We start from the raw sequence: 55,017 nt of genomic DNA on the forward strand, positions 1-55,017 counted from the left end.
GAACGACGCCCATCTGCCGCAGGAACAATCGGCCGGGCCCGTCATTTGACGACTGACAACAAAAGGAGCCCAAGATGGATGAGTCACAAGCCATTTCCCGTCCGCAACGCGCTTCCGACTATTCCGGTCGCCGGATGGACTGCATCGCCGCTCTGCGGCCGGCCGTTTCGGACCTGGCGGCGACATCCCAGGAAAGCATCGTGGCGGCGATGGGCGGGGAGTTGACCGACGATCTGCTGGCGCTCGCCCATCGGGCCGAGGCGGCCGGTTGGACGTTCGAGGAGGCATCGGCGGCGATCGAGGAGCTTGCGCGCGAATATGAGGGCGCGAAAGGAACCATCTTCGATTGAAACCGGTTGAACCCGGCGATCTGCTTCCACGATCAGGAGATAGAGGCCGTTGGCGAAACTCGGCGTTTTGACCTTCCATCGCTGCATCAATTATGGATCGTTCTGGCAGGCGCGATCTCTTGTCCACGGTCTTCGTTCGCTCGGCACCGACCCCATTGTCCTCGATCATCATTCCGCCCGCGTCACACGGACCGAGTGGCGCTGCGCGATGCAGCCGCTTCTGCCGGAGAGGACCCCTCGCGCCGACATTCCGCTCTACGCTTCCAAGATCAGAAAATTTCAGAGCGCCCTGGCTTCGGTGCCGATGAGTGCCCCCTTCGCACTGGACGATCCGGCCGGCGCCGAAGAATGCGATATCGTCGTCGTGGGCAGCGATGAGGTTTGGAACTTGCGGCACCCCTGGTACGGCGGTTGCTCGCTTTTCTACGGGGAGGGTCTCTCCGCCAAGAGAACCGTTTCCTACGCGGCGACGTTCGGAAACCACCCCGCGGCCGATGGCCTCGAACCATACTGGGCTGAAAGGCTGCGCAAATTCGATGGAATTTCCGTCCGCGACAACAATTCGAGGGCGATCATCGAAAAGGATGTGGGACGCGAGCCGACGCTCGTTCTCGACCCGTGCCTGCAGTTCCCCGAGACGATTTCCTTCGGCCCGAATGCTCTGGCTTCACGCCCCTACATAGCCGTCTACGGACATTCGTTCCCGTCGTGGTTTCAGCACACGATCCGCCATCGGGCGACGACGCGCTCGCTGCCTCTCGTCAGCATAGGCTATCGTAACGAATGGGCGGACGAGCAGTGGCTCGATGCCGGGCCCTACGAGTTCGCCGCCTGCATGGCGGGTGCCGAGGCCGTCGCGACGAATTTCTTTCACGGCTGCATCTTCTCCCTCCTCAACGACAAGCCATTCGTCACGGTCCTTTCCGACTATCGTTCCAACAAGATCGCCGATCTCGCACGCACCGCCGGCGCGGAACGGCACGTGGTATCGCAGGAGACGCCGCAAGCCGACTACGAAACACTTCTCGCGCAATCCCCGAGCCCGGCTATCGCGAGAAGGCTCGCCGAACTCCGCCGGCAATCACGGACCTATCTGACAGATGTCCTCGCCTGAGCGACCCGCACCCGCCTTGGCCAGCGCCTTGCTCTCGCCGGGGCAGATGGCGAAATCCGGGCTCTGCATCGGTTGCGGCACGTGCATGGCGCAATCGGGCGGCAGCGCCGCGATGCGTCTCGACCGCTATGGCCAGCTCAAACCGGCCGCTACACATCGCCCCGACGGTTTCGCCGAGCTGTGCCCCTTTTCGCCCCACGCCCGAAGCGAAGACCAGATCGCCGAGGCGCGCTTCGGATCGGCGCAATTTTACGACCCGCGGATCGGCCGCTTCGAAGCAGCCTATGTCGGCCATGTCATCGAGGGCAGCTTTCGAGCGGACGGCAGTTCCGGCGGCATGGCCAGTTGGACCGCCGCGGAGCTTCTCAAGAGGAACCTGGTCGACGCGGTGGCGCATGTGGTTCCCTGTTCGGGCGCCGGCGACCGTCTGTTCCGGTATCAGGTCTCGCGGTCCGCGGATGACCTGCGCAAGGGCGCCAAGTCGCGCTATTATCCGGTGGAGCTCTCCGGCGTCATCGCCGAAATGAAGCGGCACCCCGGCCGCTACGCAGTCGTCGGGATACCCTGTTTCATCAAGGCGATCCATCTCCTCTGCCTCAACGACCCGGTGCTTGAGGAGCGCCTTGCCTTCACCCTCGGCCTGTTCTGCGGACACATGAAGAGCACCCGCTTCGTGGAAAGTTTCGCCTGGCAGATGGACACGGAAATGAACGCCGTAGCGGGCGTGGACTACCGCCTGAAGGATTCCGCAAGACCGGCAAACTGGTACACGGCCCATCTGCGGCTCAGGGACGGAAGCACGAGAAGCAAGGATTGGTGGCATCTGGTCGACGGCGACTGGGGAGCCGGGTTCTTCCAGAATTCCGCCTGCAATTTCTGCGATGACGTGGTTGCCGAAACGGCCGACATCTCCTTCGGCGACGCCTGGGTCGAACCCTATTCGTCCGACGGCCGCGGAACCAATGTGGTCGTCGTTCGCTCGCCCCTGCTGCAGACGCTCGTGGCCGAAGCGATCGACGCGGGAAAGCTCGACCTGAGCGCGGTCGACAGTGCCTTCGTCGTGGAGACGCAGGCTGCCGGTTTCAGGCAAAGACGGGAGGGGCTGGCCTTCCGGCTGGCCTGGCCGCGTTCCGGCATTCGACCGAGGAAACGCGTTGCGCCGAAGTGGAGGGGCTTGCCTGCACGGCGGATGCTGATTTACTGGCTGCGCAGCGCGATCAGCGCAAACAGCCACCGTGTCTTCTGGCTTGCCAGAGCCCTGAACATGCCGGCCGCCTATCTTCGCTGGGCGGCGGCGATGCTCGCTCTCTACCAGGGCGTGACCTATTCACGCGGCTGGATCGGCAAGCTCGCCGATGCCATTGCGACGCCTTGGCGCAAGGGCTCGAAGGACGACGGGGCGGGCGCATAGCGCGCCGTCATTTCGGCACAGAATTCGGCAAACTCCTCCGGTACGAGGGGCGCGCTCGTGTGGTGCGGAGCAAGCCCCCGGTGCTCGGGCGTGAAGCAGTAGGTGACGGTGACGTCGAAATCCTCGAGCGCCTCCATCTGGCGATCGAACCAGTCGAGCGCATTCGGCCGGAAGCGGTCGGCCCAGGAGAGTCCGGTGCGCAGATATGTGACGCCTAGGCGCTTCATCCAGGCGACGGCATCGTCGAGGCGCGGGTCCTCGAAATGGAACCATTGTACGAGCCCGATCTCCGGCGTGTGGCGGGCAAACTCCTCGAACGCCAGTTTCGGCGTTCCGTCCTCGCGCAGAAGACCCATGTAGAAATGCCGGTAGTAGGACGAACCCTCGGCCTCCCGATGCCGCGTCGTCGCCGGCCAGGCCCGCGGCAGGTCGTAAAGGCTGTACCATTGAATGCGATCCGCCCGGCCCTTCAGGAGTTCGGCGGTTCGCTTCAGTCCCCAGAGCTGCACTTCCTCGGCGCCGAAGGTGGAGACGCCGACCTCGCTTACCCAGACCGGCAGTTCGGTGACGCTCTTCAGTTCATCGAGCTTCTGCGGCCATTCATGGATCTGCCAAAGGTTCCAGTCGAGCGGGAAACCATGGGCCGCGACGGCGTCGACATGGTCGAGCACGCCTTCCGATTTCATCAGAGCGAGGAAGTTCGGATCGATCGGCGAAATTCCGCCGAGCACGCGTGTGAGCCTGGGATTGACCTCCCGGATCGCAGCCGCGGCCAGCTTCGCCATATGGGCAAAGCGGCTCCAGTCCGGATCGATCTCCGGATCCCAATGCGACTTGTTGTTCGGCTCGTTCCAGATCATGGCGGCTTCGATCATGAGTACCTCCGAATTGCCGGAAACGCCGGCCGGCCCCCCGCATTTGCGGCACCGGCGGAAGCGGCCGGCCGGCTACGACACGTTTTCGTTCAACGTCAGGATTTTCGCGCCCCAATCGCCCATCACCAGCACCGAGATGGAAGCAGGGGCGATTTCGAAGCGCGGCCAGGCGTCGGCGGAAAGGCCTAGAATATGACAGACCAGGGTTTTGATGACGTCCGCGTGGCTGACCAGGGCGACCTTCTCCTGGCCGTGGCGCTGCGCAAGCTCCGCCACAAGTCCCACCGCCCGGCATTGCACGTCCAGCATCGTCTCCCCGCCCGGGGCACGCACGAGGCTTCGCATCGCGTTCCATCGCCGCCAGAGCGGGTCCGTATCGAGGACGTCGAAAGTCTTGCCCGACCAGTCGCCGAAATCCACCTCGTCGAGCGCTTCCGTGGTCACGACTTCCGCAACTTCCGACGCCGCGGCGATCGCCGCGGCCGTTTCCTGCGTGCGTTTGCGCGGGCTCGCATAGATCGAGCCTATGCCTTCGCCGGCCAGACGCGCCGCGAGCCGCTGGGCCTGCTCGCGGCCCGCGGTGCCGAGCGGCACGTCGCCGGTCCGCCCGGCAAGAAAGCAGCCGACCCTGTCATGGGCGGCATGCCGTACCAGAAGGAAAGTGGTCGTCACTCGGCGGCCCCCAGGAGTGCGTCGGTATCGCCGGCGATGAATTCCTCGAGGCGTCTGCGCGCTTCGGCATCGGTGAACTGCCGCGGCGGCGACTTCATGAAGTAGCTCGAAGGGGCAATCAGCGGACCGGCGATGCCGCGGTCGATTGCGAGTTTGGCGCAGCGAACCGCATCGATGACGACTCCTGCGGAATTCGGCGAGTCCCAGACTTCGAGCTTCAGTTCCACGTTGAGGGGAACGTTGCCGAATGTCGTGCCCTCGACGCGAATATAGGCGAACTTGCGGTCGGCAAGCCAAGGGACGTGATCGCTCGGGCCCACGTGGATGTCGCCGGCCGCGAGCGGAAAATCCATCTGGCTGACGACCGATTGGGTCTTGGAAATCTTCTTCGATTCGAGCCGTTCCCGCTCGAGCATGTTGAGAAAATCGGTATTGCCGCCGAAATTGAGCTGGTAGGTCCGATCTATGCGCACCCCCCGGTCGCGAAAGAGGTTGGCAAGCAACCGGTGCACGATTGTCGCGCCGACCTGGCTCTTTATGTCGTCGCCGATGAGCGGCAGGCCGCGCTCGGCGAATTTGCGCTGCCACGACTTGTCCGAGGCGATGAAAACGGGAATGCAGTTGACGAAACCGCAGCCCGCGGCAAGCGCCTGCTCCGCATACCAGCGCGTGGCGACTTCGGAACCGACCGGAAGATAGGAGACGAGCACGTCCGTCTCGGTCCGCCGCAGGACCTCCGCGACGTCGGCGGCGGGCGCATCGGATTCCTCGATCTCCTCGCGCAGATAGCGGCCGATGCCGTCGAGCGTTCTGCCGCGCTCGACGAGCACGCCGGTGGCGGGAACCTCCGCAAAGCGGAACGTGTTGTTGGGAGCGGCGTAGATGGCCTCCGCGACATCGCGCCCGACCTTCGAAGCGGCGACGTCGAAAGCCGCTGAGAGCTCGATATCACCGACGTGGTATCCGCCGAGATTGGTATGCATCAGGCCCGGAACCGGCTCGTCCTCCTTCGCGTCGCGATAGAATGTCAGCCCTTGGACGAGGGAGGACGCGCAATTGCCGACACCGACCAGCCCGACCCGAATGGAGTTCGATCGCATCTCACCACTACTCCTGCGCAGTATCTACAATGCTTGCCAAACCCGCGCGCAACCGATTGGTTCCTTCTTCTTTCTCCCGTTTCTCGCGCATCGCGGATCGAATTCAGCCGCAGCGCGTTGAAGGGGCGGACAGGAAAGTGAGCGAGACTTCATGCTCGTATACGGTGACGCAAAGCGCCTGGAGCGCGCCGACACGCTATGCGCCGAGATCGCCTCGCGCCTGCATAGGGCCCAACACCAGCCGCCGGGCATCGCGCGCCACACCGAGCTCGTCGCCATTCTGCTCAGGGCGGGGGAACTCGTGCAGGGGTTTGCCGACCTGGAACTGGCGCGGATGGGAGTCGACGACTTCTCCGCATCGCGCCAGACCGGCGAGCGCCTCCTCCTCGACCTTGCCGGGCTCGTCGCCCGGTCCTGGCGCCAGGGCTTCGCCGGCCCGGTGATCGTGCCGGCCCGTGTCGCAAGGTCGCTGGCGGACAGCCAGGCACCGCTTTCCCTCAGCATTCGCGAGCCGGAAGGCTATGCCTTCTATGCTCTTTACCCGGAGAGCTATTTCGAGGCCGCGGCAGGTTCCGGGCTTCCTGCCGACACGGTGGTGATCGGCCTGCGCAGCATCGGCACTACGCTCTCGGCACTTGTCGCGGCTTCCATCGGTGCCGCGCCTCCGGTCACACTGCGGCCGATCGGCGATCCGTTCCGAAGGCGGCTTGCAGTCGCGCCGCAACTTGCGGAACGGCTGCTGCGCGACCGGGCGGCGGATTTCGCGATCGTGGACGAAGGACCCGGCCTTTCCGGCAGCTCGTTCGGATGCGTCGCGGATTGGCTGGAGGATCACGGCGTCGGCGCCAACCGCATTCACTTCTTCCCCGGCCACAAGGGAGGACTTGGGCCGCAATCCTGCGACCGTCATCGCCAGCGCTGGGCGGAAAGGCCGCGCCATGTCATCGACGTCGACGCTCTCCTGATCAAGCCGTCGCATTCTGCGCGCCACCTCGCCGATTGGGTCGCCCATCTCGTCGGCCCGCTCGAGAAGCCGCTCGAAGATGTCTCAGCCGGCCTATGGCGCAAGATGCTTCCCGGCGATCGCTGGCCTCCCGCAGACGGCAGGTTCGAACGCCGGAAATTCCTGGCGCAAACCGCCGACGGTCCGTGGCTCGTCAAGTTTGCGGGACTCGGCGAAGCCGGGCAGCGCAAGCTCGTCAAGGCGCGTCTTCTTGCCGAGGCAGGCTTCACGCCACCGGTCGCCGGATTATGCCATGGCTTTCTGGTTCAGAAATGGGTTTCGGCGAAGCCGATGGCGCCGCCGGAATTCCGCCGGCCGGCCTTCATCGCCCATCTCGGCCGCTATCTGTCCTTCCGGGCGCACAGCCTGCCGCCGCCCGCGGCGCAAGGGGCATCCATGGCCAAACTCTGCGAGATGGCAGTGATCAACACCGAAGAGGCATTGGGCAGAGCGGCAGCGTCGCGGCTGAAGAGCCGCCTCGGCGATCCGGAACGATACAATTCGACGATCGTGCCGGTCGATACGGACAACCGGCTTCACCGGTGGGAATGGCTGGTCGAAGGAGAGCGACACATTCTCAAGACCGATGCGTTCGACCACAGCAGCGCCCATGACCTCGTCGGCTGTCAGGACATCGGCTGGGACATTGCAGGAGCGAGCATAGAATTCGACCTCACGCGGGAGGAGCGGGCGGCGCTGCGCGCGGCCGTATCCGAAGGCTGCTCGCGCATTCCGGATGCCGGGCTGCTGGAGCTCTTCGAACTCTCCTATCTCGCCTTCCAGCTGGGCCTGTGGATGTCGGCAAAGGCCGTGGCCGCCCCCGATGAAGTCCCCCGGTTGGAGGCCGCAGCCGCGCGCTATGCGAGGTTCCTTCGGCGCCGGATCGAAGATTAGGATAGGAGCCGCAGCGGACGGCACGCCGCCCTACCGCCCATAAATCTTGTCCAGCACATCCGCCACTGTGACCAGATACTCGTTGTCGGGATCGAAGCGCGCGCCTGCGGCCAGCCGCTCGGCCCAGCCGGCCGCGGCGCGTCCGCCCCAGGCGTCGGGGGGGACCGCAAGCACCTCGCGTTGCGTGCCGCGATACCGTTCGGCCGTGAAGTCCAGATACGATCCGTTGACGTTTCTCAGGCTGGCGCCGCCTTCGGTGCCATAGAAGTCGGCGCTGATCACCGCATCGCATCCGGCCTGCAAATGCCATGAGCATGCGATCCTGGCGAGAGCGCCGTTCGCCAGTCCGACCGTAGCGACGGCGTAATCCTCGACCTCGTCGCCGTCGCGGCGGATGGGCAGACCTTTGGCGAAGAGCCGGCTTTCCACGCGGGCGACGTCCGGGAACCCGAGGACCCAGAGAAGGAGGTCGACCAGGTGCACGCCGAGATCTATGACGCAGCCGCCGCCGGAAAGCGCCTTGTCGTAGAACCACGGCTTGCTCGGCCCGTAGGCATTGTGAAAGGTGAGGTCCACGGCGAACACGGTGCCGAGTTCGCCCGACGCGATCAGGTCGCGAATCTGCCGCATGCCGTCGGTGTAGCGATAGGAGAGATCGACGCTCAAAAGCCTGTCGACATGCCGGGCGGTTTCGACCACCGCCGCGGTCTCGTCGCGCGTGCGGCCGAGTGGCTTCTGGCAGAAAACCGCCACGCCCTGCTCCAGTGCCACGATTGATTGGGCGGCGTGGAGCGCGCTCGGCGAAGCGATCACGATGCCGTCGAGCTCCTGGTCGAGCAGTGCCTCGAGCGAGTTCACGACGGAGGCCTCGGGGGTCAGCTCGCGGGCCGCCGCCGCCATTTCCGGCGAAGGATCGAAGATCGCGACGGTTTCGACGGATCCGGTTTCGACCACCGCCTTCATCCGGTGGAAGCCGATTCTTCCGACGCCGAGAAAGCCGACGCGGGGGCGAATGACGGCCTTCGGGCTCGTTGAAAGCTGCATTGCGTCACTCATGGCAGATCACCAGCGCTTTGATGAAACCTTCCGGCCGGTCGCGCGTCATGTCGAGCGCGGCGCCGAGTTCTTCGAGCGCAAACCGATGGGTGTAGAGCCGCGAGGGAGAAAAACCACCCGCTGCCGTCGCTTCGATCGCCTCGTTCATGCCGCGCATATAAACGGCGGGATCGCGTTCATGCGCGTTGATCACGTCCAGGCCGCGCCAGTTCCAGAGCTGCATGTTCACCTGTCGGGGGCCGTCCTGGTGGTAGCCCGCGACGACGAGCCTGCCGCGCTCCTTCGTCAGTTCGCCGGCAAGATCGAGCGGCCATTGCTTGCCGACCGCCTCGATGACGCAATCGCAGAAACGCCCGTCGGTCAGTTGCTTCACCTCTTCGATGATCCGCCAGTGATCGTCCATGGGAATCACTTCGCTCGCACCGGCCTGCTTGGCCGCGGCGAGCGAAGACGGCCTGCGCGATATCGCTATCACCCGCGCGCCGGCAGCGCTTGCGAGTTCGGTCAGAAGAATCCCGAGAAAGCCGATACCGACGATCGCCACAGTCTCTCCCGGACTGATCGCGCTGCGCCGGAAGATGTTGAAGGCACAGCCGAGCGGTTCGCCGGGAAAGGGCTGATCTGCAAGAGACGCCGGCAAGGAGGCGATCGCGCTCTGATCGGCGATGTCGTGCGTGGCATAGGCATGATAGGAAAGTGCCGCCACGCGATCGCCCGGCGCGAAACCCTGCACGCCCTCGCCGACCGCGTCGACAATGCCCCAGCCCTCGTGTCCGAGCGCGCCGGGTTCCGTCGGAAACTGCATCCATTCCGGACCCGCCCAGGGAACGAGATTTGAGGCGCAGACGCCGCAGCCTTCGAGCCTTATCCGCACCTGGCCGCGACCCGGTTGCGGCAACGGCAACGTCTCTATGCGCACCGCGCCCGGCCCGGTGACGATAGCGGCGGACATCGTGTCCGTCCGCTGAGATATGCTGATGTTCATGTCAGCTCCTTCCCTCGTGGCGACCTGTCCGGCAGCACGAAAAGGGTGTCGCGAGGTCCGCCGGACCCGCCCCTGCCCCGGCCAAAGAAAGCTCCGAGCAATGTTCAAGAGCCTCCCGCCCTTAACTTGATGTTGCAGCTTTTGTTCCTGATGCCCGCAGTTCGCGTGGAACACTCCCGCGAAAGAGAGGTTTGTACCTTGGCACGGGGCGACGCCCCCGGGGGATCAAAGAAGAACATCAAAGAAGAAGAAGTCAAAGAAGAAGGAACATTTGCGACGCACGTTTGTTGGAGGTTTGTCTCTATCTCTGATTGGTCATCATCAGGTGCATTATGACAAAAGTACTTGTTACCGGCGGCTGCGGCTTCATAGGGCGGCATGTTGTCGAAGAGCTTCTTTCAAGGAACTACGACCTGCGCGTCCTCGATGCGTTGAACGATCAGGTCCATGCGGATGCGCAGGTCACGCTGCCACCGGAAGTAGACATGCGGCGCGCCGACATATGCGACGCAGACGCGGTGAAAAGCGCGCTGAAGGACGTCGATCACGTCATTCATCTCGCCGCGGAAGTCGGCGTCGGCCAATCGATGTACGAGATTTCCCGCTATGTCGGCGTGAACGACCTGGGCACCGCCGTCCTGCTCGAGGCGATGATCGGCATGCCGATTCGGCGGATCGTCGTCGCCTCTTCCATGAGCGTTTACGGCGAAGGCTTGTACGAGACGACGACCGGCGAGCGTCGTGCGCATATCCGGCGATCCCCCGCCGAGATCAAAGCCGGCGCCTGGAACCCGTCCGGTCCTGACGGCGAACGCCTGAGGCCGATCGCCACCGACGAGAACAAGCCGGTCGACCTCGCTTCCATCTACGCGCTCACCAAATATGCGCAGGAGCGTCAGGTCCTCATATTCGGGGAAGCCTATGGGACGGACGCGGTGGCGCTGCGGCTCTTCAACGTCTACGGCGCCGGCCAGGCGCTTTCCAACCCTTATACGGGCGTGCTTGCCAACTTCGCCTCCCGCCTTGCCAACGGGCAATCGCCGATGGTCTTCGAGGACGGCCGGCAGAAACGTGACTTCGTGCATGTCCGCGACGTGGCGCGTGCCTTCCGGCTGGCGCTCGAACAGCCGCACGCCGCCGGCCACGTCATCAATATAGGCAGCGGCAACGCCTACGCCATTGCGGACATCGCCTCGCTGCTTGCCGAAGCGATGGGTGTACCGGAGATCGAGCCGGAGATCATGAACAAGGCCCGCTCAGGCGATATCCGCAATTGCTTTGCCGATATCGCCAAGGCACGCGACCTTCTCGGCTTCGAACCGGCCCACCGGCTCGAGGATTCGCTTGCGGACTTCGCCCAATGGGTCCGTAGCGCCGGCGCGATCGACCGCGGCGCCGAGATGAAACGCCATCTGGAAGCACGGGGGCTGGTCCTATGAGCGGCCGGACGGTCGGCACGGACCGGCATCTGGCGGCGCCCGCTCTTTCCGGCAAGACGGCGCCGATCCTGGTCGTTGGCGGCAGCGGCTTTCTCGGCAGCAATCTGGCCGACAGCTTTCTGCGCGACGGCGAGCACGTGATCGTTCTCGACAATCTCAGCCGTCCCGGCGTCGAGCGAAACCTCGAATGGCTGGTGGACGGCCACGGCCGTGCCGTCGAGGCATTGATCGCGGATATCCGCGACCTCGGCGCGATCGAACCTGCCTTCAGAGAAGCCAGGGCTGTGTTTCATTTTGCGGCCCAGACGGCGGTAACCACCAGCCTCGAGCAGCCGACGGACGATTTCGAGACGAATGCCCGCGGCACGCTCAACGTGCTCGAAGCCGCACGCCTGGCCGGGCGCCGTGCGCCCGTCATCTTCGCCAGCACAAACAAGGTCTATGGCGCCCTCGGGCACATGGCGATGCAGGACATGCGGGGCCGTTACATGCCGGCCGACGAGGCGACACGCGAGCATGGCGTCGGCGAGGCCCAACCGCTGGATTTCTGTACGCCCTACGGCTGCTCGAAGGGCGTCGCCGACCAGTATGTGCTGGATTATGCCCGCTCCTTTGGCTTGCCGACGGCCGTGCTCCGGATGAGCTGCGTCTATGGGCCGAGGCAGTTCGGCACCGAGGACCAGGGCTGGGTCGCCCATTTCCTCATTCGCGCCCTCGCCGGCGAGCCTGTTTCGATCTATGGCGACGGCAAGCAGGTCCGCGACATTCTTCATGTCACCGATGCGGTCGCGGCCTATAGAGCGCTCCTGAATTCGATCGACCGCCTGAAGGGGCGCGCTTTCAATCTTGGAGGCGGACCCGCCAATGCCGTCAGCATTATGGACGTGCTGAGCGAGATCGAGCTTTTGACCGGCCGCACGCTCTCGAAGGCAAAAAGCGATTGGCGCGCAGGCGACCAATTGTACTTCGTCGCCGATACGCGCGCGATCGCCGATGCGCTTGGCTGGAGGGCCGCAATGCCCTGGCGCGAGGGCTTGCGCGACCTCTACGCCTGGCTTCACGACGATCGGGGTGCGGTCAGCAGGATCCGGCGCCAACCGCGGAGGGTCACCGCATGAGCCTTCCCGCCGTTTCCGCCGCTCGATTTGACGGCCGCCGCAGGGCCCCGGGCCCACTGCCGCGGCGGGTGTTGATGACCGTCGATGCCGTTGGCGGCGTCTGGCGCTATGCGATGGATCTCGCTGCGGCCATGCGCGATTGCGGCGTGGAGCCGCTGATCGTCGGCCTCGGCCCGCAACCTTCCCCGGAGCAACGGCGCGAGGCAAACAGCATCGGCCGGCTCGAATGGACGGCTCAGCCGCTCGACTGGATGGTCGAAGACGAGAGCGAGCTCGACTGCGTCCCGCACCTCCTGTCCGAACTTGCGCTCCGGCATTCCGTCGATCTCCTCCATCTCAACCTGCCGTCCCAGGCGGCGCGAATAACGGCGGAACTACCGCTCGTCACCATGTCGCATTCCTGCGTCGCCTCCTGGTTCGCTGCGGTGCGCGGGTCCGGTTTGCCGGAAGCCTGGGCCTGGCAGAAGCGATTGAACCGGCTGGGATTCGACCGCGCCGACCTGGTGCTCGCGCCGAGCCGAAGCCATGCCGCGACCCTGACGCGCACTTACGGCGCAATCCCCGATCTCGCAGTCGTCTACAATGCGAGCCGGAATGCATGCTCCGTCGGCACCAAGGAAAACTTCGTCTTTGCCGCCGGTCGCTGGTGGGACGAAGGCAAGAACGGCGCCGTGCTCGACAGGGCCGCCGCCGACATAGCCTGGCCGGTCGTAATGGCCGGTGCCTGCGAAGGCCCGAACGGGCAGCGCCTGGCGATCATGCATGCCGATCACGAAGGCGAACTCAGCCATGACCGGACGATGAGGCTGATGTCGAAGGCCGCGATCGTCGTCTCTCCATCGGTCTATGAGCCCTTCGGGCTGGTGGCGCTGGAAGCCGCGCGTGCAGGCGCCGCACTGGTCCTCGCCGACATCGAAACCTATCGCGAGCTCTGGGAGGGCGTCGCCCTTTTCGCCGACCCCGGTGATCCCGCCGCCTTTGCCGAAGCCGTCAACCGGCTGACGGAGGATGCAAAGCTCAGGGCCGACCTTGGCCGGCGGGCGCAGCTGCGCTCAGCCGATTTCACGGTCGAGGCTCAGCGCGACGCGGTGCTCGCCGCCTACCGGCGGGTGATGAGCGGGTCCGATCGATTGACGGCAGCGGAGTGAGCGGATGCGATTTCTCTTCTACACCCACTCATTGGTGTCCGACTGGAACCACGGCAATGCGCATTTTCTGCGCGGTGTCATGCGCGAACTCATCCGGCGAGGCCACGAGGCCGTAGCGCTCGAGCCCGGCGATTCCTGGAGCCGGCGTAATCTCGTCGCAGATCAGGGTAACGGAGCGATCGCTGCCTTCCGCAAGACCTTCCCCGATTTGAGGGTCGGGATCTACGGGGCCGATTTCGAGCATGAAGCGGCGGCCCGCGAGGCCGACATCGTCATCGTGCATGAGTGGACCGATCCCGCTCTCGTCGCCGAGCTCGGCCGCATTCGCCTGAATGGCGGGCGCTTCACGCTCGCTTTCCACGATACCCATCACCGCGCCGTCAGCGCCGAGCGGGACATCGCCCGGCTCGACCTTTCCGGATACGACTTCGTTCTGGCCTTCGGTGAGGCGCTGCGGGAGCGTTATCTGCAGGCGGGCTGGGGAAGGCATGTCCATACCTGGCACGAGGCTGCGGATACCTCGCTGTTCCACCCGATGCCGGACGTGGAAAAGCGGGGCGAGCTCATCTGGATCGGCAATTGGGGCGACGACGAGCGCAGCAGCGAGATCATGTCCTTCCTGGTCGAACCGGCGAAAAAGCTGAAGCTCAGGACCACCGTCCGCGGCGTGCGATATCCCGAGACCGCGCTCAGGGCTTTACGGTCCGCGAAAATCGACTATGGCGGCTGGCTCGCCAATGCCGCCGTTCCGCGGGCTTTCGCCGAGCATCGGGTCACCGTGCACATTCCGCGCCGGCCTTATGTCGAGGCCCTTCCGGGCATACCGACGATCCGCGTCTTCGAGGCGCTTGCCTGCGGCATTCCGCTGATTTCGGCGCCTTGGACCGATGCCGAAGGACTTTTCCGGCCGGGCAGGGATTTTTGCCTTGCCAAGGACGGCAAGGAGATGACGCGCCTTCTGCGCCAGTTGCTCGCCGAACCGGACTTCGCCGCGGAGATGACCGCCTCCGGGTTGGAGACGATCCGGGCGCGCCACACATGCAGCCATCGCGTCGACGAGCTTCTCGCCATCGTGGCCTCCTACAGGCCGCGCTCCGGGGCGCGACAGATCATTTCGGAGGAGGTCGAGGTATGAGGCTGGCATTTTACGGATCGAGTCTCGTTTCGGCCTACTGGAACGGCGCGGCCACCTACTATCGCGGCCTACTCCGGGCGCTTGCCGAACGAGGATATCAAATCACCTTCTACGAGCCTGATGTCTACGATCGGCAGAAGCACCGCGATATCGATCCGCCCTCCTGGTGCAGGGTCGTCGTCTATGACGGGACCGTCGAGGCGTTGAAGCGAGTGGCGCAGGAAGCAGCCAAAGCGGACATCGTCGTCAAGGCGAGCGGCGTCGGCTTCGAGGACGAACTGCTGCTCGCCGAGGTGATGGCCGCGGCAGGCCCGGCGGCGCTGAAAATCTTCTGGGATGTCGATGCACCCGCCACTCTGGCCGAACTAAGGGCCGCGCCCGACCACCCGCTTCGCCACGCGCTTTCCTCCCTGGATCTCGTGCTGACCTATGGCGGCGGCGATCCCGTGGTCGAAGCCTATCGCGCGCTTGGCGCCCGCGATTGCGTTCCGATCTACAATGCCGTCGATCCGGAGACGCACCATCCGGTGCCGCCGGATCCGCACTTTGCCGCCGATCTCGCCTTCCTCGGCAACCGCCTGCCGGACCGGGAGGAGCGCGTGGAGGCCTTCTTCCTCGAGCCGGCGCAAAAGCTCTGGCAACGGCGTTTCCTGCTCGGCGGATCCGGGTGGCACGACAAGTCTCTGTCCCCGAATGTCGCCTATATCGGGCACGTCCCGACCGCCGACCACAATGCCTTCAACACGACGCCGAATGCCGTCCTGAATATTTCACGCGCCAGCATGGCCGAAAACGGCTTCTCGCCGGCAACCCGCGTCTTCGAGGCCGCGGGCGCCGGCGCCTGCCTGATCACCGACTACTGGGAGGGCATCGAGCTCTTCCTGAAACCCGGAGAAGAAGTGCTGGTCGCCAGAGACGGCCGCGACGTCGCCGAACTGATGCAGCAACTGACGGCGGCCGGCGCCCGGGAGATCGGCGAACGGGCGCTCCGCCGCGTTCTCGCCGAGCATACCTATGCGCACCGTGCCGAGGAGGTGGACCGCGTCCTGCGGCAGGCGCGCCGCATGGAGGCTGCCGAATGAAGCGACCGCTCGACATCGTCATTCTCGGTCTCTCGCTGTCCTCCTCGTGGGGCAACGGTCATGCGACGACCTATCGCGCTTTGCTTCGCGCGCTCGACGCTGCCGGGCACAAGGTGAAGTTCCTGGAACGGGACGTGCCCTGGTATGCGAGCAACCGCGATCTGGCCGCGCCGGATTTCTGCGACCTCGTGTTCTACGCGAACCCGGACGAACTCGTCTCCAGGCATGCGCACAGGCTGGCCGGCGCGGATGCCGTCGTCATCGGCTCCTACGTGCCTGATGGCGTGGAGGTCATCGACGCGGTCGCGGATCTCGCACCGAAACGCCTGTGCTTCTACGACATCGACACGCCCGTGACGCTCGCCAAGCTCGAGCGCGGCGACGAGGAGTTTCTCGCGCGAAGACAGGTGGCGGACTTCGACATTTATTTTTCCTTCTCCGGCGGCAGAACGCTCGACCGGCTGCGGGACGAGTTCGCGGCGCGGCGGCCGGTGCCCCTCTATTGCGCCGTCGACCTCGACGCCTATCGCGATACCGGTGCGGCCACCGAGTGGGACCTCGGCTATCTCGGCACCTTCAGCCCCGACAGGCAACCCGCGCTCGAACGCCTGTTGATCGAGCCGGCGCGGCGCTTGCCGCATATGCGCTTCGTCGTGGCCGGACCGAGCTATCCTGAGGACATCGATTGGCCGGAAAACGTCGCGCGCATCGAACATCTGCCGCCCGGCCAACATGCCGAATTCTACAGCCGCCAGCGATTCACCCTGAACGTGACGCGGGCCGACATGGTGGCCGCCGGCTGGTCCCCGAGCGTTCGCCTCTTCGAGGCCGCCGCGTGCCGCACGCCGCTCATCAGCGACTGGTGGGAGGGAATCGAAAGCTTCTTCCCGGCCGGCGAGGCCGTGATCATCGCGCGAAACAGCAGCGATGTCGTCACGGCATTGACGCGGCTCGACGAAGCAAAACGCAAAGCACTTGCCGATTGCGCCTATCGACGCGTCGCCGCCGCGCACAGTTCCGCGGCGCGCGCATGGACCTTTGTCGAGGCAATCGAAAGCGTCGCCGCCAGGGCCGGTCTCGCCACAAGGCGTTCCGAGCGGCGGCTTCCGGTTTAACCCGAAAGGAGAACGGCCGATGGCTAAAAGAAACAAAGCAAGCCGAGGAAAGATCATCCTGGTTGCCGGCGGCGCCGGCTTTGTCGGGTCGCACCTTTGTACAGCACTTCTAGGCTCCGGCAACCGGGTGATCTGCCTCGACAGCTATCTCACTGGCTCCCCTGCCAATCTCGTCGGCCTGCAGGACGACCCCTATTTCGCAATGGTGGAACAGGACGTCTGCGACGAAATCGACATCGATGAACCGCTCGACCAGATCTACAATCTGGCCTGCCCCGCCTCGCCGCCCTCCTACCAGGCCGATCCCATCCACACGATGATGACAAGCGTGACCGGGACGGGGAACCTCCTCCGGCTTGCCGAAAGGCACGGGGCCACGCTGCTGCAGGCCTCCACAAGCGAGATCTACGGCGATCCCGAGGAGCATCCGCAGCAGGAGAACTACTGGGGCCACGTCAATTGCACCGGGCCGCGGGCCTGCTACGACGAAGGCAAACGCGCGGCCGAAGCCCTCTGCTTCGACAGTCTGAGGGCGGGAAGCGTCGACACGCGGGTCGCCCGCATCTTCAATACCTACGGTCCGCATATGCGCCCCAATGACGGCCGGATCGTATCGAATTTCATCGTCCAGGCGCTGAGGAACGAGCCGCTCACCGTTTACGGCAGTGGCGAGCAGACGCGCTCCTTCTGCTACGTGTCCGATCTCGTGGACGGACTGATCCGGCTGATGAACCGCGAGGAGAATCCTGCCGTGCCGGTGAACCTCGGCAATCCCGGAGAATTCACCGTCATCGAACTGGCGGAGCTGGTCCTCTCCAGGATCCAGACGGCCTCGACGATCGTCCATGAGCCGCTGCCGGCGGACGATCCGCAGCGTCGCCGTCCCGATATCGCGCGCGCCAGGAAGCTTCTCGGCTGGGAGCCGAAAGTTCCTCTGGAGGACGGGTTGACCCATACGATCGCCTGGTTCCAGAGCGCACTTGCCGGAAGCCGCGCTGAACGCCGGTCCGGCCGCACCCGGCGCCAGCCGCAACTTTCCGTCGTCACTCAGGATCTGTGATCATGGTTCAGCAGACGAAAGACCGAACGGTCATCGCGCAAGAGATTGCGGCGCTCGGTCCCTGGTTCCACAACATGCGGATCGGAGGCATCGAGACGGCGCCCGGTCACTTCCTCGGCGACTATCCCGCGGTGAAATGGAAGGCCTTCAGGCATGTGGTGCCGGAGGACCTCGAAGGAAGGAGCGTCCTCGACATCGGCTGCAATGCCGGGTTCTACGCGCAGGAGATGAAACGCCGCAATGCCGGACGCGTACTCGGCATCGACTCGGACCCGCACTATCTGCGGCAGGCGAAGTTTGCCGCGGAGCAGGCGGGGGTCGACATCGAGTACAGGCTTATGTCGGTCTACGACGCGGCACGGCTGCGCGAGAGATTCGATCTGGTCATCTTCATGGGCGTTCTCTATCACCTGCGCCATCCGCTGCTGGCACTCGACCTCCTCTACGAGCATGTCGTCGGCGACCAGATGCTCTTCCAGTGCATGCAGCGCGGGTCGGAATCCGTGGCAACTCTCAAGGGTGATTACGATTTCCGGGAGTGGGAGATCTTCGACCGGCCCGACTATCCGAAGCTGTTCTTCGTCGAACACCGCTTCGCGGATGACCCCACCAACTGGTTCATCCCCAACCGCGCCGGCGTCGAAGCGATGCTGCGAAGCGCCGGCTTCGTCATCGAAGCCAATCCCGAGCGGGAGGTCTATCTCCTGCGGCGCGGCGAGCGCCCGTATCTGGACGAGCCCACCTTGAGGATCCTGGGAAATTCAGCAGATATCGGGAACTAGTGGCTGCGGCGAACCTCCGGCCTGCAGGCCAGAGGGGCAATTCACCGTCGCCTTGGCGTTGACGGTCCGTCGCTCACGGACCTCATCCGAAGCGGCGAAGCTGCGCCGCTTCCTTCTCGAGCAGGTCGGCGACTTCCTGAAGCGTCATGTGCGTCACGCAGAGATGAATCGCACATTCGAGAAAGCGCGTCGACGAGCGCCGCAAATACATGGCTTCCTCGCGAGCGGCCAGTTCCGATAGAGGATCTTTCGAGGGGCGTCGACGGTCAGGCATTTGGAGACTCCTTCGCTTGTTTGAAGAACCGCTTTTACGGCGAGAGAAGCCCGCCGGCGTAGATCAAGGCGCCTATCACGACGGCCATGGCTATGATGGCCAGGCTCAGCCCCAGCCGTTGCCTGTTCGGTGCGGTGGTCTCCGCCGCTGCAAGCGGCCGCATCGCGTCGTTGTACTCGGTAGAGGTATCGGCCAGCCTCCCCGCGGCCTGCCCGGCCCTGGCGTTTCGGACCGCTTCACTGCCGGGCGGCATACCGCCTGCTTCGTCATCGGTCTCGAGCGGCGCCGCCGCGGGGTCGAAGCCGCGCCTCTTGTCGCCCGTCCTTCCATGCTGGATGTCGCCGCGCACCTGCGCAGAATTGCTTGCCGGCTTGGACATGGTAGCTCCTTTCCGCTTCGCGACTCAACCGGCTTTCAGGATATTTGTTCCCTGCTCCTCCGCGGCGTCGTGCCCGGGCTGACCGGCGCCACTCGCGGCGAGGTCAAGCGGCCGGCTCTACGCACTTGCGGACGGAAAACCGTTTCGCACTTCTCCTGGACGTGCTCCAAGCCGCAAGGTGGTATGAGCGTCGAAGAAGTGAATATCAGCGGAGGCGAGGTCGAGACCGATCCGGTCACCGGGCGCGAGGCTGGTGCGTTCGCGAAGCAACATCGCCAGTTGCGCTCCGCCAAGCTCCACCAAAAGATGTGTTTCGTCGCCCGTCGGTTCCACGATCAGCACCTTGGCGGAGGGGCCGTTAGCGCCGATCTGCAGCTTGTTCGGCCTTATTCCCGCGACGGCCGGCCCCTTGTGAGACAGATCGGGAGCAGGAATGACGATGTCGCCGGGCGCCCGGAACGTGCCGTCAACGACCTCGCCCTCGATGAAGTTCATCGAGGGACTGCCGATGAAGCTCGCGACGAAGAGATTGCGAGGATAGTCGAAAATCTCCAGCGGCGTCCCGATCTGCTCGACATTGCCGTCGCGCATGACGACGATGCGGTCGGCCATCGTCATGGCTTCGATCTGGTCGTGCGTCACGTAGATGCTGGTGGTGCGCAGGCGCTGGTGCAGACCTTTGATCTCGGCGCGCATCTGCACTCGGAGCTTTGCGTCGAGATTGGAGAGGGGTTCGTCGAACAGGAAGACTTCAGGACGGCGGACGATGGCCCGGCCCATGGCGACGCGCTGGCGCTGGCCGCCGGAGAGCTGCCCCGGATACCGTTCGAGCAGGCCGTCGAGGCCAAGCATGGTAGCCGCTTCGCCCACCTTTCTCTTCTGCTCGTCCTTGGGGAGGCGGGCTAAGCGAAGCGCGAAGGCCATGTTCTCGGCAACGGTCATGTGCGGGTAGAGCGCATAGTTCTGGAAGACCATCGAGATGTTGCGGTCCTTCGGAGCGACCTCATTGACGATATCTCCTCCGATCACGACCGCTCCGTCGGAGATTTCTTCAAGGCCCGCGATCATCCGCAAAAGGGTGGACTTGCCGCAGCCCGACGGTCCGACCAACGCGACGAATTCGCCGTCGGCGATCTCTGCCGAGACACCATGAACGACTTCCAGCGCACCAAAGCGCTTGACCACATTCCTTATTTCAACGCTGGCCATCTCAGCCTCTCGCCTTTTTCATCGCCGCTTCCATGTTGTGGAACGGGCGGCGATAAGCCGGTATCCGGTCCGCAACATCGGGGAACTTGCCGAAGGGCTTATGCGGCTCCGCCTGGTACCAGAAGGCGACGGAGGAGATATCGTCGCCGCGGCGGTTGGCATGGCCCCGCTCGATGGTCACCCGAATGGCCTTGTGGAAGATGGCGGGATCTTCGATGTGCCAGCGGTAGAGCGTGACAGGTTCGGTCCAGTTGGGGCCGCCGGCCGCGATGATGCCGTGGTAGGGCGCGCTATAATCTTGGGTGGGGCACCAGGCGGTGTTGAAATAGTCTTCCGTGCCCGTGCCGTGCAGGGTCGGCGGCCAGGCGTCGTTGGCACCTGGTTCGGACTCCGGCCGCGGTTCGATCAACGCCGCCTTCGGACCGATGCGGGGATCGGGCTTGCGCACCGTATCCGGTACCGACAGTCCCTGCTCGCCATCGATGAAGATCATGTCGTCGCCTTCGCCATACCAATCCCAAACCTCGGAACGGCGCCGCGAATAAACGCTGTAGAGTACGCCGACGTAATGGCCGCGCCCTTCGGCCTCGAGGATCGTGTAGTTCTCCCGACCATCGACGTTCTCGCCGCCGAAAAGAAACTGTTCGTTTGTCAGCCCGGCTTCGCTCATACCCGCCGGCCGTGCCTGGCGGTAATGTGCGTGGAAACGGCCCATGTCCTCTTCGAGGACATCGTGAAGCTCGAGATCGATGTAGTAGTAGAAGAGGAGGTCGTGTTCCGCCTCGTTGGTGACGGTGAACTTCATTTGCGAGCCGAAGGGCATGGGGAAGTAGCAGTTGAAGGCCTTGCCGTCCTCCGGGCTCGCCTGCATCGGCAGGCTTGCATAATTGGCGGTGCGGGCGTGGCCCATGCCGAAGAAGTCGCCGACAGGCGCTTCGATGCTCGGCTCCGTTTCACCGTCCCAGTAGGCCCTGAGCACGATCTTGCGCAGGAAGTCCTCGCTCTCGCATGCGAGCGTCGCCCAGATATGGGTGATGATGCCGGCACCTTCATATTCGCCGATCACCACCGTCTTGCCGGGTTCGATGTGCAGCCTGTCGTCGTTGCCGCCGGTGCGGTCATGGCTGGAGAAGCGGCGCGTTTTCGCTTTGCGCAGCTTCGCGAGACCGCGAAGGGGCGAGAGGCCGGCATTGGTCATTCGAATTGCTCCTGTATATTCGCTCGCAGCTCACTTGAGTCCGCTGGTCTTGAGGGAATCCATGATCTGCCTCTGGAAGATCACGAAAAGGATGAGGGTCGGGATGGCGACGATCGTGGAAGCGGCCATCATGTAGTTCCAGGATGCCGAATACTGGCTCTTGAAATTCGCAATCCCGAGTTGGACGACCCAGAGATCGGGGTCCGATGTGATGGTGAGCGGCCACAGGAAGGAATTCCAGTTGGCCAGGAAAAACAGAATCGCCAGTGCCGACATGATAGGGCGGCTGAGCGGGAGGATGACGCTCCAGTAGATCCGCCAGTAACCCGCGCCGTCGATGCGCGCGGCTTCCTCTATCTCCTTGGGCAGCGACAGATAGTACTGCCTGAGAAGGAAGATGCCGAAGGCGTTGAAAATCGCCGGGATGATCAATCCTGCATAGGAGTTGAGCATGCCCATGGCTTTGACGATGACGAAGAGCGGCACGATGATCACCGGCAGCGAGACCAGTAACGTCGAGAAGATCGCGAGAAACATCACCTCTCGGCCGGGAAATCTCAGCCGCGCCAGCGCATAGCCGGCCATGGTGTGGAAGAACAGCGCCACGATCGTGACCGTGGCGGACACGAGGAAGCTGTTGGCCATGTAGCGGATGAACGGAACGCCGGTCAGCACATAGATGAAATTGTCTAGCGTCGGTGCCTGCGGAATGAGGTTCGAAGAAAACGACTCGGCGGCCGGCTTGAAGGCGATCGACACCATCCAGAGGAGCGGAAAGAGTGTCATGAAGGCGAGTATGGCGGTCACCACCATCCAGAGGCCGCGGACCAGCGTCACCTGCGATCGGGAGAAAAAAGGCTGGGGGCGCTTACTGCTCATGATGGAACCGTCCTCCCCGCGTAAGAGCAAAGAAAACAGCCGTCACGATCATCAGCGCCACAACCAGGATGGAGGCCATGGCAGCCGCGTAGCCGAAGGCGCCGAAACCGAAAGCCTGCTGATAGATATAGACGATCAGTACCGACGTCGCGTTCGCAGGCCCGCCCTTGGTCATCACATAGATGATGTCGAAGGCCTGCGCGCCTGCGACTGCCGCGACCATGGACACCATGATCACGAAAAAGCTTGTGGGCTTGAGGAGCGGCAGCGTGATGAACCAGAACCGGGCGATGGCGCCTGCCCCGTCGATCATCGCCGCCTCGTAATATTGGCGGGGAATGTCTTGCAGGCCGCCGAGGAAGATCAGCATGTAGAATCCCATCAGGAACCAGACGCTGACCAGGACGATGGTGATTAGCGCGAAGTTGGGATCGCCGAGGAGGGAGATGCCGCCGATGCCGAGAGCGGCGGTCAGTCTGCTGACTACGCCGATCTTGTCGACGACCATGAATTGCCAAACGAGCGCGACGACGACGAGGCTGACCATGTGGGGTGCAAAGAACATTGAACGCATGATCGCGTTGAAGCGATCGGTGCGCTGGACGAGAAGGGCAAGGCCCAGCCCGCACACGTAGAGCAGCGGGACCAGCATGATCGCGTAGAGCGCGGTGACCCTCGCTCCCTTCCAGAACAGCGGGTCGTTCCACATGCGCAGGTAATTCCTGGCGCCGACAAAGGAGTAACCGCCGAAACCGTTGACCTCGAAGACGCTGAGCACGAGGGAAAGCGCCATCGGGACGCCGAGAAAAATGAATAGCCCCAGCGCATCGGGCAACACGAAAAGATAGCCCGCGATCCATTCGCGATGCTTGGCGGAAAGGCGGGTTCGCCCGGCGTGCCTGCGCCGCGCGGCCGTTTCGGCAATGATTGTCATGGCATCATGTCCAGCTTGCTGAGGCGGCCGCATCCGTTGCGGCCGCCGGTGTGGCCGTCATCAAAGGATCGGCGCGCCTTGATAGCTCGCGAGAAACGCGTCGAGCTGCTGAGAGGCGGCCGTCGCCGTCGTTTGCGGATCGGCGCCGCCCAGCTGCGTCTGCTGGATCGCGTCGGAGATGATCTTGTACACCTCCGGCGGAACGCGCGGCTCGGCCCGGGTCCCGGGATGGATCTCCTCGGCGAATTTACCGATCATACCCGTCGAGAAGGCTCCGCCGCCACTCTTCAGCGCGCTGTTGCGCGGCGGCATGTCTGATTTGCCCTTGGTGCACCAGTTGGCGACCCGGTCGACAGAGCCCTGATCCATGGAGGCGAGGGCCCAGGCGCAGAATTCGCCCGCCGCGTCGGAGTTGCGGCCATTTGCATTGGCGACGAATGCCCATCCGCCGCCGACGGTCACATATTTGCCGTTTGGCGGCGTGGGCAGCCGGAAGACGCCATACTGGAAGTCCTTGGCATTGCTCTGAAGCTGTGAAATGCCCCAGATGCCGACATTCTGCATGGCGACATAGCCGGATGCGAGGTTCGCAATGGTGTCGTGCCCGCCCGCACCCATGATCTGGCGGGGCGCCGCCCCACTGTTGATCGCGTCCTGCCAGAATTTGAGCGCTTGCACCGTTGCCGGCGAATCGAAGCTGCTCTTGCCGTCGGCCGTCTGGAATTCGCCGCCGCCCTGCCAAAGGAAGGGATACCACGTGAAGTTCTGGTAGTATCCCGGCTGGGTCTCGAACATCACTCCGAAGCGCTCCGGAGTCGTGAGCTTCTTGGCCACCTCCAGCAACGCCTCCCATGTCTTGGGGACATCGTTCTCGTTGAGGCCGGCCTCCTCGAAAGCCTTGACCGAATAGTACATCGCCATCGGCTCGACTTCCATCGGGATGCCGAAGATCTTGCCGTCCACCATGCGGTTGGCGATGACGCTTTCGGGGAAGTCCGCCTTCGCCTCGTCATCGATGAAGGGGGTCAGATCCTTGAGGACGCCGCCATTATAGTAGCGCAGGAAGTCACCCGGCGAGATGATAAAGATGTCAGGTCCCTCGCCGGAGGCAAACGCAGTCGCAAGTTTCGGGCCACTGATGTATTCGGAGTTCGGAATGAATTCGAGTTCGATCTTTTGCGGGTGGCTGTCGTTCCAATCGGCAACCGTCTTCTCGAACCACGCGACCTGGCTCGCTACCGGACCGCCGGGTGCGTAAAACTGCCAGAATTTCAGCGGTGCTTCCTGGGCCCGTACGGCCAGGCGGTTGATGTAGGGAAATCCGCCGAGGCCGACGACACCACCGGCAACAGCCGCACCGCCCTTCAGCAGGCCGCGGCGGGTCAGTGTCGGAAAAACCTTCTCTCTGTCACTCATTAATTCCTCCCGTTTTGCTGGTAAACGCCCCCGGCTCCTCTCCGGAGGACGGCTTCGCCTTACGCCGTATCGAAGGCGTGAAGGATGCAGGGGATCACCTCCGAGCGGGGCGACCCTGAATACTCGCCCGACAACCGTTCAAGCAGCATGGCGGTTGCTCGATGCGCGAGCAGCGAAGGGGTGTTGCCGACACGCGCGATCCGCGGCCGCACATATTCGAGCTGGGGCTGGTCGCCGAAAACGGCAATCGCAACGTCGTCGGGAATGCGGACGCCGCGGTCATGGAATTCGGCGATAGCCCCCGCCGCCATGAGATAATTGCCGAAAAAGACGACTGAAGGCAGGTGGTCCCCTGTGCTCGCCAGCAGCCATTCTACGGCTTCCTGGCCCGACGGGCTAAGATAGGTGCCTTCGCGCCGCAGTTCGGCGAGCGGTTCCACCCCGTGATCGCGCAGACCCTGTTCGAAACCCGCCGCTCTTGCCATGGCCTCGGCAAAGAAAGACGGACCGGTGACATGGGCGATGCGCTCGTGGCCTTTCTTCGCAAGGTAGGCGCCCATTTGATAACCGCCGCCGAAATCGTCGATCTTGACGCTGTCGACGGCTGCATTCGGCAGGTCACCGATAAAGACGGTGGGGACGTCTATGCCGATCAATGCGTCGTGCATGTCATGCAGGGCAAAGTCGCCCACGATCAACCCGTCAATCCGGCGGTTTCGTATATGCCTCAGATACTGCTGACTATGCTCCTGCGAGTGACCGCCGGGAACGTCGGTGTTGAAGATCAGAAGATCCAGCCCCGTCGCTTGGAGATCCGACTGAGCCGCCTTTACGAGTTCCGGATAGAAGGGGTTGCGAATATCCGGGATCAGCATTGCGACGAGATTGGTCCGCCCTGTGCGCAGACTCTGCGCCTGGGGGTTCGGCACGTAACCGAGCTCCGCTATCGCGACTTCCACCCTTCGACGCATTTCCGCCGAAACACGGTCCGCATGATTCAGCACGTGCGAGACCGTTGTCAGAGATACGCCCGCTCGTTTCGCTACCTTGGCAATCGTTGTCATGCCTCAATGAATAATAGAGGATAAATCGTTTTGCAAATCGTTTTTCAAATCGATTTGCAAAACGATTTGCGGCACGCCGGCCTGAACCGGCTGGCTGCCAAACGCGCGCAGATCTGTAGGTATGGGAGGCTCCGGTCCGGGAAGATTCAACAACGGAGCGTTTCAGTGTTCCTGAAACGCTCCGCGATTTAGAACGACTAATCGCTGCGAGGAGGTTACTCCCGGACCGACTGCTGCAGGCGATCCTTGGCCGCGTCATGCACTTCCAGCGCCGCATCACCGGCCTTGTCGAGGATTTCCTGCCCGGCCTCCATGGCTTGCGCCACGCCGGCATTCGCCCTGGCCGCGAGATTGGACCGCACATCTTCCGCCATTTCGCCCAGTGCCTCGTCCTCGGCCTCGCTGTGGGGCAGCGCCGCCCCGATTGCCGCACCGACGGCAAAGGCGAGCGCTCCGCCGACAAGCGGCTGGTCGCGGAAATGCCTCAAGATAGCGGCGTTGAGCTGCGCGCCCTGTTCTTCGAGTGACCGGCCGGCACCCTGCATGCTGCCGGCGAGAGACCTGCCGGCTCCCGTCACCGAATCGGACATACGGCCCGCTGCGGCGCTCACCTGTCTCCACGTCCGGGACGCCCAGCCGGACGCTTCGTCGAACAGGGCGCCGGTCTCGTCCCTGATATCTTCGATCTGCTTGCCTGCCGCGTCGGTAAAGCCGCGATAGATCTTCCCGGCCGGGTCGACGAAGTGGCCGGCCCGCCGGCCGGCATCGTCCGTCAGGGCGCGGAAGCGGCTGCCGCTTTCATCCGTGAAGTGACTGTAGCGCTCGCCGAAGCTCGCCTCCACCGGCCCCACTCTCCGGACGGAGCCCCTTACGGGTGCAAGCGGGTAATCATCCGCATCGTCATTCCCCTCCCCGTGTCGCGGCGCGCGCGAGGCGGGGTTGGCGATCAGCCAGGCGAGGCTTACCCCCATCAGGGCAACCGGGATCGGGTTCGACTTGAGCGCCACGCCGAGATTGCTCAGATATTCGGATCCGCCGCTCGTTTTTGCATATTCGAGCAGTTCGTCCATTAGTTCTCCCGGCGACATGCGCTCCTGAATTTCGTGGAGCTTTTCCTCGATTCGCTGGCGATCGGCCTCTATTTCGCGCTGCAGTTCGGCAGCGGAGTGGGTGTGTGCGGAATCGTTCATTGCAGTCTCTCCTTCACCACGTTCGCGTCGCGCTGCAGGGAGGCGGCCGTCCGATCGAACTGGATGCTGCTGCCCTTGAGCGCCGAGAGGCCGCGCGAAATCATCGCCCAGGCAAGCAAGGCGACAACCACGCCGACGATGGCCGCCGACAACGCATCGGCATTCGCTTCGGTCATGCCCTGAGCCACGAGGAAGGCCCCCAGACCCTGGACGACGGCACTCAGCAGCACGCCGACTGCGCCTATGGCAAAGATCAGCCCGACGAGGAGCGTCTCGAGGCTGCCGACCGCTCGATTGAGGTTCTCGGATGCCTCGGCTTTCGCGAGGTCGATTTCCTTCCGGAAAAGACCGGATATATCCGCCACCAGTCCGGTCATCAGTTCCGTCAGGGGGCGCTCGTCCCGATGATTAGCCATTATAGCGTTCCTTCTCGCTTGATTGACGGGTCCGTCCCGAAGCATCCCGTCCGTCGCGGCGTAGTGGCGAAGCGGTGAGGAACCGACTTGCGGCCAGTCCTGCGATCGCGGCCATGCCGAGGAAGGCGAGTGGCTGCTTTCGGCCGAAATCTTCGACCATTCCGGCGATCTCGCCGAGATTGCGGCCCTCTGCCTTGCGTGCGAAGCCCTGGAGCGACGTGCCGATCTGCTTTGCATAGCGGCCGATGGCCCGTTGATCCGATTGTTCGAGTTCGTTTCCGACCTTCTCGAGTGCGTCAGCAACACCGCTCAACTGGCGTGCTGCCACGTTTTTCTCATCCTCCACGGCGCGGCCGACCGCCGCCTTTGCCTGTTCCGTCTGTTCACTGGCGAACTCTTTGAACTCGTTCATGTCTTCACGCACGGCGTTCTCGAGGCTGCGGTCACCCGCCTCCCCCTGTCCGCGGGTGTCACTGGCTTGCACGCCGCTCACGCGCTCGATGCCTTGCGCGGACGTCAAAGGCCTGCCCAAGGGATCGCCGGACCCGCGGCCGCTTGTGTCATTGGTCATTGTCAATTCCTCCCATGCATAACGGGGATCGTTATCGTCTACGCAATCAAACGAGCCATTTGGAGCCTTGTTCCCTGCGAAGCGCCGCAGGCCTTCCCCTTGCGTGCTTCGCTCGTTCAGGAAGCCTCCCGTTGCAGCCATCTCGCCGCCCGGCGATCAGCGGGGCCGGTTCTCCGGCGACTGTTCGTAAAGTTCCTCGACCTTGCGCTTCTGCGCCTGCTTTTCGGCGCGCGAGAGCGGCCTCTGCTTCAAGATGGCATAGGCGATCGCAGCGCCGAGTATGAAGGCGCCACCGCCGGTGACAAAAAGCCAGAAATAGTTCGTCAACATCGTCGTATCTCCTCAATGCAGCCAACCGTGTCGGCCGCCGAAGGTTCCGGGCGGTCCTGTTTCCGCGGCATGCCCGGGCCCGTGCCGCAGCGCTCATTGCGCCGGAACCGAGTGTCTGCTCGCGGGTTTGACCGACGTCGACGAACCAAGCCAAGGAGGAGATCATGGCGAGGAACAGGAGCTGGAGCCGCGACGTCTACGAGAGCTATCCCGAATCGGACCGGCGCCGGCGCGGCCAAACCTACGAGGACGAGAGGCGCCGCGCCTTGACTGCCGGTCCGCGGCTTACGGACTACGAGAGCTCGGAGTATTTTGCCGGTAACGAACCGGGCCGCTCCGGCACATATCGCGGCCGCGATGACAGCTGGGAACGGGAACGCGCACACGGTCCAGGTCACTTCGGCGGTGGAGGCTTTTACCGCGACGACGACTATGGCGAGGAGTATCCCGGTCCTGGCAGGGGCTACGGGGAGCGCGGCTTTCTCGAACGCGCCAGCGACGAAGTCGCGTCCTGGTTGGGCGACAAGGGCGCCGAGCGCAGACGCGAGATGGACCAGCATCGCGGCAAAGGTCCCAAGGGCTACATCCGTTCGGACACCCGCATCCAGGAAGATGTGAGCGATCGCCTGAGCGACGACGGAATGCTCGACGCCTCCGATATCGCGGTCTCGGTCACCAATGGCGAAGTCCAACTGAGCGGTTTGGTTGATTCCAAATGGGCCAAACGCCGCGCCGAGGACTGCGCCGAGGCCGTCTCCGGCGTGAAGCATGTCCAGAACAGCCTTCGCATCCGCCCATCGGGAGGATCACCCGGCTGGAATGCCGGCAACACCGATCGCAACATCGCTTGAGAGGCAGGCGGGAGGGCGCTGGATCAATGGCTAAAGCGGCAGCGACCCGAGGTGGGATCAACGAACAAGGCACGCGCCCGACAGTTCATGGCGTAAAAAGTTCCCCATCTGCTCGCATCGAAGACTTCGCAGCCGCCCCGGCGAGCATGTGCACTGCAAGGAACTTTCTTAGGACCATCCGGTTGTAAGAATCGAGAGGCCGCACAACGGCCGATAGGAGCGGTTACCCCCGCGTGACCGACAAAGCTTATGCAAACGGCATTGTTCATCGCGATCCCCGCCCTCCCGCTCGGAGCGGCGCTCGTGCTTCTGTGGTTCGGTCCTCTGTGGCGCCAGCAAGCCAGCCCATGGAACCGCTCGTCGACCTGGTGCCCCGGATCGACCATCCTCGACCGCCAGGCGCCGTGGCGGTGCCTCGACCGGATTTAATGCAGGCGGGCGGCGAATAAGCGTGACCATCGTCGGCGTCGTGCGGCGAAGGCCGACGCCTCGCCGCAGACACATGCCGTTACAAAAGTCCCGCCCGGCGGACACATCGTCAATACACGCGGTCGTTCAAATAACCGCACTGGCATCGAGGACGAGCCTCTGCCAAAGCGGAAAGGATGACCTCTATGAAGACGTCTCGGATCTTGGCGGCCGCGCTGCTGGTCGTTGGAAGCGGATTGGCATTGCAAGTGGCCAAAGCACAACAGGCGGGACTTCACCGCACCGATCTCTTGCAGCACGATCTCGGCCAGCCGGGGCGCGAAACGATCCAGGTGCGCGTCGATTTCGATCCCGGTGCCGTCTCCATCAAGCACTCCCATCCGGGCGAAGAGGTGGCCTATGTGCTCGAAGGTTCGCTGGAATATCAGCTCGAGGGGAGCGCGCCGGTCACGCTTCATGCCGGCGATGCCCTGTTCATTCCGGCCGGGGTGGCTCATCTCGCGAAGAATGTCGGCAGCGGCAAGGCATCGGAACTCGCGACATACATCGTCGAAAAAGGCTCCCCGCTTGTCGTTCCGGCCAAGTGAGCGTCCGTCATGGATGCCGAGAACCGCGGCGCGACAACAAACCGGCGGCTCCGTGCTCCCGCCGGTCTCAACCGTGTGGACAGAGGCGGACATTTCGCCGCGTGGGAAGGGCCGGATCTCTTCAGCGCCGAGCTGCGTGCCGCTTTCCTGTCCTTGCGTTGACCCCCGCATTACGGCACAGGCATGAGCCGGTGAATACTGCTGTCACGGTATTCTCGTTCTGATAAGAAATGGCGGTCAAAGGGGTGTCTTGCCATGGAGCATATCGATCACATCCTGATCGTCGATGACGATCGGGAAATCCGCGAGCTTGTGTCGGCTTACCTGAAGAAGAACGGTCTGCGGGTGACCGCCGTCGCCGACGGGCGGCAGATGCGGACCTTCCTAGAGGCGAATACGGTCGATCTGATCGTTCTCGATCTGATGATGCCGGGCGACGACGGCCTCGTCTTGAGCCGCGAACTGCGTGTCGGCAGACACAAGGCGACGCCCATCGTCATGCTGACCGCCCGCTCGGACGAGATGGACCGCATCATCGGGCTGGAAATGGGCGCCGACGACTATATCGCCAAACCGTTCTCGGCGCGCGAACTGCTCGCCCGCATCAAGGCGGTCCTGCGGCGCGCGCGAATGCTGCCGGCGAACCTGCAGGTCTCGGAGGCGGGTCAGCTGTTGCGTTTCGGCCAATGGAGGCTCGACACGACGGCAAGGCATCTCATCGATGCGGACGGTACTGCGATCGCGCTCAGCGGCGCCGAATACCGGCTGCTGCGCGTCTTCGTCGATCACCCCCAGCGCGTCCTCAACCGCGACCAGCTCCTCAACCTCACACAGGGGCGCGAGGCCGAACTCTTCGACCGATCTATTGATCTCCTGGTCAGCCGGGTTCGCCAGCGGCTCGGCGACGATGCCCGGGAGCCGACCTATATCAAGACCGTCCGCAGCGAAGGCTATGTTTTTTCGGTGCCGGTCGAGATCGTGGAGCCCCGCTGATGGCGGCGCGGTCGATTCTCCATGGTATTCACCTGTGGCCGCGCACACTCAGGGCGCGGCTTTTCGTTATCCTTCTCGCCGGCTTGGCGGTCGCCCACGCCATGTCCTTTGCGGTTCTGTTCTCGGAACGCTACATCGCCGCCAGGTCGGTGATGTTCAATACGCTCGAAACCGACGTCGCGACGTCGATCGCCATTCTCGACCGGCTGCCCGCGAGCGAACGCGCCGCCTGGCTGGGCCGGCTCGCTCGCGGATCCTACCGCTTCGTCCTGGGGCCGGGCATGCCCGGCAGTCCCGTGCTCAATGAGGCCGACGCCGAGGTCGCCGACAAGGTCCGGGCTGCCATCGGTGCGAAATATTCGATCGAGGTCGAATCCATCCCCGGCGGCGTCCGCCGTCTTCAGGCACATCTTCGCTTGAGCGACGGTGAGCCGCTGACGATCGACGTCACGCCAAGGGGCGTCATGCCGGTTGCCGACTGGCTGCCTTACGTTCTCGTCGCTCAGCTCTCCCTTCTGGTCCTGTGCAGCTGGTTAGCAGTGCGGCAGGCCACCCGCCCGCTCGCGGATCTGGCGAAGGCCGCCGACACGCTCGATCCGAACAGCAAGACGCCGCGCCTCAGCGAGACCGGACCGAGGGAAGTCGCCTATGCGGCGACGGCATTCAATGCGATGCGGGATCGCATCGCGCAGTATCTGGAGGAGCGCGTGCAGATATTGGCCGCGATCTCGCATGACCTGCAAACACCGATCACACGGATGAAACTCCGAGCGGAAATGGCCGAAGCGTCCATCGAGAGAGACAAGCTGATGAGGGATCTGGACGAGGTCGAACGTCTCGTCAGGGAAGGTGTCGCCTATGCACGCAGCGCCCACGGCAAGGACGAAAAGGCTACCCGCATCGATCTCGCCTCGTTCATCGAGAGTTTGGCCTATGATTATCAGGATACCGGCAAGGCCGTGACTTTCGGCAAATTGGCGGACGGCGCAATCGTGACCCGGCCGCACGCCTTGAGACGGATTCTCACCAACCTGATCGACAATGCGCTGAAGTTCGGGGGCAGCGCCGAGATCGAGGTTCAGCGCCGTCCCGAGGGCACAGTGACCATAAACGTCCTCGATCGCGGTCCCGGCATTCCGGAAGACCAGCTCGAAGCAGTTCTGCAGCCCTTCTTCCGCCTGGAGCAATCACGCAGCCGGGATACGGGCGGGACCGGGCTCGGCCTCGCAATCGCCCAACAGCTCGCGACGGTCATCGGCGGCTCCCTGACCTTGCGCAACCGTGACGGCGGCGGCCTTGCCGCGGAGCTTTCCCTGGAGCGTTTCCCTGTTTCATCAAAACAGTGAAACGCTCACCTTTGAAACGACGCACTTCCCGGAAGTGCTCCAAGGGCTGCCTGAGGAGCTATCGACCCCGTCTGATCCGCGAGACGGGCAGCTTACCAAAGGAACGGGGCGGTCTCGACCGCCCCGCCACACATGATCGTTTCAGGCTGCAGTGTCTCAGGCTGGCTGCGGCTCGCCGGACTGCTCCCGAACAATGTAATCGGCGTACCAGATGGGCCAGTCCTCGTCCCGGTGTCCGAGCTGCTTTTCGTACTCGCCGTGGGCTGCTTCGGCGCGGCGGAACGCGGCAGCGAGATCGGCGGCCGAACTGAACGCCGTCGCGTCCGCGTCGACGCGCCCGGGCAATCGCGCGGTGACCTCCTGGAAAAGCCAGCCATTGCCGTCCGGATCGCGGAACGAAGCGTAGGAGCGATAGCTGCGGCGCTCGGGATCAGGGCCGTCGACACGATGCGTTCCGAACAGATACGGTTCGTCGCTCCCGGCATTCACGTCGCCCGCATGGAACACCTCGCTGATATCGACGCCGCGGCCGCGCAACTCCTCGCGGGCGGCCTCGATGTCGGAAACGATGAGGTACAATCCCTGCGCAGAACCCGGTTCCGCATCGGTCACATGCCTTCCGAAGATGACCGAGGCACCCGATCCGGGCGGGGTAAACTGTATCACGCGGTAGTCGTCGGCACCGGCAAAGTCGGCGTCGAGCCTCCAGCCGAGGCTCGCGTAGAATTCCTTTGCGCGATCGACATCCGACACGGGTACGACGATAACTTCGAGCTTCATATCGACCGGCCGGGCTCTTTCGCTATTGATTGCGGTGGTCATGTCATTCTCCTCTTGTCTGGGAGGCGCAAGGCGCCATGTGCCTTCTCGGTTGACGATGCGGGACGGAAGCTGCATGCCTCGTCCGACTGTCGAGACACATATGCCGCCCCGCACGTGTATGGGATGTTTCGCAAGGGGCGGAATTTGTAAGCCAATCCGCACGGGACCGCCGGCGGATACAGTTCGATACGAGGACATTGCTCCGCAGGCGAAAGCGATCAGAAACGATCGACGTCGACGACCGCCTGGGCAAAAGCCTGTGGGGCTTCCTGCGGCAGGTTGTGACCGATACCGCCCGAGATCAGCCGGTGCTCGTACTTGCCGGAGAACTTCTTGGCATAGGCCGCGGGCTCCGGATGCGGAGCGCCATTGGCATCGCCTTCCAGGGTGATCGTCGGAACCCCGATCACCGGCAGCTCGGCAAGCCGGGCTTCCAGCCCATCATATTTGCGCTCGCCGTCGGCAAGGCCGATCCGCCAGCGGTAATTATTGATGGTGATGTCGACATGATCCGGGTTCTCCAAGGCCTCAGCGCTTCGATTGAAGGTGGCGTCGTCAAAACCCCATTTCGGCGATGCGAGCTGCCAGATGAGCTTCGCGAAGTCCTTCCGGTACTGTTCGTAGCCCGCGCGCCCGCGCTCCGTGGCGAAGTAGAACTGGTACCACCAGGCAAGCTCCGCCTTCGGCGGCAAAGGCTTTTTATTGGTTTCACGGCTGCCGATCAGATAGCCGCTCACCGAAACCAATGCCTTGCAGCGCTCCGGCCAGAGTGCGGCGACGATATTGGCGGTGCGTGCGCCCCAATCGCAGCCGGCGATGACGGCCTTCTCGATGCCGAGCGCATCCATCAGGGCGACGATGTCGGCGGCGATCGCCGCCTGCTGGCCGTTGCGCGGTGTGTCGGGGGATAAAAATCGCGTCGTGCCGTAGCCACGCAGATAAGGAACGACCACCCGGTAGCCCACCTTCGCGAGCAGGGGCGCCACATCGACATAGGTGTGGATGTCATAGGGCCAGCCATGCAGCAGGATGACCACGGGCGCATCGCTCGCGCCGGCCTCGGCATACCCGATGTTGAGGACACCCGCGTCGATCTGCCTGATCTTAGCGAAAGATGTATTCGTCCCCGGCGTTGTCGCCGGAATGCGAGCCTCGCTCGTTGATTTTGCGAGGGCGCCGCGTCCAACGCCGAAATGCGCCGCAGCGACGGTCAATGCCGCCACTCCCATGAACCGCCGCCGCCGCAGATTGAATTCCCCTGTCATCGAACTTCTCCGGATTGTGTGAACCACAGCCGTGAAATGCGATGGTGATGTATCTCGAATGTGAGCCCGCCCGACCGCAATTGAAAGCCCGTGTACCGTTTCACGGCCGCCGATACAGTAGGCTACAATTCACGCGCGCCAGACCTCACGGCACTGACGCGCGCTCTCCTCTCTTCTTTCATCCGAATGTAAAAACGAAGGCTTCGACGCCGGGATCGAGAAAGCGTATCTCGAACGTCCGTTCGCGCACTTCGCCCGACTGCCTTACGAGCTGATAGAGGCGCGTTTCGCCCACCGTTCCATTGCCGTCGGAATTGATGTCCGAACCGTGATCCGGGCCTGGTGCTGCACCGTCGACTTTCACCTGAAAGCGCACCCTGCCGCCGTTTTTCCCAGGACCGAGGACAAGGTGCAGATCGCGCGCGCTGAACCTGTAGGTGATTGCGCCCCCGGCCCGATTGAGTGTCGCCTGCTCTGCACCAACCGTCCAGTTGCCGGCGAGACTCCATTGATTGAGCCGAGGCTTGCCGGCGGTATAATCGCGCGCCGCATCGGCTGCGACACGCTCCGGCGACACGAAGTTCGAAGCGCGCATGTAGCCGACATAATCCTCGCCCGACCGGAGGTGGGCGAGATCGGGCGCGGCTTCGGCGCCCCTCGCATCCGGCTGCACGAAACCACTGTCGCTCCGGCTACTCCCTGCCGCTTCCGCGAGCAGCTCCTGTATGACGCGCTCCGACCGCGCATAATCGCCCTCACCGAAGTGATGGTGTCTGATCCGCCCTTCTGCATCGATGAAATAGTGCGCCGGCCAGTAGCTGTTACCGAAGGCCCGCCAGATCGCGAAATCGTTGTCGATCGCAACGGGATAGCGGATATCGAAATCCGCCACTGCGCTCTTGACGTTGTCGATGCGCTTTTCGAAGGCGAATTCGGGCGCATGCACGCCGATCACCACCAGCCCCTGGTCCCGGTACTTCTCGGCCCAGGCGCGGACATAGGGGATCGTACGGATGCAATTGATGCAGGAGTAGGTCCAGAAATCGACGAGCACGACCTTGCCGCGCAGCTGTTCCACGCTCAAAGGCTTCGAGTTGACCCACTCGACGGCACCGTCCAGCGGCGGGAACATGCCTTCCACCGGCAAGTCGCTTCGGTAGGCCGGTCGCTCGCCGTCGGCGGCCGTTGATGCGCTCGCCCTCTCCTCGACGGGATCGTCCCGCACACGGTCGAGGAGCGATTGCTCCAGGGCTGCGGTGCTCGCATAGGAGAGGCGCGCAAGCTGCCCGGTATCGAGCCCCAGCGCGATTGCGGCAACGCCGGCAAGTACGGCGATGCCGAGGCCCTGCCGGAGCCGCTCGCCAAGGCCGAGTGATCGCTTCATCGCCGCGAACACTCTCCCCCCGGCAAGAACGGCCAAGGCGAGCGAAGTCGCCGCGCCGGCAGCATAGGCCGCCAGCAGAAGCGTGGTCTCGACATTCGCACCATGGAGGGCGGCGCCGGTCAGCACCAGGCCCAGAATTGGGCCTGCGCAGGGCGCCCAAAGAAGTCCGGTTGCAACACCGAGAAGGAGAGACGCTCCGACGTTCGGCTGCTGACCGGCCACCCTTCGTGAGAGCCGGCTGCCGAGTGCGACGGCCGGACGAGTGAACAGAGCCGCGGCCCGCGCCGAAAGCAGGGTCACGCCGAAACCGGCGAGCACTGCGATCGCCGCATACCGCCCGGCCACATTCGCGTTCACCGCCCAATCCCCGCCGAGCGCGGCGAGTGTGGCCACGCCCGAGAATGTGAGAACCATGCCGATGAGCATCGGTAGAACGCTCCTGGCGAAGGGCTGGCCGGCCCGCGAAAACACGAAGGGCAAGACCGGGAGGATGCAGGGGCTGAGGATGGTCAGCACACCTGCAAGATAAGCTATCGTGAAAAGGATCATTTTCGTCCCTCTGCATTGGACCTGCGCCTCTCGCGGCGGCGGTCGCGCTTGACACGCGGAGCATGGGACCAGAGCGAGGTATCCCGATTGTGTCTCGTAGCGAGGGGATCTGTATCGAAGTGCAGAAAGCCTCACGGGCCTTCTGCAGCATCATGCCAGCCGGCAAGGATGACTACTGTAGAAGCTTCAGCAGTTCTCTGGCGGCGGATGTGGACGACGACGGGTTCTGGCCGGTGACCAGCCTGCCGTCCACAACCGTGAAGTCGGCCCAATCCTCAGCCTTCTCGTAGCGCCCGCCGAGGCGCTTCAATTCGTCTTCGACCAGGAAGGGCACGACATCGGTCAGTTGAACGGCCTCCTCTTCGGAATTGGTGAAGCCCGTGACGCGCCTTCCCTTGACGATGGGGTCGCCGCGATGCGTGACCTGTGTCAGGACGGCCGGGCCGTGGCAGACGGCGGCGACCGGCTTGCCCGCGTCGTAGAAGCCTTCGATAAGGGCGATGGAATTCCTGTCGTTGACGAGGTCCCACATCGGACCGTGTCCCCCCGGATAGAACACCGCGTCGTAGTCCTCCTGGTTGACTTCACCGAGCTTCAGAGTATTTGCCAATGCTTCCCTGGCTGCAGGGTCCTCCTTGAAGCGCTCCATCGCTGCAGTCCGGCTGGCTGGCTCATCGCTCTTGGGATCGATCGGCGGCTGGCCGCCCTTGGGCGACGCGATCGTGACCTCCGCCCCGGCGTCCTTGAACACGTAATAGGGCGCAGCAAACTCCTCAAGCCAGAAGCCGGTCGGCTTGCCTGTGTTGCCGAGCCGGTCATGCGAAGTCAGAACCATCAGGATCTTCATGGTCATTCTCCTTCGTTGAAGCGCTTCCAAGCGCAGGATCGCGCGGATACGCAGCCTATTCTCGAGCCGTGACCGTATGTTGGCGAGGCTCTCGCAGGTCTGCCGGCCAGTGCAGCCTTGCCACCATCATTTGCGTATTGCCGTCTTCGGGTGAATACTCGCTATATGGCAGTCACTGTACCGGGGAACGGCAGAATAATGGACCGCATCGATGCAATGAAAGTTTTCGTCGCCGCGATCGACGAAGGCAGCCTCGCCGGGGCGGCCCGCCGGCTGAAGCGCTCGCCCACGGCGGTGAGTCGCGCCTTGAGCTTCCTGGAAGCGCATGTCGGCGTCGAGCTTCTGCATCGAACCACCCGCACCCTCAAACTGAGTGAAGCAGGCCAACGCTATGCGGCCGCCTGCCGACGGGTGCTAACCGACCTCGAGGAAGCCGACATGCTCGCAGGAGGCGAGCGCTCCGCACCCCGTGGGATGTTGACGATTTCGTCGCCACCAATCCTCGGGGAGGAAATACTTCGTCCCATCCTGGATGATTTCCTCGATCTCTACCCGACCGTTTCTGTCCGGCTTCTTCTCCTCGATCGCTTCGTCAATCTGGTGGACGAAGGCGTCGACATTGCGCTGCGCATCGGCCAACTGGCAGATTCGTCGCTCATCTCCACCCGGCTCGGCGGCGATGTGCGGCGCGTCGTGGTCGCCTCGCCCCGGTACCTCGCCAATCACCCCCGCATCGAAGAACCGGCCGATCTCGCCAGGCACCAGATACTGGCCTTCACCAATTTCGGTCTGGAATCCTGGAGCTTCACACCGGCGAAGGGCTCATCCCTCCCCAGGACGATCCAGTTTAAGCCCAGGTGCATCGTCAACAGCGTGCGCGCTGCCGCCGCTTCGGCGGCTGCCGGGCGCGGCCTGACGAGGCTTTATTCCTATCACGTCGCGGAATATGTGAAGGACGGACGCCTGGAGATCGTGCTTTCCGATGCCGAGCATCCGCCCCTGCCGGCGCATTTGCTCGCACCGCAGGGCCGAATGTCGGTCCCCAAGGTCCGCGCCTTTGTCGACTTTGCGGCGCCGCGTCTGCGCTCCGAATTTGCGCGCATGGCAGCGGAGGCGGGCACGCTTACCTGATTATGCCGGAATCCGGTCGAGTGTCTGCCAAGTGCCGGTAATTCTCCCAAAGATCGCACCGATCTAATTTCGATCGCACCAACGCCGAGGGCGGAGGGCGGACGCAGGAAGCGGCCGCTGCGATCGAGAAAGGATCACATCAATGCGTAACGAACAGAAAGTCGTCGTCATCACCGGCGCCTCGCAAGGCATCGGCGCCGGACTGGTTCGCGCCTATCGTGACCGGAACTACCGCGTCGTCGCGACCTCCCGGTCCATCAAGCCGAGCGCCGATCCGGATATCCATACAGTCGCCGGCGACATCAGCCAGCCGGAGACCGCCGACCGGATCGTGCGCGAGGGGATCGAGCGCTTCGGCCGCATCGACTCTCTGGTGAACAATGCCGGCGTTTTCCTCGCCAAGCCGTTCGTCGAAATGACCCGGGAGGATTACGACCACAATCTCGGGGTCAATGTCGCCGGCTTCTTCCACATCACCCAGCGTGCCGCAGCGGAAATGCTGAAGCAGGGTTCGGGCCATATTGTCAGCATCACCACCAGCCTGGTCGATCAGCCGATGGTCGGCATGCCCTCCGCACTCGCGTCGCTCACCAAAGGTGGCCTGAACGCGGTGACCCGGTCGCTGGCGATGGAGTTTTCCAGGAGCGGCGTCCGCGTCAACGCGGTCTCCCCAGGGGTAATCAAGACCCCGATGCATCCAGTTGAGACGCATTCGACGCTCGCCGGCCTGCACCCGGTCGGCCGGATGGGCGAAATTCGCGACGTCGTGGATGCCGTCCTCTATCTCGAAAATGCGGGATTCATCACCGGCGAGATCCTTCATGTCGACGGCGGTCAGAACGCGGGACGCTGGTAAACGGCATATCGCCCTGCGACGACACACGAACCAGATCCGCAAAGGAGACTGCAATGCCTATCGTCACCGTACAGGTTACTCGCGAGGGAAGCGCACCCGGCCGCAACTCGGTCACCGCCGAGGAGAAGGCCGCGATCATCAGGGGCGTCAGCGAAGTGCTGCTCGATGTCCTGAACAAACCGCTTGAATCCACCTATGTGGTTATCGAGGAAGTCGATCTCGATAACTGGGGCTGGGGCGGCCTCCCGACGGTGCAATACCGCCGGCAGCGCGCGGAGGCGGCACAATTCTGAAACCGGCGCATCTGCCCCGCCGCTCGTGGCACGCTTCACTTTAGAAGCGTGCCGACACATTTAACGGTCATGCCCGGCCGCGATAATTCATGGCGACGACGGACGGCGCCGAAAGCTGTTCGACTTCAAGCGTCAGGCGATCGCGAAGCGGAGACCGGGTGCAAACCGGGTCCGTTGCGCTCGCGTCGCCGGCAAGCGCCATCGCCTGGCAGCGGCACCCACCGAAATCCACCTTCTTGCGCTCGCAGCTCCGACAGAGCTCCGGCATCCAGTCCTCGCCGCGATAGGCATTGAACGCATTGCTCTCGTACCAGATGCTGGAAAGTGATTTTTCGCGCACGTTCTCGAAGGAGAGACTCGGAATGGTTTCCGCGGCATGGCATGGAAGCACCCGCCCCGACGGAGTGACGTTCAAGCCGACCCGGCCCCAGCCGCCCATGCAGGCCTTTGGATACTTCGAATAATAATCGGCGGGCACATAGTCGATCACCAATATGCCTTGATACTTCTCGCGTGCTTCGGCGACGGTTCGCGTAGCGCGCTCGACCTGCTCGCGGGTCGGCATGAGAACCTCTTTGTTGCGCTCGGCCCAGCCGTGGAACTGCACGGTGGCGACTTCGATGCGTCGCGCCTTCAGCCGGATCGCCAGCTCGATCATCTCATCGATCTCGCCCATGTTCTGCCTGTGGCAGACGGCGTTCAGCGTCAGCGGTATAGCGGCATCGGCCGCCCAGCCTGCAACCGCCATTTTCCGTTCATAGCCGCCTTTGTACCCGCCGATCCGATCGGCGCTTTCGGGAGAAACGCCCTGAATGGAAAGTTGAATATGGTCGAGCCCTACCTCGGCGAGACTGTTCATCCTCGCCTCCGTCAGTCCCACGCCCGAGGTGATCAGATTGGTGTAAAGGCCCAGCGAACTCGCCGCCTGCGTCAATTCGACGAGGTCCCGGCGCGCGGCAGGCTCCCCGCCGGACAGGTGCAGATGCAGAACGCCGAGATCGGCGGCTTGCGCGAAGACGCCTGTCCATTCCTCGGTCGACAGTTCTTCCTTGGCTTGCGTCAGGGCGATCGGGTTGGAGCAATAGGGACAGGCGAGCGGGCAGCGATGCGTCAGTTCGGCCAGCATGGCCATCGGCGGGGGAACACGCGGGATGGCGCGCACAATATCGGCTGGTCGGGCGATGGTATCGCTCATTGGACGATCTCCAGCATGCGGCGGACCGAGAGCTCCTGGACGAAAGTCCTGACATCCTCCGCGATCTCTTCGACCGGGGCGTCGAACTTCTCGGCAAAGTCGGCGGCGATCCGGTCAAGGTTTCGTTCGCCATCGAGAGCCTGAACGATGGCGACGGCGATGTCGTCCACGGCCATGGCACGCTCCGGAGCTAGAAGCACCGTCTGGCCGCGGACCGGATCCTCATGCAGCCGGACCCCTCGTGCCAGCTTGACGACGCTCGATCCTGAAATCCCGGGCGCGTCGGCCGTCATTCCGCCGCCTCCCGTGCTCTCGGCTCGCGGATCACCCCCTCCCGGCCGTCCCAGGCCCCCGGCGGAATGCGCCCCGGCGTGACATAGGCCGAATAAAGTGCATCGAGCTGGGCCCAAAGAACATCCGTCTTGAAGGTGAGAGCCTGAGCGGCAGCGTCCTGCTTTTCCCGCGTGTCGGCATGGTCGAGGACATAAGCGAGGCCGAACTCGACATCCCGGGGCGCCTCCGCCAGCCTCTGGCGGAAGTAGGCGAGCGCCGCGTCATCGGCGAAGGCGTAGTGCTCCAGCAGCCCGGTAATGCGCTCCGAGTGGATCTTCGGCGCAAAAAGCTCCGTCAGCGAGGAGGCCACCGCCTCGAGGAGCGGCTTCTCACGCACGAAGGAGACATAGGCGTCCACGGCAAACCGGGTCGATGGCAGAACGCCCCTTGCCGAGCCGACATAGGCTGGATCGAGTCCGACGGCCTCGGCCAGACGCAGCCAGCGCCGGATGCCGCCGCCCTCCTCGACGCCGCCGTCGTGATCTTCGATGCGGGAGCGCCAGGCCCGGCGCATATCCGGGTCGTCGCAACGCGACAGAAAGGCCGCATCCTTCATGGGGATGCGGCTCTGGTAATAATAGCGGTTGATCACCCAGGCGCGGACCTGCGTCGTCGTGCAACCGCCGCCATGGAGCATGGCATGAAACGGATGCTTGTCATAATAGCGCTCCTTGCCGATCTCCAGCAGGCGGGCATGGAAAGCTTGTCTGTCAGTTGCGGTCGTCACAGCCGGACCTCCATGCCGTCATAGCCGATCTCGAAACCGCGGGCCTCGACGCGCTCGCGCTCGGTGCCGACCCGCCAGATCGGGTTGGTGTTGTTGATATGGACATAGATCTTTCTGCCGATGTTCAAGAGATCGAGCGCCTCGATACTGCCGCCCTCCCCGTCGATCGGCATGTGGCCCATGCGACGGCCTGTCTTGCGGCCGGTCCCGGTCAGGATCATCTCGTCATCGGAATAGAGCGTGCCGTCGAAGAAGACGGCATCGGCATCGCGCAGGCGCGCGGCGAGGCTATCCGTCATCACGGCGCAGCCCGGAACATAATAGACCCGCCTGTCGCCGGCCTTCAGTTCGACACCGACCGTGTGCTCGCCCTCGATGCCCAGATCGGGCTCGCCGTCCTCGAGAAAGAGCGGCACCTTGCCCGGAACGGCGAAGAGCCGTGCAACGAGGCCCGGCAGCGGAGAGAACGCCTCATCGATTTCGATGGTTTCTCTTGAAACCAGTTCCGGGTCGAGGACCTGGAAGACCGGATTGTCGGCGACGATCCGGCCGACCGCGCCGGTCGAAAACAGGGTGAATGCCTGCTTCTCGCGCAAGACGAGAAGCCCTGCCAGATGGTCGATGTCGCCATTCGTCAGCACCACGCTCTCGATGGGGCTGTGACGGAGGCGGCGCGGCTGAAGCGGCCGATTGTTTTGAACCTGCTGGCGGATGTCGGGGGAGGCGTTGAAGACGGCCCAGCTCTCACCGTCGAGACTCACCGCGAGCGACGACTGCGTTTGCGGTCTGAGGCCGGAGGCCGGATCGCGCGCCATCGCGCAGTTGCGACAGCCGCAATTCCATTGCGGGAGACCGCCGCCGGCGGCGGCCCCCAAGACGATGATGCGAAGATCGGACGTTTTATTCACCGGGATACCTGATGCCTTACCGATCCTCGTCAAGCTGGCCTTCAGAAGAGGATCGGTTCATCCCCGTCCGCAGGAGCATAGCGGGTGATTTCCATAGCGCAGCTGACTTCGATGAATTTCGGTTTATGCCAGGCCATACTTCCTCCATTCGCCCGTGGGGTCGTTGTGCTCGCTCCCGTTCCGGCAGGCGCCCTTGCGGTCGGGGCGGGCATGAAACCAGGCAGGACCTATAGCAGTCGCTGCCCGGGTCAAGGGCCGGAACGGCAGTCCGCTGCTCCGGCAGAGCCCGGCGGCGCCGTAGCCGGGCTTTTAGGCATCGTAAAGTCTCCTCTTGGGGCGCATGGTAGCAAGCGATGTGGTGCCCCACAATTACGACCTAGGTGTCGGTCGCCGCCGCCTTCCGCCCACATGAAGCTCACCGCTAGCCGAATGCGTTGGCTGGATAAGGCTTGCTGACCACAGGCAGATAGCGCGCTCCAGACGCCAGCACGAACCGCTCGAAAGCCTGCATGGCCGGGGTGGCGGCACGGTCCAGGCGCGACACGGTAAACCACTGCCGGCGGATCGGCGTGTCGACCACGTCGAGGATCACGAGCCTGCCGAGCTTTACCTCCTGTTCTATCGTATGGGCCGAGATGAAGGCGATTCCGAGACCGGCGATTACGGCCTGCTTGATCGTCTCGTTCGAGGCGATCTCGGTGCCGAGCTCCTCGAGCTCGTGCGGCGTGTCGCTCAGGAAGATCTCGAGGGAGATACGCGTTCCCGATCCTTTTTCGCGCACCAGGAACTGTTCCTGGGCGATCCGCTCCCGTGAAATCTCCAGCACGCCCGCGAGCGGGTGACCGGCGGGGGCGATGAAGACCAGTGGATGATCGCCGAACACCTGCGCCCGCACCTCGAAATCGCGCGGCGGCCGCCCCATCAGAGCGATGTCGATCTCGTGGTCCCGCAGCTTGGCGATGATCTCGGCCCGGTTGCCGATGAAGAGATTTATCTCCACGGCAGGAACCTGATCGCGAAAGGCGGCAATCAGCTGCGGCGCGAAATATTTCCCGGTCGACACGACTCCGAGGCGCAACCGTCCGGTTCTGAGCCCCTTGATGGCATCTATCGAGTCCTCGAGGGCAATGAGGCTGTCCTCGATCGCCCGCGCCGCTTCGAGAAAGGCAAGGCCGTAAGCCGTCGGAACCATGCCGCCGCGCGTGCGGTCGAAGAGCGTAATGCCGGCATCCCGTTCCAGATGCTGGATCTGCAGGGTGAGCGCCGGTCCGGTCAGTCCCAAGGCTTCGGCGGCGAGGTTGATCTTCCCCAACCGGCAAACGGCTTCGACGGTGCGGAGCTGGCGAAAGGTCACGTTGCGCATGGGTTAAAGTAAGTAAATTTAACTTATGAAGTCAAATGAATAAATTTTACAAACTCCCCTTTTACGCCATCCTTCCCTCGACAGCGTGCGGAGGAGACATCATGTCAGGCGCAACTCTCGAAGCATACCTCGCTTCATGCACGGCCCGCGGCGACGACCTTACGCGGGACGTGGCCGCCGTGATCCAGAGGCTGGCTAAGGCCGCTCTCGACATCCGCAAGCTCGTCGGCCAGGGAGCGCTCGGCACCGCTTTCAACGGCACCCACGGCAGCAGCAACACGGATGGCGATCTGCAGAAGGACCTCGACATCCTGTGCGACGACCAGTTCCTGTCGTCGCTGCAAGGCGCCCCCGTCGCATGCTACGCCTCGGAAGAACTGGAAAATCCCGTTCTGCTCGACCCGGCTGCGCGCCTCGCGGTTGCCATCGACCCGCTCGACGGCTCTTCGAACATCGATAACAACGTTTCCATCGGCACGATCTTCTCGGTGCTTCCCGCCGCCAAGGGGCCGGATGTGGACCCCTCCCAGTCCTTCCTGCAACCTGGAAACCGGCAACTGGCGGCGGGCTTCTTCATCTACGGGCCGCAGACCGCTCTGGTGCTGTCGCTCGGCAAGGGGACGGAGATCTTCGTCTTCTCCAGAAGGCTCGGATGTTTCGTCGAGGCCTGCAAGTCGGCCAGCATTCCGGAGCGCGCGCACGAATTTGCCATCAACATGTCGAACTACCGGCACTGGGAAGAAGCCATCCGGCTCTATGTCGACGACTGCCTGGCAGGCTCCGAGGGGCCTCGCGAGCGGGATTTCAACATGCGCTGGATCGCCTCGCTCGTCGCGGAAACCTATCGCATCCTCATCCGCGGCGGGATCTTTCTCTATCCCGCCGACGGCCGGAAGGGATATAGCCAGGGCCGGCTGCGGCTGGTCTACGAGGCGAACCCCATCGCCTTCATCATCGAGAATGCCGGCGGCGCGGCCACCACGTCCATCGACCGCATTCTCGATCTCGTTCCGGAAAATCTGCACCAGCGCGTGCCTCTGGTTTTCGGCTCCCGCCGCGAGGTGGCGCGCATCACCCGCTATCACGTCGACCCGAACATGATTGGCGAACGCGCTCCGCTCTTCGGCAAGCGCGGTCTGTTCCGGGCCTGAGGAGAAAAAATATGTCGGCCAAATACCCCATCATCTCCATCACAGGTTCGTCCGGCGCCGGCACCACGACCGTCAAGGACACTTTCGAGAAGATATTCAAGCGCGAGAACATCTCGGCGTCCTTCATCGAAGGCGATGCCTTTCATCGCTTCGACCGGGAAACCATGCGCAGCAAGATCGCGGAGGAGAAAGCCCGAGGCGTCGACTTCACGCATTTCTCCGCCGAGGCGAACGAACTGGAGATCCTCGAAAGCGTCTTTGCCGAATATGGCCGGCGCGGGGTCGGGCGCACCCGTCACTACGTGCACGACGAGGCCGAGGCCGCGAAATTCGGCTCGGACCCAGGCACCTTCACCGACTGGGAAGAATTCCGCGACAGCGATCTTCTCTTCTACGAGGGGCTGCATGGCTGCGCCGTCACCGACACGGTCAATCTCGCCCAGCATTGCGACCTGAAGATCGGTGTCGTGCCCGTCATCAATCTCGAATGGATCCAGAAGATTCATCGCGACAAGGCGACGCGCGGCTACTCCACCGAGGCCGTGACCGACACCATCCTGCGGCGCATGCCCGACTATGTGAACTATATCTGCCCGCAGTTCTCCCTGACGGACATCAATTTCCAGCGCGTGCCGATCGTCGACACGTCCAATCCCTTCATCGCCCGCTGGATACCGACGCCGGCCGAATCCATCCTGGTCATCCGCTTCGCCAAGCCGCAAAGCATCGATTTCCCCTACCTGCTGTCGATGCTGCACAACAGCTACATGTCGCGCGCCAATTCCATCGTGGTGCCGGGCGACAAGCTCGATCTCGCCATGCAGCTGATCTTCACCCCGCTCATCCACAAGCTGCTCGAGCGCAAGCACCGCATGTCGTGAGGAGGACATCATGAATGTTTCGCAGCAGATCGGACCCCGCGCCGCCGCCTCGGAGCGCAGCATGGCCGATGCCATCCGGTTTCTTTCCATGGACGCCGTCGAGAAGGCCAACTCCGGCCACCCCGGCATGCCGATGGGAATGGCCGACGCGGTGACGGTCCTCTTCAACCGCTTCATCAGGATCGATCCGTCACGCCCCGACTGGCCGGACCGCGACCGATTTGTGCTTTCGGCCGGCCATGGCTCGATGCTGCTCTATTCGCTCCATCACCTCATCGGCTTCGCCGATATGCCGATGGCCGAGCTTTCATCCTTCCGCCAGCTCGGCTCGAAAACGGCCGGCCACCCCGAATACGGCCATGCCCTCGGTATCGAGACCACCACCGGACCGCTGGGCCAGGGGATCTCGACCGCTGTCGGCATGGCGATCGCCGAACAGATGATGGCCGCCCGCTTCGGCAGTGCGCTCTGCAACCACTTCACCTACGTGGTCGCCGGAGACGGCTGTCTGCAGGAGGGGATCAGCCACGAGGCGATCGACCTTGCCGGACATTTGAAATTGCGCAAGCTCATCGTGCTGTGGGACGACAACCGGATATCGATCGACGGCTCCACCGATCTCTCCACCTCGATGAACCAGCTTGCGCGTTTCCGCGCCGCCGGCTGGGATGCGCAAGCCGTCGACGGCCACGACCCCGGCGCGGTGGCAAAAGCGATCGAGCGGGCGCGCCGGACCCGAAAGCCGTCGCTGATCGCCTGCCGCACCCGCATCGGCAAGGGTGCCGCCAGCATGGAGGGCTCGCACAAGACCCACGGCGCGGCGCTCGGCGAAAAGGAGATCGCTGCCACACGCGAAAACCTCGCCTGGCCGCATCCGCCCTTCTTCGTTCCATCTGAGATCAAGGCTGCCTGGGAAAAGGTGGCGGCGCGGGGCCGCTCGGCCCGCGAGGCCTGGGAAATCCGCCTCGACTCTTCGCGCTCGAAAAAGCGCTACGAGCAGACCATAGGGCGGCAGCTCGACGGCGAGGTCGGCGATCTGCTTGCAAGATTTCGGGACGCGCATCGTACAAGGGCTACGAAGGTCGCGACGCGTCAGGCCTCGCAGATGGCTCTGGAAGTCATCAACGGCGCCACCGCTTTGACGATCGGCGGCTCGGCGGACCTGACCGGCTCCAACCTGACGCTGACCTCGCAGACCCAGCCCATTTCGTCGAGCAATTTCAAGGGCCGCTACCTGCATTACGGCATCCGCGAGCACGGCATGGCGGCCGCCATGAACGGCATCGCGCTCCATGGCGGCTTCATCCCCTATGGGGGCACTTTCCTGGTCTTTTCCGACTATGCTCGCGGTGCGATGCGCCTTTCGGCCCTCATGGGCCTGCCCGTCATATATGTGCTGACGCATGATTCCATCGGGCTCGGCGAAGACGGACCGACGCACCAGCCGGTCGAGCATCTGGCCATGCTGCGTGCCACGCCCAACCTCAATGTCTTCCGGCCGGCCGACATCATCGAGACGGCAGAATGCTGGGAGATCGCGCTTGGCGAGAAGAACACGCCGAGCGTCCTCGCCCTTTCGCGGCAGGCCCTGCCGATGCTGCGCCGGACAAACGGGAACGAGAACCTGTCGGCGCTCGGGGCCTATGTCCTGAGGGAAGCGCGCGGCGACCGGGACGTCACGCTTCTTGCCACGGGATCCGAAGTCGAGATCGCCGTTGCCGCGGCGGAGCGCCTGCAGGCCGAAGAAGGCATAGCAGCGGCGGTGGTCTCCATGCCGTGCTGGGAGAAGTTCGAGGCTCAGGACGCGGCCTATCACAGGCAGGTCCTCGGAGATGCACCGCGCATCGCCATCGAGGCGGCGGGCCGCCTCGGCTGGGACCGTTGGATGGGCCCCGACAGTGCCTTCGTCGGCATGACGGGCTTTGGTGCCTCGGCACCGGCCGGAGACCTCTACCGCCATTTCGGCATCACCGCCGACCATGTCGTCGCAGAAGCCCTGGAGCTTCTCCGCCGGGCTTACCCGGAAACGCCGCCAGCAGGTGCCCGGACCGGCAATCCGGTCGCCCACATCGTCAGATCATCCGAGGAGGCATGACAATGGCCCGCATCACGCTTCGCCAATTGCTCGATCACGCCGCCGAACGCAGCTATGGCGTGCCGGCATTCAACATCAACAACATGGAGCAGGGGCTTGCGATCATGGAGGCGGCGCGCGCCTGCGACGCTCCCGTGATCCTCCAGGTCTCGCGTGGTGCCCGCTCCTACGCGAACGACGTCATGCTCGCCAAGATGATGGAAGCTTTGGAAGAGATGTATCCGGACATTCCGCTCTGCATCCACCAGGATCACGGCAACAATGTCGCGACCTGCCTCACGGCGATCCAGCACGGCTTCACCTCGGTGATGATGGACGGCTCGCTGAAGGAGGATGCCAAGACCCCTGCCGATTACGACTATAACGTCTCGATCACGGCAGAGGTGAGCCGCCTCGCGCACATGGTCGGCGCCTCGGTCGAAGGCGAACTCGGCTGTCTCGGTTCGCTCGAGACCGGCCATGGCGAGGCCGAGGACGGCCACGGCTTCGAAGGCGCGCTCGATCGTTCGCAACTGCTTACCGATCCGGACGAAGCCGCCCGCTTCGTCGCCGAGACCAGCGTCGATGCGCTGGCCGTCGCCATCGGCACCTCGCACGGGGCCTATAAGTTTACCCGCAAGCCGACCGGCGAAGTCCTCGCTATGGACGTGATCGAGAAGATCCATGAGCGGCTGCCGAACACCCATATCGTCATGCACGGCTCCTCCTCCGTACCGCAGGAATGGCAGGACGTTTTCAACGCCCATGGCGGCCAGATGCGCGAGACCTACGGCGTCCCCGTCGAGGAGATCGTCCGTGGCATCCGCTTCGGCGTGCGCAAGGTCAATATCGACACCGACCTGCGCCTTGCCGCAGCCGCCGCCTTTCGCCGCGTCGCCGACACGAGCCGCACCGAATTCGATCCCCGCAAATTCCTGAAAGCCGCCATGGAAGCCATGTCGTCGGTCTGCAAGGCGCGTTTCGAGGCCTTCGGCACCGCCGGAAACGCATCCCGCATCAAGGTCGTGCCGATGTCGGAGATGGCCCGCCGCTACGCAAGCGGCTCCCTGAAACCCCAGCCTGCGCGGTCGGAAGCCGCCTGATCGCATCCATTCAGAGGAAAGGACCCCAACCATGAACGCCGACGCAAAGACAGAGATCAAGGGCCGCGAACGTTACAAGGCCGGCGTGCTGAAATACGCCCAGATGGGCTATTGGAACGGAGACTACGAGCCGAAGGACACCGATCTGATCGCGCTCTTCCGCATCACGCCGCAGGACGGCGTCGATCCGATCGAAGCGGCCGCCGCCGTCGCCGGCGAAAGCTCGACGGCCACATGGACAGTCGTCTGGACCGATCGCCTGACGGCCTGCGATCAATACCGCGCCAAGGCCTACCGGGTCGATCCGGTGCCGGGAACGCCGGGGCAGTATTTCTGCTATGTCGCCTACGACCTCATCCTCTTCGAGGAGGGCTCTATCGCGAACCTGACCGCATCGATCATCGGCAACGTCTTCTCGTTCAAGCCGCTGAAGGCGGCAAGGCTCGAGGACATGCGCCTGCCCGTCGCCTATGTGAAGACCTTCAGGGGCCCGCCGACCGGCATCGTCGTGGAGCGCGAACGGCTCGACAAGTTCGGCAAGCCGCTGCTGGGTGCCACGACCAAACCGAAGCTCGGCCTGTCGGGCAAGAACTATGGCCGCGTCGTCTATGAGGGGCTGAAGGGTGGCCTCGACTTCATGAAGGACGACGAGAACATCAATTCGCAGCCCTTCATGCATTGGCGCGACCGGTATCTCTACTGCATGGAGGCCGTCAACCACGCTTCCGCCGTCACCGGCGAGGTAAAGGGGCACTATCTCAACATCACTGCCGGCACGATGGAGGAAATGTACCGCCGAGCCGAATTCGCCAAGGAGCTCGGCTCGGTCATCGTCATGGTCGATCTCATCGTCGGCTGGACTGCGATCCAGTCCATATCGGAATGGTGCCGGCAGAACGACATGATCCTGCACATGCACCGGGCCGGTCACGGCACCTATACGCGGCAGAAGAACCACGGCATCTCCTTCCGCGTGATCGCCAAATGGCTGCGGCTCGCCGGTGTCGACCACCTGCATGCGGGCACGGCCGTCGGCAAGCTCGAGGGCGACCCGCCGACGGTGCAGGGCTACTACAATGTCTGCCGCGAAATGAAGAACGAGGTCGACCTTCCGCGCGGTCTGTTCTTCGACCAGGACTGGGCGGACCTCAAGAAGGTCATGCCGGTCGCCTCGGGCGGCATCCATGCTGGCCAGATGCACCAGTTGCTCGATCTTTTCGGCGACGATGTCGTACTGCAATTCGGCGGCGGCACGATCGGTCATCCGATGGGCATCCAGGCAGGGGCCACCGCCAATCGCGTCGCCCTGGAAGCCATGGTGCTTGCCCGCAACGAGGGGCGCGACATCGCCCACGAAGGTCCCGAGATTCTGCGGGCGGCGGCGAAGTGGTGCAAGCCGCTGGAAGCGGCCCTCGATATCTGGGGCAATATCAGCTTCAACTACACCCCGACCGATACGTCGGATTTCGTGCCGAGCGTAACCGCGGCCTGACAGACACGAGGGCCTGACAGACCCGAACTGACGGACAAGAAGAGAAGGAGAGACGACATGCGTATCACCCAGGGATGCTTCTCGTTCCTGCCGGACCTGACCGATGAGCAGATCACGGCACAGGTGGAATATTGCCTCGGAAAGGCTTGGGCTATCGGCGTCGAATATACCGACGACCCGCACCCCAGAAACACCTATTGGGAAATGTGGGGCAATCCGATGTTCGACCTCAAGGACGCCAAAGGCGTGATGATGGAGCTCGAGGATTGCCGCAGGGCCCACCCGCAGGACTATATCCGCCTCAACGCTTTCGATTCCAGCCGCGGCCTGGAGACGGTGACGATGTCGTTCATCGTCAACCGCCCCGAAAAAGAGCCGAGCCTCAGAATGACCCGGACGGAGAGCAACGGCCGCAGCCAGCATTATATGTGGGAAACGCAGCGATAGGAGGAGCGACAATGCTGATGCCGGATGCTCCATCGAACACCGAAAGCCTGCCGACTTCGGTCGACCTCGCTGAGGAATACCAAGCCTCCGGCGTCGCCGAGATCCTTGACGAACTGGACCGGGAACTCGTGGGCTTGAAACCCGTGAAGCAGCGTATCCGCGAGACGGCGGCGCTGCTTCTCGTCGAGCGGGCGCGCCGTGCAATGGGCCTCAGCCATGAGCCGCCGTCGCTGCATATGAGCTTCACCGGCAATCCCGGCACCGGCAAGACCACGGTGGCGCTGCGCATGGCCAACCTGCTGCACAGGCTCGGCTATATCCGCAAGGGCCATCTGGTCTCGGTGACGCGCGACGACCTGGTCGGGCAATATATCGGCCACACCGCACCCAAGACCAAGGAGATCCTGAAGAAGGCAATGGGGGGCGTGCTTTTCATCGACGAGGCCTATTACCTCTACCGTCCCGACAACGAACGCGATTACGGCCAGGAGGCAATCGAGATCCTGCTGCAGGTGATGGAGAACAATCGTGACGACCTGGTCGTGATCCTCGCCGGCTACGCCGACCGCATGGACCGGTTTTTCGAGAGCAATCCCGGCTTTCGATCCCGGATCGCCCATCACATAGACTTCCCCGACTATGATAACGGGGAGCTTCTATCGATCGCCGAGAGCATGCTCAGCCGGCAGGGGTACCGCTTCGACAGCAAGGCGTCTGCGGTGATGAGCGACTACATCGCGCGCCGCCGGCGACAGCCGCATTTCGCCAATGCGCGCTCCATCCGCAACGCGCTCGACCGGGCCCGGCTGCGGCAGGCGAACCGCCTTTTCGAGGAAAGCGCCGGACCGGTCGATGCCGAACAGCTGTCGACCATCACTGCTCGTGACATCGCCGCGAGCCGGGTGTTCACCACGGTCGAACCCAGTCATACGGAGACATCGCCATGAATGAGAAGACCATCATAGCGCCTTCGGTTCTGTCGGCCGATTTCTCACGGCTCGGCGAAGAGGTCGAGGCTGTGTGCCGGGCCGGTGCGGACTGGATCCATCTCGACGTGATGGACGGCCATTTCGTGCCCAACATCACCTTCGGCCCCCCGGTCATCAAGGCGCTGCGGGACCGCACGGACAAGGTGTTCGACTGCCATCTGATGATCGCACCGCCCACGCCCTATCTCGGCGCCTTCGCCTGTGCCGGCTGCGACATCATCACCGTGCATGCGGAGGCGACGACGCATCTCGATCGCTCGCTGCAGGCCATCCGCGACGTCGGCTGCAAGGCGGGCGTATCGCTCAATCCCTCCACGCCGGAGAGCGTCATCGAATATGTGCTGGACCGGCTGGACCTCGTCCTCCTGATGACGGTCAATCCGGGCTTCGGCGGCCAGGATTTCATTCCGGCCGTGGTCGACAAGGTGCGGCGGGTGAAGGCGATGATCGGCGGCCGTCCGATCCACATAGAGATCGACGGCGGCGTGACGCCGGAGTCCGCACCGCTGGTTGCCGCCGCAGGCGCCGATGTGCTGGTTGCCGGCTCGGCGGTATTCAAAGGCGGCAGCGAGGAGCACTACGCCAGGAACATCGCGGCCATCCGCGCCGCCTCCGATGGTGCCATCAGGAAGGCAGCGTGAGCCATGGCCGCTACACCACCCCTTTGTGATTTCGGCTGGCCAGCCATCGACGCCACGCTTCCCGGCGTCGATGGCTTTACCCGCACCATATTCGGCCAGGCCGGCCCGAAAGGGCTGGTCGTTGCCTTCATATGCAATCACTGCCCCTATGTGAAAGCGGTCATCGGCCGGATCGTCCGGGACGCCATCGACCTCAGGGCTCACGGGATCGGCTTCGTGGCTGTTAACTCCAACGACGCCGGCAATTACCCGCAGGACTCGTTCGAAAACATGAAGCGCTTCGCTTCGCAAAACGCCCTGCCCTTTCCCTACCTCCACGACGAGGACCAATCCGTCGCCAAAGCCTACCGCGCCGTCTGCACGCCCGACTTCTTCGGCTTCAACAAGGACATGAAGCTGCAATATCGCGGGCGGCTGGACGCATCGCGCAAGGAGATCGGCCCCGCCGATCTGCGACGCGATCTCTACGAGGCCATGGTCATGGTCGCGCTGTTCGGCAAGGGCCCGGCCGAGCAGCAGCCTTCCATAGGGTGTACCATCAAATGGAAGATTTCGGCTTTTCAGGTTTGATGGAACCACCCACCATCGCGCCACGCGCCTTCTGACATGCCCCGAAGCACGGACAGCCAACCAAAGGCTTGCCGCTCGTCTTCACTGACCGCACGAACCCTGGCAAGGAACTGCATCGGTCCTCCTTTCACCTCATCCCTGTGCTCGTCACAGGGATCCAGCAGCGCCGCGTCTGCGGCGCGGAAGAGCCTTTCCGGTCCAATGACTTGGCTGGCTGGATTCCTGTGACAAGCACAGGAATGAGGGACCGGGGATGTGCGGTTCCTCAAATGCGAACGCGGAAACGCCTCAGCCCCCGCCCGTCGAAATGCCTCTGCAATAAGAGGCGACGGGCGGGGTCCGAGGGAGGAGACGGTCGGCTGGTGGAGCGGAGTCCCCAATGTTCAACAGGTCAGGCCGGCAGGGCGCCGGTCTGTTTGGCGATATGCGTGGCGATCGCGTCCATCAGCGGCGGAGACAGACAATCATAGGGCTGCAGGCCGAGTTCGGTCAGCCTTGCGCGTATCTCCGGCATGCTCTCCGGGTTCACACCGCTTTCGATGATCGAAGAAACGAAGGCCGCGAATTCGGGCGGCGACCAGCCCGTTTCGTCGCTGAGTTCGGTATGGACGAAATCGAGGCCGTAGAAGGGATGCTTGGTGTTTTCGATCCGGCCATACATGTGCGTGCCGCAATCGCGGCAGGCGTAACGCTGGATCGTCGCGCTCGGATCGACGACCTGCAGTTTCTCCGCGCCTGAGGCGACGTTCACGTTGTCGCGGCCGACGACGGCGATCTGGGCGAAGATCGCACCCTCGGGCTTCCAGCATTTGGTGCAGCCGCAAGCATGATTGTGCGCCGTCTGCGAGCCGATCCGCACGGTCACCGGATTTGTGGCGCATTTGCATTTCAGCGTACCGCCGGCAAAGCCCGGACTGGCAGGCGGAAAGCCGTTGTCGATGGACGGATGTAGCTTGAGCATTGGTTCCTCCTCGGCTTTGAACGTCCTTCGTTCACAAGCAGGATCAGTTGAAATGCGGCTCGCGGCAATATAGCGGAAAGTGTCGGTTTTCGGCGCCGAACACCCCAGCAAGGGCAGGGCTCAGCCTTTCGACCGGAGCATGGCGCGGGCCGGATTATAGCCCCAAAGGGCGGCGAGCATGAACAGGACGAAGCACGCGCCGACCCAGACGAGCGCCGTCAGGTTGAGTTCGCCGTAAAGCGCGAAGCGTATCAGTTCGACCGCGTAGGTAAACGGATTGAGGGCGCAGATGTCGCGCAACAGCGGCGAACTTTCGGCCATCTTCCAGAGCGGATAAAGTGCCGAGGATAGGAAGAACATCGGAAAGATCACGAAGTTCATGACGCCGGCAAAGTTCTCGAGTTGCCGGACGGTCGAGGATATCAGCAGGCCGAAGGCACCGAGCATCAATCCGCTGATGAGGAGGGCGGGCAGCACGGCGACATAGCCGAGGGGCGGCACGGTGATGCCGGTCAGCGCAGCGATGGCCAGGAACACCGCCACCTGCAGGATGGAGACGATCACACCGGCGAGAAGCTTCGAGAACAGCAGCCACCAGCGCGGCAGGGGCGAGGTCAGCAGGAGGCGCAT

The 55,017-nt window shown here is 63.5% G+C and carries 59 protein-coding genes (2 of these 59 cut by a window edge); 30 read left to right on the forward strand and 29 right to left on the reverse strand.

The annotated features are described in order from the left end of the window. The 4 genes from BHD07_RS29435 to BHD07_RS29450 all read left to right on the forward strand — a co-directional run. Window position 1 carries a 1-nt sliver of a DUF1003 domain-containing protein gene (locus BHD07_RS29435; protein WP_338284078.1) on the forward strand. Its footprint begins 551 nt before the window's first position, so only 1 of the gene's 552 nt is visible here; its start codon lies beyond the left edge, outside the window; the stop codon is cut by the window's left edge — 1 of its three bases falls inside, at window position 1. A gap of 73 nt (window positions 2-74) precedes the next feature. Next, the gene (locus tag BHD07_RS29440) at window positions 75-350 is read left to right on the forward strand and encodes a hypothetical protein (RefSeq protein ID WP_338284079.1); all 276 of its coding nucleotides are present in this window, start codon (window positions 75-77) and stop codon (window positions 348-350) included. Between the two features lie 49 nt (window positions 351-399). Continuing rightward, window positions 400-1,464 carry a polysaccharide pyruvyl transferase family protein gene (locus tag BHD07_RS29445; protein WP_338284080.1) on the forward strand — a complete coding sequence of 355 codons (1,065 nt, stop codon included), beginning with the start codon at window positions 400-402 and terminating at the stop codon, window positions 1,462-1,464. Continuing rightward, window positions 1,451-2,875: a Coenzyme F420 hydrogenase/dehydrogenase, beta subunit C-terminal domain gene (locus BHD07_RS29450; protein ID WP_338284081.1), complete on the forward strand. Its 1,425-nt coding sequence runs from the start codon at window positions 1,451-1,453 to the stop codon at window positions 2,873-2,875. The genes BHD07_RS29445 and BHD07_RS29450 overlap by 14 nt, the downstream gene beginning before the upstream one ends. Here the strand turns inward: BHD07_RS29450 and BHD07_RS29455 are convergent. The 3 genes from BHD07_RS29455 to BHD07_RS29465 all read right to left on the reverse strand — a co-directional run bounded on the left by BHD07_RS29455 (window position 2,788) and on the right by BHD07_RS29465 (window position 5,522). Beyond that, window positions 2,788-3,750: a beta-xylosidase gene (locus BHD07_RS29455; RefSeq protein ID WP_338284082.1), complete on the reverse strand. Its 963-nt coding sequence runs from the start codon at window positions 3,748-3,750 to the stop codon at window positions 2,788-2,790. The genes BHD07_RS29450 and BHD07_RS29455 overlap by 88 nt on opposite strands. 72 nt (window positions 3,751-3,822) lie before the next feature. Then, on the reverse strand, window positions 3,823-4,422 hold the full coding sequence (locus BHD07_RS29460; RefSeq protein ID WP_338284083.1) for a histidine phosphatase family protein: 600 nt from the start codon (window positions 4,420-4,422) through the stop codon (window positions 3,823-3,825). After that, window positions 4,419-5,522 carry an inositol-3-phosphate synthase gene (locus BHD07_RS29465; RefSeq protein WP_338284084.1) on the reverse strand — a complete coding sequence of 368 codons (1,104 nt, stop codon included), beginning with the start codon at window positions 5,520-5,522 and terminating at the stop codon, window positions 4,419-4,421. Before BHD07_RS29465 ends, BHD07_RS29460 begins: the two co-directional genes overlap by 4 nt. A 151-nt stretch (window positions 5,523-5,673) precedes the next feature. Between BHD07_RS29465 and BHD07_RS29470 the strand changes: the two genes are divergently transcribed. Next, window positions 5,674-7,419 (forward strand): hypothetical protein, encoded by a 1,746-nt coding sequence (locus tag BHD07_RS29470; protein ID WP_338284085.1) that lies wholly within the window; start codon window positions 5,674-5,676, stop codon window positions 7,417-7,419. 30 nt (window positions 7,420-7,449) lie between these two features. Here the strand turns inward: BHD07_RS29470 and BHD07_RS29475 are convergent, their stop codons facing one another. Beyond that, the gene (locus BHD07_RS29475; protein ID WP_338284086.1) at window positions 7,450-8,475 is read right to left on the reverse strand and encodes a Gfo/Idh/MocA family protein; all 1,026 of its coding nucleotides are present in this window, start codon (window positions 8,473-8,475) and stop codon (window positions 7,450-7,452) included. Then, on the reverse strand, window positions 8,468-9,460 hold the full coding sequence (locus tag BHD07_RS29480) for an MDR/zinc-dependent alcohol dehydrogenase-like family protein (protein WP_338284087.1): 993 nt from the start codon (window positions 9,458-9,460) through the stop codon (window positions 8,468-8,470). Before BHD07_RS29480 ends, BHD07_RS29475 begins: the two co-directional genes overlap by 8 nt. Window positions 9,461-9,792: 332 nt before the next feature. On the opposite strand from BHD07_RS29480, the gene BHD07_RS29485 reads away from it, so the two are divergent. Genes BHD07_RS29485 through BHD07_RS29520 form a run of 8 tightly spaced genes read left to right on the forward strand, consistent with a single transcriptional unit; the run spans window position 9,793 to window position 18,339 of the window. After that, complete coding sequence (locus tag BHD07_RS29485) at window positions 9,793-10,899, forward strand: NAD-dependent epimerase/dehydratase family protein (protein WP_338284088.1); 1,107 nt, start codon at window positions 9,793-9,795, stop codon at window positions 10,897-10,899. Beyond that, window positions 10,896-12,017: an NAD-dependent epimerase/dehydratase family protein gene (locus tag BHD07_RS29490; RefSeq protein WP_338284089.1), complete on the forward strand. Its 1,122-nt coding sequence runs from the start codon at window positions 10,896-10,898 to the stop codon at window positions 12,015-12,017. The genes BHD07_RS29485 and BHD07_RS29490 overlap by 4 nt, the downstream gene beginning before the upstream one ends. Next, entirely contained in the window at window positions 12,014-13,165 is a 1,152-nt protein-coding gene (locus BHD07_RS29495) for a glycosyltransferase family 4 protein (protein WP_338284090.1), read from the forward strand. Before BHD07_RS29490 ends, BHD07_RS29495 begins: the two co-directional genes overlap by 4 nt. A 4-nt stretch (window positions 13,166-13,169) precedes the next feature. After that, window positions 13,170-14,300 carry a CgeB family protein gene (locus BHD07_RS29500; protein WP_338284091.1) on the forward strand — a complete coding sequence of 377 codons (1,131 nt, stop codon included), beginning with the start codon at window positions 13,170-13,172 and terminating at the stop codon, window positions 14,298-14,300. Further along, window positions 14,297-15,382: a CgeB family protein gene (locus BHD07_RS29505; RefSeq protein ID WP_338284092.1), complete on the forward strand. Its 1,086-nt coding sequence runs from the start codon at window positions 14,297-14,299 to the stop codon at window positions 15,380-15,382. Before BHD07_RS29500 ends, BHD07_RS29505 begins: the two co-directional genes overlap by 4 nt. Further along, the gene (locus tag BHD07_RS29510) at window positions 15,379-16,497 is read left to right on the forward strand and encodes a CgeB family protein (RefSeq protein WP_338284093.1); all 1,119 of its coding nucleotides are present in this window, start codon (window positions 15,379-15,381) and stop codon (window positions 16,495-16,497) included. Before BHD07_RS29505 ends, BHD07_RS29510 begins: the two co-directional genes overlap by 4 nt. A 19-nt stretch (window positions 16,498-16,516) precedes the next feature. Beyond that, complete coding sequence (locus BHD07_RS29515; protein ID WP_338284094.1) at window positions 16,517-17,557, forward strand: UDP-glucuronic acid decarboxylase family protein; 1,041 nt, start codon at window positions 16,517-16,519, stop codon at window positions 17,555-17,557. A 2-nt stretch (window positions 17,558-17,559) separates the two neighbouring features. Next, window positions 17,560-18,339: a TIGR04290 family methyltransferase gene (locus tag BHD07_RS29520; protein ID WP_026168915.1), complete on the forward strand. Its 780-nt coding sequence runs from the start codon at window positions 17,560-17,562 to the stop codon at window positions 18,337-18,339. A gap of 82 nt (window positions 18,340-18,421) precedes the next feature. Here BHD07_RS29520 and BHD07_RS29525 read toward each other — a convergent pair whose 3' ends face one another. From BHD07_RS29525 to BHD07_RS29580, 12 genes are all read right to left on the reverse strand, one after another. Then, window positions 18,422-18,613 carry a hypothetical protein gene (locus BHD07_RS29525; protein ID WP_033046178.1) on the reverse strand — a complete coding sequence of 64 codons (192 nt, stop codon included), beginning with the start codon at window positions 18,611-18,613 and terminating at the stop codon, window positions 18,422-18,424. A gap of 34 nt (window positions 18,614-18,647) precedes the next feature. Then, window positions 18,648-18,992, reverse strand: a complete 345-nt coding sequence (locus BHD07_RS29530) for a hypothetical protein (protein WP_338284095.1) — start codon at window positions 18,990-18,992, stop codon at window positions 18,648-18,650. Window positions 18,993-19,109: 117 nt separating this feature from the next. After that, window positions 19,110-20,201 (reverse strand): ABC transporter ATP-binding protein, encoded by a 1,092-nt coding sequence (locus tag BHD07_RS29535; RefSeq protein ID WP_338284096.1) that lies wholly within the window; start codon window positions 20,199-20,201, stop codon window positions 19,110-19,112. 1 nt (window position 20,202) lies between these two features. After that, entirely contained in the window at window positions 20,203-21,399 is a 1,197-nt protein-coding gene (locus tag BHD07_RS29540; RefSeq protein ID WP_338284097.1) for a glycoside hydrolase family 172 protein, read from the reverse strand. 30 nt (window positions 21,400-21,429) lie between these two features. Beyond that, window positions 21,430-22,278 carry a carbohydrate ABC transporter permease gene (locus tag BHD07_RS29545; protein ID WP_338284098.1) on the reverse strand — a complete coding sequence of 283 codons (849 nt, stop codon included), beginning with the start codon at window positions 22,276-22,278 and terminating at the stop codon, window positions 21,430-21,432. After that, the gene (locus tag BHD07_RS29550; RefSeq protein ID WP_338284099.1) at window positions 22,268-23,212 is read right to left on the reverse strand and encodes a carbohydrate ABC transporter permease; all 945 of its coding nucleotides are present in this window, start codon (window positions 23,210-23,212) and stop codon (window positions 22,268-22,270) included. The genes BHD07_RS29545 and BHD07_RS29550 overlap by 11 nt, the downstream gene beginning before the upstream one ends. 60 nt (window positions 23,213-23,272) lie before the next feature. Beyond that, window positions 23,273-24,628 carry an ABC transporter substrate-binding protein gene (locus tag BHD07_RS29555; protein WP_275599671.1) on the reverse strand — a complete coding sequence of 452 codons (1,356 nt, stop codon included), beginning with the start codon at window positions 24,626-24,628 and terminating at the stop codon, window positions 23,273-23,275. A 59-nt stretch (window positions 24,629-24,687) separates the two neighbouring features. Continuing rightward, window positions 24,688-25,692 carry a LacI family DNA-binding transcriptional regulator gene (locus tag BHD07_RS29560; RefSeq protein WP_338284100.1) on the reverse strand — a complete coding sequence of 335 codons (1,005 nt, stop codon included), beginning with the start codon at window positions 25,690-25,692 and terminating at the stop codon, window positions 24,688-24,690. A 215-nt stretch (window positions 25,693-25,907) separates the two neighbouring features. Then, on the reverse strand, window positions 25,908-26,882 hold the full coding sequence (locus tag BHD07_RS29565; RefSeq protein ID WP_324764300.1) for a DUF3618 domain-containing protein: 975 nt from the start codon (window positions 26,880-26,882) through the stop codon (window positions 25,908-25,910). Next, window positions 26,879-27,298 (reverse strand): phage holin family protein, encoded by a 420-nt coding sequence (locus BHD07_RS29570; protein ID WP_003528659.1) that lies wholly within the window; start codon window positions 27,296-27,298, stop codon window positions 26,879-26,881. The genes BHD07_RS29565 and BHD07_RS29570 overlap by 4 nt, the downstream gene beginning before the upstream one ends. After that, window positions 27,291-27,869 carry a nutrient deprivation-induced protein gene (locus BHD07_RS29575; RefSeq protein ID WP_338284101.1) on the reverse strand — a complete coding sequence of 193 codons (579 nt, stop codon included), beginning with the start codon at window positions 27,867-27,869 and terminating at the stop codon, window positions 27,291-27,293. The genes BHD07_RS29570 and BHD07_RS29575 overlap by 8 nt, the downstream gene beginning before the upstream one ends. Before the next feature lie 156 nt (window positions 27,870-28,025). Then, window positions 28,026-28,199 carry a hypothetical protein gene (locus BHD07_RS29580; protein WP_324764302.1) on the reverse strand — a complete coding sequence of 58 codons (174 nt, stop codon included), beginning with the start codon at window positions 28,197-28,199 and terminating at the stop codon, window positions 28,026-28,028. Between the two features lie 164 nt (window positions 28,200-28,363). On the opposite strand from BHD07_RS29580, the gene BHD07_RS29585 reads away from it, so the two are divergent. The 5 genes from BHD07_RS29585 (at window position 28,364) to BHD07_RS29605 (ending at window position 32,405) form a co-directional block, all read left to right on the forward strand. After that, window positions 28,364-29,050 (forward strand): BON domain-containing protein, encoded by a 687-nt coding sequence (locus BHD07_RS29585; protein ID WP_338284102.1) that lies wholly within the window; start codon window positions 28,364-28,366, stop codon window positions 29,048-29,050. A gap of 249 nt (window positions 29,051-29,299) precedes the next feature. Continuing rightward, window positions 29,300-29,479: a hypothetical protein gene (locus tag BHD07_RS29590; RefSeq protein ID WP_100672533.1), complete on the forward strand. Its 180-nt coding sequence runs from the start codon at window positions 29,300-29,302 to the stop codon at window positions 29,477-29,479. A gap of 185 nt (window positions 29,480-29,664) precedes the next feature. Continuing rightward, complete coding sequence (locus tag BHD07_RS29595) at window positions 29,665-30,066, forward strand: cupin domain-containing protein (RefSeq protein ID WP_338284103.1); 402 nt, start codon at window positions 29,665-29,667, stop codon at window positions 30,064-30,066. Between the two features lie 255 nt (window positions 30,067-30,321). Next, complete coding sequence (locus tag BHD07_RS29600; protein WP_100672535.1) at window positions 30,322-31,059, forward strand: response regulator; 738 nt, start codon at window positions 30,322-30,324, stop codon at window positions 31,057-31,059. Beyond that, a complete protein-coding gene (locus tag BHD07_RS29605; RefSeq protein WP_338284104.1) occupies window positions 31,059-32,405 on the forward strand; it encodes an ATP-binding protein in 1,347 nt (448 codons plus the stop codon). The genes BHD07_RS29600 and BHD07_RS29605 overlap by 1 nt, the downstream gene beginning before the upstream one ends. A gap of 156 nt (window positions 32,406-32,561) precedes the next feature. On the opposite strand, the gene BHD07_RS29610 is transcribed toward BHD07_RS29605, so the two are convergent. The 4 genes from BHD07_RS29610 to BHD07_RS29625 all read right to left on the reverse strand — a co-directional run bounded on the left by BHD07_RS29610 (window position 32,562) and on the right by BHD07_RS29625 (window position 37,272). Next, entirely contained in the window at window positions 32,562-33,302 is a 741-nt protein-coding gene (locus BHD07_RS29610; protein WP_338284105.1) for a VOC family protein, read from the reverse strand. Between the two features lie 143 nt (window positions 33,303-33,445). After that, a complete protein-coding gene (locus BHD07_RS29615; protein WP_338284106.1) occupies window positions 33,446-34,492 on the reverse strand; it encodes an alpha/beta fold hydrolase in 1,047 nt (348 codons plus the stop codon). Window positions 34,493-34,670: 178 nt separating this feature from the next. Then, entirely contained in the window at window positions 34,671-36,425 is a 1,755-nt protein-coding gene (locus tag BHD07_RS29620; protein ID WP_338284107.1) for a cytochrome c biogenesis protein DipZ, read from the reverse strand. A 172-nt stretch (window positions 36,426-36,597) separates the two neighbouring features. After that, window positions 36,598-37,272: a type 1 glutamine amidotransferase domain-containing protein gene (locus tag BHD07_RS29625; protein ID WP_338284108.1), complete on the reverse strand. Its 675-nt coding sequence runs from the start codon at window positions 37,270-37,272 to the stop codon at window positions 36,598-36,600. A 198-nt stretch (window positions 37,273-37,470) separates the two neighbouring features. On the opposite strand from BHD07_RS29625, the gene BHD07_RS29630 reads away from it, so the two are divergent. From BHD07_RS29630 to BHD07_RS29640, 3 genes are all read left to right on the forward strand, one after another. Then, window positions 37,471-38,403, forward strand: a complete 933-nt coding sequence (locus tag BHD07_RS29630; RefSeq protein WP_275599662.1) for a LysR family transcriptional regulator — start codon at window positions 37,471-37,473, stop codon at window positions 38,401-38,403. Window positions 38,404-38,545: 142 nt separating this feature from the next. Next, a complete protein-coding gene (locus tag BHD07_RS29635) occupies window positions 38,546-39,259 on the forward strand; it encodes an SDR family NAD(P)-dependent oxidoreductase (RefSeq protein ID WP_338284110.1) in 714 nt (237 codons plus the stop codon). A gap of 53 nt (window positions 39,260-39,312) precedes the next feature. Next, window positions 39,313-39,552: a tautomerase family protein gene (locus BHD07_RS29640; RefSeq protein ID WP_018098042.1), complete on the forward strand. Its 240-nt coding sequence runs from the start codon at window positions 39,313-39,315 to the stop codon at window positions 39,550-39,552. A 67-nt stretch (window positions 39,553-39,619) separates the two neighbouring features. Here the strand turns inward: BHD07_RS29640 and pqqE are convergent, their stop codons facing one another. The 6 genes from pqqE to BHD07_RS29670 all read right to left on the reverse strand — a co-directional run bounded on the left by pqqE (window position 39,620) and on the right by BHD07_RS29670 (window position 44,078). Beyond that, window positions 39,620-40,747, reverse strand: coding sequence for a pyrroloquinoline quinone biosynthesis protein PqqE (gene pqqE, locus BHD07_RS29645; RefSeq protein ID WP_338284111.1), 1,128 nt, complete (start codon window positions 40,745-40,747; stop codon window positions 39,620-39,622). Then, on the reverse strand, window positions 40,744-41,040 hold the full coding sequence (gene pqqD / locus BHD07_RS29650; protein WP_102762888.1) for a pyrroloquinoline quinone biosynthesis peptide chaperone PqqD: 297 nt from the start codon (window positions 41,038-41,040) through the stop codon (window positions 40,744-40,746). The genes pqqE and pqqD overlap by 4 nt, the downstream gene beginning before the upstream one ends. Continuing rightward, window positions 41,037-41,807 (reverse strand): pyrroloquinoline-quinone synthase PqqC, encoded by a 771-nt coding sequence (gene pqqC / locus BHD07_RS29655; protein ID WP_338284112.1) that lies wholly within the window; start codon window positions 41,805-41,807, stop codon window positions 41,037-41,039. Before pqqC ends, pqqD begins: the two co-directional genes overlap by 4 nt. After that, complete coding sequence (pqqB, locus tag BHD07_RS29660; RefSeq protein WP_338284113.1) at window positions 41,804-42,715, reverse strand: pyrroloquinoline quinone biosynthesis protein PqqB; 912 nt, start codon at window positions 42,713-42,715, stop codon at window positions 41,804-41,806. The genes pqqC and pqqB overlap by 4 nt, the downstream gene beginning before the upstream one ends. A 41-nt stretch (window positions 42,716-42,756) precedes the next feature. Continuing rightward, window positions 42,757-42,852, reverse strand: a complete 96-nt coding sequence (gene pqqA / locus BHD07_RS29665; RefSeq protein ID WP_003528714.1) for a pyrroloquinoline quinone precursor peptide PqqA — start codon at window positions 42,850-42,852, stop codon at window positions 42,757-42,759. Window positions 42,853-43,136: 284 nt separating this feature from the next. Next, window positions 43,137-44,078, reverse strand: coding sequence for a LysR family transcriptional regulator (locus tag BHD07_RS29670; RefSeq protein WP_338284114.1), 942 nt, complete (start codon window positions 44,076-44,078; stop codon window positions 43,137-43,139). 101 nt (window positions 44,079-44,179) lie between these two features. Between BHD07_RS29670 and BHD07_RS29675 the strand changes: the two genes are divergently transcribed. The 9 genes from BHD07_RS29675 to BHD07_RS29715 are packed head-to-tail and all read left to right on the forward strand — an operon-like array spanning window position 44,180 to window position 53,426. After that, window positions 44,180-45,229, forward strand: a complete 1,050-nt coding sequence (locus BHD07_RS29675; RefSeq protein WP_338284115.1) for a class 1 fructose-bisphosphatase — start codon at window positions 44,180-44,182, stop codon at window positions 45,227-45,229. 11 nt (window positions 45,230-45,240) lie between these two features. Next, window positions 45,241-46,110 carry a phosphoribulokinase gene (locus BHD07_RS29680; RefSeq protein ID WP_100672548.1) on the forward strand — a complete coding sequence of 290 codons (870 nt, stop codon included), beginning with the start codon at window positions 45,241-45,243 and terminating at the stop codon, window positions 46,108-46,110. Window positions 46,111-46,120: 10 nt separating this feature from the next. Then, complete coding sequence (tkt, locus tag BHD07_RS29685; protein WP_338284116.1) at window positions 46,121-48,205, forward strand: transketolase; 2,085 nt, start codon at window positions 46,121-46,123, stop codon at window positions 48,203-48,205. A 2-nt stretch (window positions 48,206-48,207) separates the two neighbouring features. Continuing rightward, complete coding sequence (gene fba / locus BHD07_RS29690; RefSeq protein ID WP_338284117.1) at window positions 48,208-49,287, forward strand: class II fructose-bisphosphate aldolase; 1,080 nt, start codon at window positions 48,208-48,210, stop codon at window positions 49,285-49,287. A 31-nt stretch (window positions 49,288-49,318) separates the two neighbouring features. Beyond that, window positions 49,319-50,779 carry a form I ribulose bisphosphate carboxylase large subunit gene (locus tag BHD07_RS29695; protein ID WP_018098052.1) on the forward strand — a complete coding sequence of 487 codons (1,461 nt, stop codon included), beginning with the start codon at window positions 49,319-49,321 and terminating at the stop codon, window positions 50,777-50,779. 57 nt (window positions 50,780-50,836) lie between these two features. Beyond that, the gene (locus tag BHD07_RS29700) at window positions 50,837-51,226 is read left to right on the forward strand and encodes a ribulose bisphosphate carboxylase small subunit (RefSeq protein ID WP_338284118.1); all 390 of its coding nucleotides are present in this window, start codon (window positions 50,837-50,839) and stop codon (window positions 51,224-51,226) included. Between the two features lie 11 nt (window positions 51,227-51,237). Continuing rightward, window positions 51,238-52,173 (forward strand): CbbX protein, encoded by a 936-nt coding sequence (gene cbbX, locus BHD07_RS29705; RefSeq protein ID WP_275599653.1) that lies wholly within the window; start codon window positions 51,238-51,240, stop codon window positions 52,171-52,173. Then, window positions 52,170-52,856, forward strand: a complete 687-nt coding sequence (rpe, locus tag BHD07_RS29710; RefSeq protein WP_338284119.1) for a ribulose-phosphate 3-epimerase — start codon at window positions 52,170-52,172, stop codon at window positions 52,854-52,856. The genes cbbX and rpe overlap by 4 nt, the downstream gene beginning before the upstream one ends. A gap of 3 nt (window positions 52,857-52,859) precedes the next feature. Then, the gene (locus BHD07_RS29715) at window positions 52,860-53,426 is read left to right on the forward strand and encodes a thioredoxin family protein (RefSeq protein WP_018098055.1); all 567 of its coding nucleotides are present in this window, start codon (window positions 52,860-52,862) and stop codon (window positions 53,424-53,426) included. Between the two features lie 391 nt (window positions 53,427-53,817). Here BHD07_RS29715 and gfa read toward each other — a convergent pair whose 3' ends face one another. Then, the gene (gene gfa, locus BHD07_RS29720; RefSeq protein WP_338284120.1) at window positions 53,818-54,387 is read right to left on the reverse strand and encodes an S-(hydroxymethyl)glutathione synthase; all 570 of its coding nucleotides are present in this window, start codon (window positions 54,385-54,387) and stop codon (window positions 53,818-53,820) included. A gap of 120 nt (window positions 54,388-54,507) precedes the next feature. Then, window positions 54,508-55,017, reverse strand: partial view of an ABC transporter permease gene (locus BHD07_RS29725; protein ID WP_324764321.1) — the 3' portion only. The gene runs 282 nt beyond the window's last position; 510 of the gene's 792 nt are visible here — the last part of the coding sequence; its start codon lies beyond the right edge, outside the window; the stop codon is at window positions 54,508-54,510.

The organism is Sinorhizobium sp. KGO-5, from assembly GCF_036245905.1.
GTDB classification, from domain to species: Bacteria; Pseudomonadota; Alphaproteobacteria; order Rhizobiales; family Rhizobiaceae; genus Sinorhizobium; species Sinorhizobium meliloti_A.

Bases quoted from the DNA above. Each gene is read 5' to 3' on its own strand.
- pqqD (WP_102762888.1), bottom strand. From the start codon at position 41,040: ATGACGGCCGACGCGCCCGGGATTTCAGGATCGAGCGTCGTCAAGCTG.
- BHD07_RS29490 (WP_338284089.1), top strand. From the start codon at position 10,896: ATGAGCGGCCGGACGGTCGGCACGGACCGGCATCTGGCGGCGCCCGCT.
- BHD07_RS29465 (WP_338284084.1), bottom strand. From the start codon at position 5,522: ATGCGATCGAACTCCATTCGGGTCGGGCTGGTCGGTGTCGGCAATTGC.
- BHD07_RS29585 (WP_338284102.1), top strand. From the start codon at position 28,364: ATGGCGAGGAACAGGAGCTGGAGCCGCGACGTCTACGAGAGCTATCCC.
- pqqA (WP_003528714.1), bottom strand. From the start codon at position 42,852: ATGGCCTGGCATAAACCGAAATTCATCGAAGTCAGCTGCGCTATGGAA.
- BHD07_RS29565 (WP_324764300.1), bottom strand. From the start codon at position 26,882: ATGAACGATTCCGCACACACCCACTCCGCTGCCGAACTGCAGCGCGAA.
- BHD07_RS29600 (WP_100672535.1), top strand. From the start codon at position 30,322: ATGGAGCATATCGATCACATCCTGATCGTCGATGACGATCGGGAAATC.
- tkt (WP_338284116.1), top strand. From the start codon at position 46,121: ATGAATGTTTCGCAGCAGATCGGACCCCGCGCCGCCGCCTCGGAGCGC.
- BHD07_RS29455 (WP_338284082.1), bottom strand. From the start codon at position 3,750: ATGATCGAAGCCGCCATGATCTGGAACGAGCCGAACAACAAGTCGCAT.
- BHD07_RS29470 (WP_338284085.1), top strand. From the start codon at position 5,674: ATGCTCGTATACGGTGACGCAAAGCGCCTGGAGCGCGCCGACACGCTA.
- BHD07_RS29440 (WP_338284079.1), top strand. From the start codon at position 75: ATGGATGAGTCACAAGCCATTTCCCGTCCGCAACGCGCTTCCGACTAT.
- BHD07_RS29475 (WP_338284086.1), bottom strand. From the start codon at position 8,475: ATGAGTGACGCAATGCAGCTTTCAACGAGCCCGAAGGCCGTCATTCGC.
- cbbX (WP_275599653.1), top strand. From the start codon at position 51,238: ATGCTGATGCCGGATGCTCCATCGAACACCGAAAGCCTGCCGACTTCG.
- gfa (WP_338284120.1), bottom strand. From the start codon at position 54,387: ATGCTCAAGCTACATCCGTCCATCGACAACGGCTTTCCGCCTGCCAGT.
- BHD07_RS29630 (WP_275599662.1), top strand. From the start codon at position 37,471: ATGGACCGCATCGATGCAATGAAAGTTTTCGTCGCCGCGATCGACGAA.
- BHD07_RS29700 (WP_338284118.1), top strand. From the start codon at position 50,837: ATGCGTATCACCCAGGGATGCTTCTCGTTCCTGCCGGACCTGACCGAT.
- BHD07_RS29520 (WP_026168915.1), top strand. From the start codon at position 17,560: ATGGTTCAGCAGACGAAAGACCGAACGGTCATCGCGCAAGAGATTGCG.
- BHD07_RS29515 (WP_338284094.1), top strand. From the start codon at position 16,517: ATGGCTAAAAGAAACAAAGCAAGCCGAGGAAAGATCATCCTGGTTGCC.
- BHD07_RS29500 (WP_338284091.1), top strand. From the start codon at position 13,170: ATGCGATTTCTCTTCTACACCCACTCATTGGTGTCCGACTGGAACCAC.
- BHD07_RS29550 (WP_338284099.1), bottom strand. From the start codon at position 23,212: ATGACAATCATTGCCGAAACGGCCGCGCGGCGCAGGCACGCCGGGCGA.
- BHD07_RS29560 (WP_338284100.1), bottom strand. From the start codon at position 25,692: ATGACAACGATTGCCAAGGTAGCGAAACGAGCGGGCGTATCTCTGACA.
- BHD07_RS29545 (WP_338284098.1), bottom strand. From the start codon at position 22,278: ATGAGCAGTAAGCGCCCCCAGCCTTTTTTCTCCCGATCGCAGGTGACG.
- BHD07_RS29595 (WP_338284103.1), top strand. From the start codon at position 29,665: ATGAAGACGTCTCGGATCTTGGCGGCCGCGCTGCTGGTCGTTGGAAGC.
- BHD07_RS29580 (WP_324764302.1), bottom strand. From the start codon at position 28,199: ATGTTGACGAACTATTTCTGGCTTTTTGTCACCGGCGGTGGCGCCTTC.
- BHD07_RS29450 (WP_338284081.1), top strand. From the start codon at position 1,451: ATGTCCTCGCCTGAGCGACCCGCACCCGCCTTGGCCAGCGCCTTGCTC.
- BHD07_RS29575 (WP_338284101.1), bottom strand. From the start codon at position 27,869: ATGACCAATGACACAAGCGGCCGCGGGTCCGGCGATCCCTTGGGCAGG.
- BHD07_RS29635 (WP_338284110.1), top strand. From the start codon at position 38,546: ATGCGTAACGAACAGAAAGTCGTCGTCATCACCGGCGCCTCGCAAGGC.
- BHD07_RS29510 (WP_338284093.1), top strand. From the start codon at position 15,379: ATGAAGCGACCGCTCGACATCGTCATTCTCGGTCTCTCGCTGTCCTCC.
- BHD07_RS29715 (WP_018098055.1), top strand. From the start codon at position 52,860: ATGGCCGCTACACCACCCCTTTGTGATTTCGGCTGGCCAGCCATCGAC.
- BHD07_RS29530 (WP_338284095.1), bottom strand. From the start codon at position 18,992: ATGTCCAAGCCGGCAAGCAATTCTGCGCAGGTGCGCGGCGACATCCAG.
- rpe (WP_338284119.1), top strand. From the start codon at position 52,170: ATGAATGAGAAGACCATCATAGCGCCTTCGGTTCTGTCGGCCGATTTC.
- BHD07_RS29480 (WP_338284087.1), bottom strand. From the start codon at position 9,460: ATGAACATCAGCATATCTCAGCGGACGGACACGATGTCCGCCGCTATC.
- BHD07_RS29590 (WP_100672533.1), top strand. From the start codon at position 29,300: ATGCAAACGGCATTGTTCATCGCGATCCCCGCCCTCCCGCTCGGAGCG.
- BHD07_RS29615 (WP_338284106.1), bottom strand. From the start codon at position 34,492: ATGACAGGGGAATTCAATCTGCGGCGGCGGCGGTTCATGGGAGTGGCG.
- BHD07_RS29535 (WP_338284096.1), bottom strand. From the start codon at position 20,201: ATGGCCAGCGTTGAAATAAGGAATGTGGTCAAGCGCTTTGGTGCGCTG.
- BHD07_RS29505 (WP_338284092.1), top strand. From the start codon at position 14,297: ATGAGGCTGGCATTTTACGGATCGAGTCTCGTTTCGGCCTACTGGAAC.
- BHD07_RS29620 (WP_338284107.1), bottom strand. From the start codon at position 36,425: ATGATCCTTTTCACGATAGCTTATCTTGCAGGTGTGCTGACCATCCTC.
- BHD07_RS29670 (WP_338284114.1), bottom strand. From the start codon at position 44,078: ATGCGCAACGTGACCTTTCGCCAGCTCCGCACCGTCGAAGCCGTTTGC.
- BHD07_RS29495 (WP_338284090.1), top strand. From the start codon at position 12,014: ATGAGCCTTCCCGCCGTTTCCGCCGCTCGATTTGACGGCCGCCGCAGG.
- BHD07_RS29555 (WP_275599671.1), bottom strand. From the start codon at position 24,628: ATGAGTGACAGAGAGAAGGTTTTTCCGACACTGACCCGCCGCGGCCTG.
- BHD07_RS29675 (WP_338284115.1), top strand. From the start codon at position 44,180: ATGTCAGGCGCAACTCTCGAAGCATACCTCGCTTCATGCACGGCCCGC.
- BHD07_RS29570 (WP_003528659.1), bottom strand. From the start codon at position 27,298: ATGGCTAATCATCGGGACGAGCGCCCCCTGACGGAACTGATGACCGGA.
- BHD07_RS29525 (WP_033046178.1), bottom strand. From the start codon at position 18,613: ATGCCTGACCGTCGACGCCCCTCGAAAGATCCTCTATCGGAACTGGCC.
- BHD07_RS29485 (WP_338284088.1), top strand. From the start codon at position 9,793: ATGACAAAAGTACTTGTTACCGGCGGCTGCGGCTTCATAGGGCGGCAT.
- BHD07_RS29640 (WP_018098042.1), top strand. From the start codon at position 39,313: ATGCCTATCGTCACCGTACAGGTTACTCGCGAGGGAAGCGCACCCGGC.
- BHD07_RS29605 (WP_338284104.1), top strand. From the start codon at position 31,059: ATGGCGGCGCGGTCGATTCTCCATGGTATTCACCTGTGGCCGCGCACA.
- BHD07_RS29625 (WP_338284108.1), bottom strand. From the start codon at position 37,272: ATGAAGATCCTGATGGTTCTGACTTCGCATGACCGGCTCGGCAACACA.
- BHD07_RS29680 (WP_100672548.1), top strand. From the start codon at position 45,241: ATGTCGGCCAAATACCCCATCATCTCCATCACAGGTTCGTCCGGCGCC.
- fba (WP_338284117.1), top strand. From the start codon at position 48,208: ATGGCCCGCATCACGCTTCGCCAATTGCTCGATCACGCCGCCGAACGC.
- pqqE (WP_338284111.1), bottom strand. From the start codon at position 40,747: ATGAGCGATACCATCGCCCGACCAGCCGATATTGTGCGCGCCATCCCG.
- BHD07_RS29695 (WP_018098052.1), top strand. From the start codon at position 49,319: ATGAACGCCGACGCAAAGACAGAGATCAAGGGCCGCGAACGTTACAAG.
- BHD07_RS29540 (WP_338284097.1), bottom strand. From the start codon at position 21,399: ATGACCAATGCCGGCCTCTCGCCCCTTCGCGGTCTCGCGAAGCTGCGC.
- BHD07_RS29610 (WP_338284105.1), bottom strand. From the start codon at position 33,302: ATGCAGCTTCCGTCCCGCATCGTCAACCGAGAAGGCACATGGCGCCTT.